This is a genomic window from Pseudomonas sp. HD57-3 (assembly GCF_056113135.1).
This window is the reverse complement of sequence record NZ_CM148568.1, coordinates 5990049-6040000: the sequence shown is the minus strand read 5'-3', so window position 1 is coordinate 6040000 and position 49952 is coordinate 5990049. Positions and strand designations below refer to the sequence as shown.

Annotated in this window: 57 protein-coding genes, 4 tRNA genes and 2 rRNA genes (2 of these 63 cut by a window edge); 55 read left to right on the top strand and 8 right to left on the bottom strand. The window is 56.6% G+C overall.

Annotated features, from left to right (window positions below):
* The 52 genes from AC0R79_RS27500 to bfr form a co-directional block, all read left to right on the top strand.
* Window positions 1–1705: ribosomal RNA gene (locus AC0R79_RS27500) — 23S ribosomal RNA — on the top strand (it extends 1186 nt beyond the left edge of the window).
* Window positions 1706–1860: 155 nt separating this feature from the next.
* Window positions 1861–1976: ribosomal RNA gene (rrf, locus tag AC0R79_RS27495) — 5S ribosomal RNA — on the top strand.
* A gap of 132 nt (window positions 1977–2108) precedes the next feature.
* Complete coding sequence (gene birA, locus AC0R79_RS27490) at window positions 2109–3062, top strand: bifunctional biotin--[acetyl-CoA-carboxylase] ligase/biotin operon repressor BirA (RefSeq protein ID WP_127800194.1); 954 nt, start codon at window positions 2109–2111, stop codon at window positions 3060–3062.
* Window positions 3052–3801 carry a pantothenate kinase gene (locus AC0R79_RS27485; protein WP_007952086.1) on the top strand — a complete coding sequence of 250 codons (750 nt, stop codon included), beginning with the start codon at window positions 3052–3054 and terminating at the stop codon, window positions 3799–3801. Before birA ends, AC0R79_RS27485 begins: the two co-directional genes overlap by 11 nt.
* Window positions 3802–3808: 7 nt before the next feature.
* Window positions 3809–4249, top strand: coding sequence for a hypothetical protein (locus AC0R79_RS27480; RefSeq protein ID WP_127800192.1), 441 nt, complete (start codon window positions 3809–3811; stop codon window positions 4247–4249).
* Window positions 4250–4392: 143 nt separating this feature from the next.
* A tRNA-Tyr gene (locus tag AC0R79_RS27475) sits at window positions 4393–4477 on the top strand.
* Window positions 4478–4502: 25 nt separating this feature from the next.
* Window positions 4503–4576: transfer RNA gene (locus tag AC0R79_RS27470), tRNA-Gly, on the top strand.
* A gap of 26 nt (window positions 4577–4602) precedes the next feature.
* Window positions 4603–4678, top strand: a tRNA-Thr gene (locus AC0R79_RS27465).
* Window positions 4679–4763: 85 nt separating this feature from the next.
* Window positions 4764–5957 carry an elongation factor Tu gene (gene tuf / locus AC0R79_RS27460; protein ID WP_010220303.1) on the top strand — a complete coding sequence of 398 codons (1194 nt, stop codon included), beginning with the start codon at window positions 4764–4766 and terminating at the stop codon, window positions 5955–5957.
* 53 nt (window positions 5958–6010) lie between these two features.
* Window positions 6011–6086 (top strand) — tRNA-Trp (locus AC0R79_RS27455).
* A gap of 45 nt (window positions 6087–6131) precedes the next feature.
* A complete protein-coding gene (gene secE / locus AC0R79_RS27450) occupies window positions 6132–6500 on the top strand; it encodes a preprotein translocase subunit SecE (protein ID WP_007957600.1) in 369 nt (122 codons plus the stop codon).
* 9 nt (window positions 6501–6509) lie between these two features.
* The gene (gene nusG / locus AC0R79_RS27445; RefSeq protein WP_007957598.1) at window positions 6510–7043 is read left to right on the top strand and encodes a transcription termination/antitermination protein NusG; all 534 of its coding nucleotides are present in this window, start codon (window positions 6510–6512) and stop codon (window positions 7041–7043) included.
* Between the two features lie 117 nt (window positions 7044–7160).
* A complete protein-coding gene (rplK, locus tag AC0R79_RS27440) occupies window positions 7161–7592 on the top strand; it encodes a 50S ribosomal protein L11 (RefSeq protein WP_003228756.1) in 432 nt (143 codons plus the stop codon).
* Window positions 7592–8287, top strand: a complete 696-nt coding sequence (gene rplA / locus AC0R79_RS27435; protein WP_003228754.1) for a 50S ribosomal protein L1 — start codon at window positions 7592–7594, stop codon at window positions 8285–8287. The genes rplK and rplA overlap by 1 nt, the downstream gene beginning before the upstream one ends.
* Before the next feature lie 198 nt (window positions 8288–8485).
* A complete protein-coding gene (gene rplJ, locus AC0R79_RS27430; protein WP_007957597.1) occupies window positions 8486–8986 on the top strand; it encodes a 50S ribosomal protein L10 in 501 nt (166 codons plus the stop codon).
* A gap of 79 nt (window positions 8987–9065) precedes the next feature.
* A complete protein-coding gene (gene rplL / locus AC0R79_RS27425; RefSeq protein ID WP_033703494.1) occupies window positions 9066–9431 on the top strand; it encodes a 50S ribosomal protein L7/L12 in 366 nt (121 codons plus the stop codon).
* Window positions 9432–9651: 220 nt separating this feature from the next.
* Entirely contained in the window at window positions 9652–13725 is a 4074-nt protein-coding gene (gene rpoB / locus AC0R79_RS27420; protein ID WP_007957595.1) for a DNA-directed RNA polymerase subunit beta, read from the top strand.
* 63 nt (window positions 13726–13788) lie between these two features.
* Window positions 13789–17988 (top strand): DNA-directed RNA polymerase subunit beta', encoded by a 4200-nt coding sequence (gene rpoC, locus AC0R79_RS27415; RefSeq protein WP_375747982.1) that lies wholly within the window; start codon window positions 13789–13791, stop codon window positions 17986–17988.
* Window positions 17989–18203: 215 nt separating this feature from the next.
* Entirely contained in the window at window positions 18204–18575 is a 372-nt protein-coding gene (gene rpsL / locus AC0R79_RS27410) for a 30S ribosomal protein S12 (protein ID WP_003186084.1), read from the top strand.
* Window positions 18576–18682: 107 nt separating this feature from the next.
* On the top strand, window positions 18683–19156 hold the full coding sequence (gene rpsG, locus AC0R79_RS27405; RefSeq protein ID WP_007957592.1) for a 30S ribosomal protein S7: 474 nt from the start codon (window positions 18683–18685) through the stop codon (window positions 19154–19156).
* A 30-nt stretch (window positions 19157–19186) separates the two neighbouring features.
* Window positions 19187–21292 carry an elongation factor G gene (fusA, locus tag AC0R79_RS27400; RefSeq protein WP_039772423.1) on the top strand — a complete coding sequence of 702 codons (2106 nt, stop codon included), beginning with the start codon at window positions 19187–19189 and terminating at the stop codon, window positions 21290–21292.
* A 31-nt stretch (window positions 21293–21323) separates the two neighbouring features.
* The gene (tuf, locus tag AC0R79_RS27395; RefSeq protein WP_010220303.1) at window positions 21324–22517 is read left to right on the top strand and encodes an elongation factor Tu; all 1194 of its coding nucleotides are present in this window, start codon (window positions 21324–21326) and stop codon (window positions 22515–22517) included.
* Between the two features lie 157 nt (window positions 22518–22674).
* On the top strand, window positions 22675–22986 hold the full coding sequence (gene rpsJ / locus AC0R79_RS27390) for a 30S ribosomal protein S10 (protein WP_003186070.1): 312 nt from the start codon (window positions 22675–22677) through the stop codon (window positions 22984–22986).
* Between the two features lie 80 nt (window positions 22987–23066).
* Entirely contained in the window at window positions 23067–23702 is a 636-nt protein-coding gene (gene rplC, locus AC0R79_RS27385) for a 50S ribosomal protein L3 (protein WP_007955641.1), read from the top strand.
* 12 nt (window positions 23703–23714) lie between these two features.
* On the top strand, window positions 23715–24317 hold the full coding sequence (gene rplD / locus AC0R79_RS27380) for a 50S ribosomal protein L4 (protein WP_003228735.1): 603 nt from the start codon (window positions 23715–23717) through the stop codon (window positions 24315–24317).
* Window positions 24314–24613 (top strand): 50S ribosomal protein L23, encoded by a 300-nt coding sequence (rplW, locus tag AC0R79_RS27375; protein ID WP_002555488.1) that lies wholly within the window; start codon window positions 24314–24316, stop codon window positions 24611–24613. Before rplD ends, rplW begins: the two co-directional genes overlap by 4 nt.
* A gap of 14 nt (window positions 24614–24627) precedes the next feature.
* Window positions 24628–25452: a 50S ribosomal protein L2 gene (rplB, locus tag AC0R79_RS27370; RefSeq protein ID WP_007955640.1), complete on the top strand. Its 825-nt coding sequence runs from the start codon at window positions 24628–24630 to the stop codon at window positions 25450–25452.
* A gap of 16 nt (window positions 25453–25468) precedes the next feature.
* Window positions 25469–25744, top strand: a complete 276-nt coding sequence (gene rpsS / locus AC0R79_RS27365) for a 30S ribosomal protein S19 (RefSeq protein ID WP_003228731.1) — start codon at window positions 25469–25471, stop codon at window positions 25742–25744.
* A gap of 11 nt (window positions 25745–25755) precedes the next feature.
* Window positions 25756–26088: a 50S ribosomal protein L22 gene (rplV, locus tag AC0R79_RS27360; RefSeq protein ID WP_003103908.1), complete on the top strand. Its 333-nt coding sequence runs from the start codon at window positions 25756–25758 to the stop codon at window positions 26086–26088.
* 13 nt (window positions 26089–26101) lie between these two features.
* On the top strand, window positions 26102–26788 hold the full coding sequence (gene rpsC / locus AC0R79_RS27355; protein ID WP_003176422.1) for a 30S ribosomal protein S3: 687 nt from the start codon (window positions 26102–26104) through the stop codon (window positions 26786–26788).
* 12 nt (window positions 26789–26800) lie between these two features.
* Window positions 26801–27214: a 50S ribosomal protein L16 gene (gene rplP / locus AC0R79_RS27350; RefSeq protein ID WP_003228729.1), complete on the top strand. Its 414-nt coding sequence runs from the start codon at window positions 26801–26803 to the stop codon at window positions 27212–27214.
* Window positions 27214–27405 carry a 50S ribosomal protein L29 gene (gene rpmC / locus AC0R79_RS27345; RefSeq protein WP_002555481.1) on the top strand — a complete coding sequence of 64 codons (192 nt, stop codon included), beginning with the start codon at window positions 27214–27216 and terminating at the stop codon, window positions 27403–27405. Before rplP ends, rpmC begins: the two co-directional genes overlap by 1 nt.
* Before the next feature lie 2 nt (window positions 27406–27407).
* Entirely contained in the window at window positions 27408–27674 is a 267-nt protein-coding gene (rpsQ, locus tag AC0R79_RS27340; RefSeq protein WP_003194644.1) for a 30S ribosomal protein S17, read from the top strand.
* A gap of 23 nt (window positions 27675–27697) precedes the next feature.
* Entirely contained in the window at window positions 27698–28066 is a 369-nt protein-coding gene (gene rplN, locus AC0R79_RS27335; protein ID WP_002555479.1) for a 50S ribosomal protein L14, read from the top strand.
* An 11-nt stretch (window positions 28067–28077) separates the two neighbouring features.
* Window positions 28078–28392: a 50S ribosomal protein L24 gene (gene rplX / locus AC0R79_RS27330; protein ID WP_003186046.1), complete on the top strand. Its 315-nt coding sequence runs from the start codon at window positions 28078–28080 to the stop codon at window positions 28390–28392.
* 20 nt (window positions 28393–28412) lie between these two features.
* On the top strand, window positions 28413–28952 hold the full coding sequence (gene rplE, locus AC0R79_RS27325) for a 50S ribosomal protein L5 (RefSeq protein ID WP_003210069.1): 540 nt from the start codon (window positions 28413–28415) through the stop codon (window positions 28950–28952).
* A gap of 13 nt (window positions 28953–28965) precedes the next feature.
* Window positions 28966–29271 (top strand): 30S ribosomal protein S14, encoded by a 306-nt coding sequence (gene rpsN / locus AC0R79_RS27320; RefSeq protein ID WP_007955639.1) that lies wholly within the window; start codon window positions 28966–28968, stop codon window positions 29269–29271.
* A 209-nt stretch (window positions 29272–29480) separates the two neighbouring features.
* Window positions 29481–29873, top strand: a complete 393-nt coding sequence (gene rpsH / locus AC0R79_RS27315) for a 30S ribosomal protein S8 (RefSeq protein WP_011336171.1) — start codon at window positions 29481–29483, stop codon at window positions 29871–29873.
* A gap of 12 nt (window positions 29874–29885) precedes the next feature.
* Window positions 29886–30419 (top strand): 50S ribosomal protein L6, encoded by a 534-nt coding sequence (rplF, locus tag AC0R79_RS27310; RefSeq protein ID WP_011336170.1) that lies wholly within the window; start codon window positions 29886–29888, stop codon window positions 30417–30419.
* 10 nt (window positions 30420–30429) lie between these two features.
* Window positions 30430–30780: a 50S ribosomal protein L18 gene (gene rplR / locus AC0R79_RS27305; RefSeq protein ID WP_003186037.1), complete on the top strand. Its 351-nt coding sequence runs from the start codon at window positions 30430–30432 to the stop codon at window positions 30778–30780.
* A 3-nt stretch (window positions 30781–30783) separates the two neighbouring features.
* Complete coding sequence (gene rpsE, locus AC0R79_RS27300; protein WP_007955637.1) at window positions 30784–31284, top strand: 30S ribosomal protein S5; 501 nt, start codon at window positions 30784–30786, stop codon at window positions 31282–31284.
* A gap of 2 nt (window positions 31285–31286) precedes the next feature.
* Complete coding sequence (rpmD, locus tag AC0R79_RS27295) at window positions 31287–31463, top strand: 50S ribosomal protein L30 (RefSeq protein WP_003176408.1); 177 nt, start codon at window positions 31287–31289, stop codon at window positions 31461–31463.
* Between the two features lie 3 nt (window positions 31464–31466).
* Window positions 31467–31904, top strand: a complete 438-nt coding sequence (gene rplO / locus AC0R79_RS27290; protein WP_003228720.1) for a 50S ribosomal protein L15 — start codon at window positions 31467–31469, stop codon at window positions 31902–31904.
* A complete protein-coding gene (gene secY, locus AC0R79_RS27285; RefSeq protein ID WP_003228718.1) occupies window positions 31905–33233 on the top strand; it encodes a preprotein translocase subunit SecY in 1329 nt (442 codons plus the stop codon).
* 27 nt (window positions 33234–33260) lie between these two features.
* Window positions 33261–33377, top strand: a complete 117-nt coding sequence (gene rpmJ, locus AC0R79_RS27280) for a 50S ribosomal protein L36 (protein WP_002555468.1) — start codon at window positions 33261–33263, stop codon at window positions 33375–33377.
* 130 nt (window positions 33378–33507) lie between these two features.
* On the top strand, window positions 33508–33864 hold the full coding sequence (rpsM, locus tag AC0R79_RS27275; protein WP_009045849.1) for a 30S ribosomal protein S13: 357 nt from the start codon (window positions 33508–33510) through the stop codon (window positions 33862–33864).
* A 30-nt stretch (window positions 33865–33894) separates the two neighbouring features.
* Window positions 33895–34284, top strand: a complete 390-nt coding sequence (gene rpsK / locus AC0R79_RS27270; protein WP_002555466.1) for a 30S ribosomal protein S11 — start codon at window positions 33895–33897, stop codon at window positions 34282–34284.
* A gap of 18 nt (window positions 34285–34302) precedes the next feature.
* Complete coding sequence (gene rpsD / locus AC0R79_RS27265; protein WP_003176404.1) at window positions 34303–34923, top strand: 30S ribosomal protein S4; 621 nt, start codon at window positions 34303–34305, stop codon at window positions 34921–34923.
* Window positions 34924–34945: 22 nt separating this feature from the next.
* Window positions 34946–35947, top strand: coding sequence for a DNA-directed RNA polymerase subunit alpha (locus tag AC0R79_RS27260; protein WP_003186012.1), 1002 nt, complete (start codon window positions 34946–34948; stop codon window positions 35945–35947).
* A gap of 42 nt (window positions 35948–35989) precedes the next feature.
* A complete protein-coding gene (rplQ, locus tag AC0R79_RS27255; RefSeq protein ID WP_007955635.1) occupies window positions 35990–36376 on the top strand; it encodes a 50S ribosomal protein L17 in 387 nt (128 codons plus the stop codon).
* A 238-nt stretch (window positions 36377–36614) separates the two neighbouring features.
* Window positions 36615–38069: a catalase gene (locus tag AC0R79_RS27250; RefSeq protein ID WP_007955634.1), complete on the top strand. Its 1455-nt coding sequence runs from the start codon at window positions 36615–36617 to the stop codon at window positions 38067–38069.
* 149 nt (window positions 38070–38218) lie between these two features.
* A complete protein-coding gene (gene bfr, locus AC0R79_RS27245) occupies window positions 38219–38686 on the top strand; it encodes a bacterioferritin (RefSeq protein WP_007955633.1) in 468 nt (155 codons plus the stop codon).
* A 65-nt stretch (window positions 38687–38751) separates the two neighbouring features.
* Here the strand turns inward: bfr and uvrA are convergent, their stop codons facing one another.
* On the bottom strand, window positions 38752–41586 hold the full coding sequence (gene uvrA / locus AC0R79_RS27240; RefSeq protein ID WP_007955632.1) for an excinuclease ABC subunit UvrA: 2835 nt from the start codon (window positions 41584–41586) through the stop codon (window positions 38752–38754).
* A 191-nt stretch (window positions 41587–41777) separates the two neighbouring features.
* Between uvrA and AC0R79_RS27235 the strand changes: the two genes are divergently transcribed.
* Window positions 41778–43175, top strand: a complete 1398-nt coding sequence (locus AC0R79_RS27235) for an MFS transporter (RefSeq protein ID WP_474732519.1) — start codon at window positions 41778–41780, stop codon at window positions 43173–43175.
* A gap of 9 nt (window positions 43176–43184) precedes the next feature.
* Window positions 43185–43703, top strand: a complete 519-nt coding sequence (locus tag AC0R79_RS27230) for a single-stranded DNA-binding protein (protein ID WP_003228709.1) — start codon at window positions 43185–43187, stop codon at window positions 43701–43703.
* 76 nt (window positions 43704–43779) lie between these two features.
* Here AC0R79_RS27230 and AC0R79_RS27225 read toward each other — a convergent pair whose 3' ends face one another.
* The 7 genes from AC0R79_RS27225 to AC0R79_RS27195 all read right to left on the bottom strand — a co-directional run bounded on the left by AC0R79_RS27225 (window position 43780) and on the right by AC0R79_RS27195 (window position 48955).
* On the bottom strand, window positions 43780–44937 hold the full coding sequence (locus AC0R79_RS27225) for a glutathionylspermidine synthase family protein (RefSeq protein WP_127800188.1): 1158 nt from the start codon (window positions 44935–44937) through the stop codon (window positions 43780–43782).
* 2 nt (window positions 44938–44939) lie between these two features.
* A complete protein-coding gene (locus tag AC0R79_RS27220; RefSeq protein ID WP_085609134.1) occupies window positions 44940–45632 on the bottom strand; it encodes a DUF1190 domain-containing protein in 693 nt (230 codons plus the stop codon).
* Window positions 45633–45649: 17 nt separating this feature from the next.
* Complete coding sequence (locus AC0R79_RS27215) at window positions 45650–46075, bottom strand: DUF350 domain-containing protein (protein ID WP_007955627.1); 426 nt, start codon at window positions 46073–46075, stop codon at window positions 45650–45652.
* A 13-nt stretch (window positions 46076–46088) separates the two neighbouring features.
* Window positions 46089–46739 (bottom strand): DUF2491 family protein, encoded by a 651-nt coding sequence (locus AC0R79_RS27210; protein ID WP_127800186.1) that lies wholly within the window; start codon window positions 46737–46739, stop codon window positions 46089–46091.
* A gap of 123 nt (window positions 46740–46862) precedes the next feature.
* On the bottom strand, window positions 46863–47561 hold the full coding sequence (locus AC0R79_RS27205; RefSeq protein WP_103385518.1) for a PspA/IM30 family protein: 699 nt from the start codon (window positions 47559–47561) through the stop codon (window positions 46863–46865).
* A 17-nt stretch (window positions 47562–47578) separates the two neighbouring features.
* On the bottom strand, window positions 47579–48247 hold the full coding sequence (locus tag AC0R79_RS27200) for a YjfI family protein (RefSeq protein WP_007955624.1): 669 nt from the start codon (window positions 48245–48247) through the stop codon (window positions 47579–47581).
* A gap of 153 nt (window positions 48248–48400) precedes the next feature.
* Window positions 48401–48955 carry a cysteine hydrolase family protein gene (locus AC0R79_RS27195; protein WP_474732517.1) on the bottom strand — a complete coding sequence of 185 codons (555 nt, stop codon included), beginning with the start codon at window positions 48953–48955 and terminating at the stop codon, window positions 48401–48403.
* 101 nt (window positions 48956–49056) lie between these two features.
* Between AC0R79_RS27195 and AC0R79_RS27190 the strand changes: the two genes are divergently transcribed.
* On the top strand, window positions 49057–49952 hold the 5' portion of the coding sequence (locus AC0R79_RS27190) for a GlxA family transcriptional regulator (RefSeq protein ID WP_474732516.1). 82 nt of this gene lie beyond the right edge of the window; 896 of the gene's 978 nt are visible here — the first part of the coding sequence; it begins with the start codon at window positions 49057–49059; the stop codon falls past the right edge of the window.

Below are 49952 nucleotides of genomic sequence, written 5' to 3'. Positions count from 1 at the left end.
TCTGTAAGCCTGTGAAGGTGAGTTGAGAAGCTTGCTGGAGGTATCAGAAGTGCGAATGCTGACATGAGTAACGACAATGGGTGTGAAAAACACCCACGCCGAAAGACCAAGGTTTCCTGCGCAACGTTAATCGACGCAGGGTTAGTCGGTCCCTAAGGCGAGGCTGAAAAGCGTAGTCGATGGAAAACAGGTTAATATTCCTGTACTTCTGGTTATTGCGATGGAGGGACGGAGAAGGCTAGGCCAGCTTGGCGTTGGTTGTCCAAGTTTAAGGTGGTAGGCTGAGATCTTAGGTAAATCCGGGATCTTAAGGCCGAGAGCTGATGACGAGTTGCCTTTAGGCGACGAAGTGGTTGATGCCATGCTTCCAAGAAAAGCTTCTAAGCTTCAGATAACCAGGAACCGTACCCCAAACCGACACAGGTGGTTGGGTAGAGAATACCAAGGCGCTTGAGAGAACTCGGGTGAAGGAACTAGGCAAAATGGCACCGTAACTTCGGGAGAAGGTGCGCCGGTGAGGGTGAAGCACTTGCTGCGTAAGCCCACGCCGGTCGAAGATACCAGGCCGCTGCGACTGTTTATTAAAAACACAGCACTCTGCAAACACGAAAGTGGACGTATAGGGTGTGACGCCTGCCCGGTGCCGGAAGGTTAATTGATGGGGTTAGCTAACGCGAAGCTCTTGATCGAAGCCCCGGTAAACGGCGGCCGTAACTATAACGGTCCTAAGGTAGCGAAATTCCTTGTCGGGTAAGTTCCGACCTGCACGAATGGCGTAACGATGGCGGCGCTGTCTCCACCCGAGACTCAGTGAAATTGAAATCGCTGTGAAGATGCAGTGTATCCGCGGCTAGACGGAAAGACCCCGTGAACCTTTACTATAGCTTTGCACTGGACTTTGAATTTGCTTGTGTAGGATAGGTGGGAGGCTTTGAAGCGTGGACGCCAGTTCGCGTGGAGCCATCCTTGAAATACCACCCTGGCAACTTTGAGGTTCTAACTCAGGTCCGTTATCCGGATCGAGGACAGTGTATGGTGGGTAGTTTGACTGGGGCGGTCTCCTCCTAAAGAGTAACGGAGGAGTACGAAGGTGCGCTCAGACCGGTCGGAAATCGGTCGTAGAGTATAAAGGCAAAAGCGCGCTTGACTGCGAGACAGACACGTCGAGCAGGTACGAAAGTAGGTCTTAGTGATCCGGTGGTTCTGTATGGAAGGGCCATCGCTCAACGGATAAAAGGTACTCCGGGGATAACAGGCTGATACCGCCCAAGAGTTCATATCGACGGCGGTGTTTGGCACCTCGATGTCGGCTCATCACATCCTGGGGCTGAAGCCGGTCCCAAGGGTATGGCTGTTCGCCATTTAAAGTGGTACGCGAGCTGGGTTTAGAACGTCGTGAGACAGTTCGGTCCCTATCTGCCGTGGACGTTTGAGATTTGAGAGGGGCTGCTCCTAGTACGAGAGGACCGGAGTGGACGAACCTCTGGTGTTCCGGTTGTCACGCCAGTGGCATTGCCGGGTAGCTATGTTCGGGAAAGATAACCGCTGAAAGCATCTAAGCGGGAAACTTGCCTCAAGATGAGATCTCACTGGAACCTTGAGTTCCCTGAAGGGCCGTCGAAGACTACGACGTTGATAGGTTGGGTGTGTAAGCGCTGTGAGGCGTTGAGCTAACCAATACTAATTGCCCGTGAGGCTTGACCATATAACACCCAAGCAATCTGTAGACTCGAAAGAGACCAGATTGCGGTGTGTGAAGACGAAAATGAACCGAAAGTTCGACGCTCACAAAACACCTAGCTGTCACATACCCAATTTGCTGAAGCGAGGCCATCTGGTCACGACTCAGTACCCGAATTTCTTGACGACCATAGAGCGTTGGAACCACCTGATCCCATCCCGAACTCAGAAGTGAAACGATGCATCGCCGATGGTAGTGTGGGGTTTCCCCATGTGAGAGTAGGTCATCGTCAAGATTAAATTCCGAAACCCCAATTGCGAAAGCAGTTGGGGTTTTGTTTTGCCCGCAGGAAAATGGATTGTTTGAATTCTATGCAGCGGCCCGGTGCATGGCTATTATTCGGGCCTCATTCTGAGGCGAGACCTGCATGCTGACGTTGTTGAACCTTCTGAAGGATGGTCGATTCCATTCCGGTCAGGCCCTGGGCGTTGCTCTGGGAATTAGTCGAAGTGCGGTGTGGAAGCAGCTTCAGCATCTGGAGGCGGAGCTTGGGTTATCCATACATAAAGTTCGAGGGCGGGGCTATCAATTGGCCTCGCCGCTGGCGTTACTTGACTCGCTCGCAATAGAGGAAGGTGTTGCCGGCTGGTCTGTCAGTGTCTTCGATTCCATCGACTCAACTAATGCTGAATCGTTGCGAGCGGTAGATCGAGGGCGGGTTGCGCCTTTTCTAATACTGGCTGAGCGGCAGAGTTCCGGTCGCGGGCGCAGGGGGCGTAAATGGGTAAGTCCGTTTGCTGAAAACCTTTATTACAGCCTCGTGTTGCGTATCGATGGTGGGATGCGTCAGCTCGAGGGGCTAAGTCTCGTTGTCGGTCTCGCGGTCATGCAGACCCTGCGCGCGCTTGGGGTGCCAGGTGCTGGGCTGAAATGGCCCAATGATGTTTTGGTCGGGCGAAAAAAAATTGCAGGCATCCTGCTGGAGCTCGTCGGAGATCCAGCGGACGTTTGTCACGTAGTATTGGGCGTGGGCATTAATGTGAACATGCAGGCTACAGACGAAGTCGATCAGCAATGGACTTCAATGCGTCTAGAGTCGGGTAAATCTTGTGATCGCAATATTCTGGCGGTTGAGCTGAGTAAGCAGCTGCAACTCTATCTGCGACGTCACCAGTCAGGCGGCTTCTCTGCGCTTCAGGCAGAGTGGGAAGCGAGCCATTTGTGGCAGGGACAGCCGGTTTCTCTCGCTGCCGGTGTCAATCAGGTAGAGGGTGTGGTTCTGGGAATCGATAATCAAGGCGCGCTGCGGCTAAAGGTAGATGGTGTGGAAAAGGTCTTTAGTGGTGGTGAGCTCAGCTTGAGGTTGCGTGATGATTCTTGAGCTCGATTGTGGAAACAGTTTTATCAAATGGCGGGTGCTGAGTGCAGAGTTGGGCGCCTTGGTCGCAGAAGGTGTGGTCGACTCTGATGGCGCCTTGGTCGACAGTCTTCGGTCGCTTGAGAAGATATCTCTCGGTAAATGTCGCCTTGTCAGCGTAAGAACTGAAGATGAGACCAATTTGCTGATTGGCTTGCTCAGGCGCGAGTTCGGCATTTCCGTTGTCTGTGCGTCGCCCGCTCGCGAGATGTCTGGCGTAACGAACGGTTACGACGACTATGAGCGCCTTGGTCTCGATCGCTGGCTGGCAATGCTTGGTGGTTTTCACCTGGCTAAAGGTGCTTGTCTGGTTCTTGATTTCGGGACGGCGGTGACTGCGGACTTTATCTCCGCGGACGGTGAGCATCTGGGAGGCTTCATTTGTCCTGGCATGCCGCTGATGCGTAATCAGTTGCGTACGCATACTCGAAAAATTCGCTACGGGGACCTGGCGGCGGAGCGGGCATTGACGAGTCAGGCTCCTGGGCGCAACACGGCTGAGGCTGTCGAGCGTGGCTGTTCGTTGATGCTAAGAGGATTTGTATTGACGCAACTGGAGATGGCGCGTTCCTACTGGGGTGATGACTACAGGGTCTTCATTACGGGTGGTGATGCCGAGCTGGTCTCAGATGTCGCCCCTGAGGCTCGGATCGTTTCCGATTTGGTGTTCGTGGGTTTGGCTATAGCGTGTCCTTTGTCCTGAGGTTTGTATGCGTTGGTTGTTCCTTCTGCTTCTGGTACTCAATGTGTTTTATTACGTCTGGCATCAGCAGGACGCCCCGCTACGCGCAAAGGATGTCACGCCCCTCAGTCTTTATCGTGGTTCGCAACAGGATATTCGCTTGCTGAGTGAGGCTGGTGGTGATGCTTCCCGTGAAAAAAGGACTGGAGGAAAGCCTGAAGGGCAGTGCCTTTATGTGGGTGGTTTTGCGCGCCTCGAGTCCGCTCAGGCGTTGGAGCAGCGTCTGACGGAGCTTGGAGCAAAAGCTCTTCCTTCGTCAAAAGAGTCTTCCGGCGGCTCATATTGGTTCCAGATTGCGCCCGAAACCCAGCGTTTGCTGGGTGATGCTCAGCTGCAAAACCTTTCCAAGGAATTCAATGAGTTAAAACATAAAATAATGCTGTGCGAGGGGGTTGCACCTACTGAATAGTTTGCATAGAATGGCGCCCGCTCCACAGCGAAGACCTGAAAAGGTTGCGGCGGCGGGGTGGTGTCAATGCAGCTAACCTCAGGTTTTTAAATGAGAAAATGCTTGACAGGGGTTTGGCATAGTATAGAATGCCGGCCTGATTAGGAGGGGTTCCCGAGCGGCCAAAGGGATCAGACTGTAAATCTGACGTCTACGACTTCGAAGGTTCGAATCCTTCTCCCTCCACCAGATTTTAGCGTGAGCTGCAGGCTCCGCGGGTATAGTTTAGTGGTAGAACCTCAGCCTTCCAAGCTGATGATGCGGGTTCGATTCCCGCTACCCGCTCCAAGTTTGCAGGTCGTGCAAAGTGTTACGCTCTTGTAGCTCAGTTGGTAGAGCACACCCTTGGTAAGGGTGAGGTCAGCGGTTCAAATCCGCTCAAGAGCTCCATATAACAAGGCAGATATGAAAATATCTGCCTTTGTTTTAATGGCTTGTGTTGTTTGCTCAATTTCTTCTGTTAGGGGTGATATCGATGGCTAAGGAAAAATTTGATCGTTCCCTGCCGCACGTCAACGTTGGCACCATCGGTCACGTAGACCACGGTAAAACCACGCTGACCGCTGCTCTGACTCGCGTCTGCTCCGAAGTTTTCGGTTCGGCCGTAGTTGAATTCGACAAGATCGACAGCGCTCCAGAAGAAAAAGCTCGCGGTATCACTATCAACACCGCGCACGTTGAGTACAACTCGAACATTCGTCACTACGCTCACGTTGACTGCCCAGGTCACGCTGACTACGTGAAGAACATGATCACTGGTGCTGCGCAGATGGACGGCGCGATCCTGGTTTGCTCGGCCGCTGATGGTCCGATGCCGCAAACCCGTGAGCACATCCTGCTGTCCCGTCAGGTAGGCGTTCCGTACATCGTGGTTTTCCTGAACAAGGCTGACCTGGTAGACGACGCTGAGCTGCTGGAACTGGTTGAGATGGAAGTTCGCGACCTGCTGTCCACCTACGACTTCCCAGGCGACGACACTCCGATCATCATCGGTTCGGCTCGTATGGCGCTGGAAGGCAAAGACGACAACGAAATGGGCACCACCGCTGTTAAGAAACTGGTGGAAACTCTGGACAGCTACATCCCAGAGCCAGAGCGTGCTATCGACAAGCCTTTCCTGATGCCAATCGAAGACGTGTTCTCGATTTCGGGTCGCGGTACTGTTGTGACCGGTCGTATCGAGCGCGGTATCGTTCGCGTTCAAGACGCCCTGGAAATCGTTGGTCTGCGTGACACCACCACCACCACCTGCACCGGTGTTGAGATGTTCCGCAAACTGCTGGACGAAGGTCGTGCTGGCGAGAACTGCGGCGTTCTGCTGCGTGGCACCAAGCGTGACGACGTTGAGCGTGGTCAGGTTCTGGTTAAGCCGGGTTCGGTTAAGCCGCACACCAAGTTCACCGCAGAAGTTTACGTTCTGAGCAAGGAAGAAGGCGGTCGTCACACTCCGTTCTTCAAAGGCTACCGTCCACAGTTCTACTTCCGTACTACTGACGTGACTGGTAACTGCGAGCTGCCAGAAGGCGTTGAAATGGTAATGCCAGGTGACAACATTCAGATGACTGTTACCCTGATCAAAACCATCGCGATGGAAGACGGTCTGCGTTTCGCAATCCGTGAAGGCGGCCGTACCGTTGGTGCTGGCGTCGTAGCCAAGATCATCGAGTAAATAGTTGTAATGTCTTTTTCAGGCCGGCATAATGGTCGGCCTGATTTTGTTTTAGGTCAGTAGCTCAATTGGCAGAGCGACGGTCTCCAAAACCGTAGGTTGGGGGTTCGATTCCCTCCTGACCTGCCAGATTCACTCGGTGTGTCTGGCTTTCTTTTCACAGGATCTTCATAGATGACTCCTAAAGCTGAAGCTCAAGGCTCTCGCTTCGATTTGCTCAAGTGGCTTGTCGTAGTCGCTTTGGTAATTGTTGGCGTTGTCGGCAATCAGTATTACGCTGCTTCGCCGATCCTGTACCGTGTACTCGCTTTGCTTGTCATTGCTGCTGTAGCTGCCTTTGTAGGCCTGCAGACTGCCAAGGGCAAGTCTTTCTTTGTACTGGTTAAGGAAGCTCGCACCGAGATTCGTAAAGTCGTATGGCCAACTCGCCAAGAGACCACGCAGACCACGCTGATTGTTGTGGCTGTTGTTTTGGTTATGGCGTTGCTGTTGTGGGGGCTTGATTCCCTGCTCGGCTGGCTTGTTTCCTTGATTGTCGGCTAAGGGTGTCCCGTGGCTAAGCGTTGGTACGTTGTGCATGCTTACTCGGGTTACGAGAAGCATGTCATGCGTTCGTTGATCGAGCGCGTAAAGCTGGCTGGCATGGAAGATGGCTTCGGCGAAATTCTGGTTCCCACTGAAGAAGTGGTTGAAATGCGTAATGGCCAGAAGCGCAAAAGCGAGCGCAAGTTCTTCCCAGGTTATGTGCTGGTTCAGATGGATATGAACGAGGGTACTTGGCACTTGGTCAAGGATACTCCTCGGGTGATGGGTTTTATCGGCGGTACTGCTGATAAGCCAGCACCAATCACTGATAAAGAAGCTGAGGCGATCCTGCGTCGCGTTGCCGACGGTAGCGACAAGCCGAAGCCGAAGACGTTGTTTGAGCCAGGCGAAACCGTTCGAGTCAATGACGGACCGTTCGCTGACTTTAATGGTGTTGTTGAAGAAGTTAACTACGAAAAGAGCCGGATCCAAGTGGCGGTGCTCATTTTCGGACGCTCTACTCCGGTAGAGTTGGAGTTCAGTCAGGTCGAAAAGGTCTAGCTGAGCAAGCATCCCAACCCCGCAGCCCTAGGCTGTGGGGTTTTGTCGTCACTGGGATAAACGCGCAAGTAACCGGGGAGCCTTTCGAGGCGTTCGAACCCGTAATTGGAGTGCCTCATGGCCAAGAAGATTACCGCTTACATCAAGCTGCAAGTGAAGGCCGCTCAGGCTAACCCAAGCCCACCTGTTGGTCCTGCTCTGGGTCAGCACGGCGTGAACATCATGGAATTCTGCAAAGCTTTCAACGCCCGTACCCAGGGTCTGGAAGCTGGTCTGCCGACTCCAGTGATCATCACTGTCTACAGCGACCGTAGCTTCACTTTCGAAACCAAATCCACCCCTGCTTCGGTTCTGCTGAAGAAGGCGGCCGGTCTGACCAGCGGTTCCGCTCGTCCGAACACCGTTAAGGTTGGCACTGTTACCCGTGCTCAGCTGGAAGAAATCGCGAAAACCAAAAACGCGGATCTGACTGCAGCTGATATGGATGCAGCCGTGCGTACTATCGCCGGTTCTGCTCGTAGCATGGGCCTTAACGTGGAGGGTGTGTAATGGCTAAGCTGACCAAGCGTCAAAAGGCTATCGCCGGCAAAATCGAAGCAGGCAAGGCCTACAACATTGTAGACGCCGCTGCACTGCTGGCCGAGCTGTCGACTGTCAAGTTCAGCGAGTCGTTCGACGTAGCTGTAAACCTGGGCGTAGACCCGCGTAAATCCGACCAGGTCGTTCGTAGCGCTACTGTGCTGCCACACGGCACTGGCAAGACCGTTCGCGTTGCTGTGTTCACCCAGGGTCCAGCTGCTGAGGCCGCTCTGGCTGCCGGCGCTGACCGTGTAGGTATGGACGACCTGGCTGCCGAAATGAAAGGCGGCGACCTGAACTATGACGTAGTGATCGCATCCCCGGATGCCATGCGCGTTGTAGGTCAACTGGGTCAGATCCTCGGTCCACGTGGTCTGATGCCTAACCCGAAAGTCGGCACTGTTACCCCAGACGTCGCTACCGCGGTTAAAAATGCCAAGGCTGGTCAGGTTCGTTATCGCACCGACAAAAACGGCATCATCCACACTTCCGTTGGCAAGATCGGCTTCGATGCCGTCAAGCTGAAGGAAAACGTTGAAGCCCTGATCGCTGATCTGAAGCGTATCAAGCCAGCTTCTTCGAAAGGTATCTACGTCAAGCGCGTTACCCTGAGCACCACTATGGGCCCAGGTCTGGTCATCGACCAGAGCTCGCTGGACGCGTAAGACAAGAATTGGCGCAGTTGACTGCGCCAATTGAAAGATTGGGGTCCCTGCCTGGCGGGGGCTATCCAAGACCGTAGGCGACGCAAGTCTTAAACCTCAAGCCTACGCAGATGGTGCTCCCGGTTCCTTACCGAATCAGACACCAAAACGACATTCGGTTTCGATCGAATGAAACGGTAACAAGCAGGAGTTAAACCCGTGGCAATTAATCTCGAAGACAAGAAGGCCATCGTCGCTGAAGTCAACGAGGCTGCCAAAGTCGCTCTGTCCGCTGTCGTGGTTGATGCCCGTGGCGTAACAGTAGGCGCAATGACCGGACTCCGTAAAGAGGCTCGTGAAGCTGGCGTTTACGTACGTGTTGTACGTAACACCCTGCTCAAGCGCGCTGTTGCTGACACTCCTTACAGTGTCCTCAACGACGTGTTCACCGGCCCGACCCTGATTGCATTCTCCAACGAACACCCGGGCGCTGCTGCTCGTCTGTTCAAGGAATTTGCCAAGGGTCAGGACAAGTTCGAGATCAAGGCAGCTTCGTTCGAGGGCAAGTTCCTCGCAGCGAATGAGATCGACGTGCTGGCAAGCCTGCCAACTCGCGACGAAGCTATTGCGAAACTGATGAGCGTGATTCAAGGCGCTACCAGCAAGCTGGCTCGTACTCTGGCGGCAATTCGCGATCAGAAAGAAGCAGCTGCAGCCTGAGGCTGAGCGTTTCTACTCTCGCGTATTTTTGTTTATTTCGACGGCCGTACAGGCTGTCCACCAAATCAGGAATTGAGTCATGTCTCTGACTAACGAACAAATCATCGAAGCAATCGGCCAGAAAACCGTTCTGGAAGTTGTTGAGCTGATCAAAGCAATGGAAGAAACCTTCGGCGTGACCGCTGCTGTTGCTGCTGCTGGTCCAGCTGCTGCTGCCGCTGTTGTTGAAGAGCAAACCGAGTTCAACGTTGTTCTGCTGGAAGCTGGCGAGAAGAAGGTTAACGTGATCAAGGCAGTTCGTGAACTGACCGGTCTGGGCCTGAAAGAAGCCAAAGAGAAAGTAGACGGCGCTCCTCAGGTTGTAGCTGAAGGCGTTTCGAAAGAAGCTGCTGAAGACGCTAAGAAGAAGCTGGAAGAAGCAGGCGCTAAAGTCGAGCTGAAGTAAGCATCGACTTTGCTCCTCCAGCCCGAGCGTCAAGCGACAGGCTGATGGCTGGTGGCTCTTGCCACCGGCCTTTTTCCGTTATTGGCAGCCGACTTGGTCGGTGTCGATAACGAGCTGTAACCACCCGATGCGGTGGCGCAAACCATGGGGTTTGCACGATTTTCTGGCTGCTCCCGTCGGGAGGGGCCAAACAAGCAGGTGACCAAGCTGGGGAACGCTGATGGCTTACTCATATACTGAGAAAAAACGTATCCGCAAGGACTTTAGCAAGTTGCCGGACGTCATGGATGTGCCTTACCTCCTGGCCATCCAGCTGGATTCGTATCGTGAATTCTTGCAAGCGGGAGCGACTAAAGATCAGTTCCGCGACGTGGGCCTGCATGCGGCCTTCAAATCCGTTTTCCCGATCATCAGCTACTCCGGCAATGCTGCGCTGGAGTACGTCGGTTATCGCCTGGGCGAACCGGCATTTGATGTCAAAGAATGCGTATTGCGCGGTGTAACTTTCGCCGTACCTTTGCGGGTAAAAGTGCGCCTGATCATTTTCGACAAAGAATCGTCGAACAAAGCGATCAAGGACATCAAAGAGCAAGAAGTCTACATGGGTGAAATCCCATTGATGACTGAAAACGGTACCTTCGTAATTAACGGTACCGAGCGTGTTATCGTTTCCCAGCTGCACCGTTCCCCGGGCGTGTTCTTCGACCACGACCGTGGCAAGACGCACAGCTCCGGCAAACTGCTGTACTCCGCGCGCATCATTCCTTACCGCGGTTCGTGGCTGGACTTCGAGTTCGACCCGAAAGACTGCGTATTCGTGCGTATCGACCGTCGTCGTAAGCTGCCGGCCTCGGTACTGCTGCGCGCGCTCGGTTATACCACCGAGGAAGTGCTGGACGCGTTCTACACCACCAACGTATTCCACGTGAAAGGCGAAGGCCTGAGCCTGGAGCTGGTGCCTCAGCGCCTGCGTGGTGAAGTTGCGGTTCTCGATATCCAGGACGACAAAGGCAAGGTGATCGTTGAGCAGGGCCGTCGTATTACTGCCCGCCACATCAACCAGCTGGAAAAAGCCGGGATCAAAGAGCTGGACGTGCCTCTGGATTACGTTCTGGGTCGTACCACCGCCAAGGCTATCGTGCACCCGGCTACCGGTGAGATCCTGGCGGAGTGCAACACCGAGCTGTCGACCGAGATCCTGGCGAAAATCGCCAAGGCCGGCGTCGTACGCATCGAAACTCTGTACACCAACGACATCGACTGCGGTCCGTTCGTCTCCGACACGCTGAAGATCGACTCCACCAGCAACCAATTGGAAGCGCTGGTCGAGATCTATCGCATGATGCGTCCAGGCGAGCCGCCAACCAAAGACGCTGCCGAGACCCTGTTCAACAACCTGTTCTTCAGCCCTGAGCGCTATGACCTGTCTGCGGTCGGCCGGATGAAGTTCAACCGTCGTATCGGTCGTACCGAGATCGAAGGTTCGGGCGTGCTGTGCAAGGAAGACATCGTCGCGGTACTGAAGACTCTGGTCGACATCCGTAACGGTAAAGGCATCGTCGACGACATCGACCACCTGGGTAACCGTCGTGTTCGCTGCGTAGGCGAAATGGCCGAGAACCAGTTCCGCGTTGGCCTGGTACGTGTTGAGCGTGCGGTCAAAGAGCGTCTGTCGATGGCTGAAAGCGAAGGCCTGATGCCGCAAGACCTGATCAACGCCAAGCCAGTGGCTGCAGCGGTGAAAGAGTTCTTCGGTTCCAGCCAGCTGTCGCAGTTCATGGACCAGAACAACCCGCTGTCCGAGATCACCCACAAACGTCGTGTCTCTGCACTCGGCCCTGGCGGTCTGACTCGTGAGCGCGCGGGCTTCGAAGTCCGTGACGTACACCCGACTCACTACGGTCGTGTCTGCCCGATTGAAACGCCGGAAGGTCCGAACATCGGTCTGATCAACTCGCTGGCTGCTTACGCTCGCACCAACCAGTACGGCTTCCTCGAGAGCCCGTACCGTGTGGTGAAAGAGGGTGTGGTCACCGACGACATCGTGTTCCTGTCCGCCATTGAAGAAGCCGATCACGTGATCGCGCAGGCTTCGGCGACCATGAACGAGCAGAAAGTCCTGATCGACGAACTGGTGGCCGTGCGTCACCTGAACGAATTCACCGTCAAGGCGCCGGAAGACGTCACCTTGATGGACGTTTCGCCGAAGCAGGTAGTTTCGGTTGCAGCGTCGCTGATTCCGTTCCTTGAGCACGACGACGCCAACCGTGCGTTGATGGGTTCGAACATGCAGCGTCAGGCTGTACCAACCCTGCGTGCTGACAAGCCGCTGGTCGGTACCGGCATGGAGCGTAACGTGGCTCGCGACTCCGGCGTTTGCGTCGTGGCTCGTCGTGGCGGCGTGATCGACTCCGTTGATGCCAGCCGTATCGTGGTTCGTGTTGCTGATGACGAAGTTGAAACCGGCGAAGCTGGTGTCGACATCTACAACCTGACCAAATACACCCGCTCGAACCAGAACACCTGCATCAACCAGCGTCCGCTGGTGAGCAAGGGTGATCGCGTTCAGCGTAGCGACATCATGGCCGACGGCCCGTCCACCGACATGGGTGAACTGGCTCTGGGTCAGAACATGCGCATCGCGTTCATGGCATGGAACGGCTTCAACTTCGAAGACTCCATCTGCCTGTCCGAGCGTGTGGTTCAGGAAGACCGTTTCACCACGATCCACATTCAGGAACTGACCTGTGTGGCTCGTGACACCAAGCTTGGCCCAGAGGAAATCACTGCGGACATCCCGAACGTGGGTGAAGCCGCTCTGAACAAGCTGGACGAAGCCGGTATCGTTTACGTAGGTGCTGAAGTCGGCGCAGGCGACATCCTGGTAGGCAAGGTCACTCCGAAAGGCGAGACCCAGCTGACTCCGGAAGAAAAACTGCTGCGTGCGATCTTCGGTGAAAAAGCCAGCGACGTTAAAGACACCTCCCTGCGCGTGCCAACCGGCACCAAAGGTACTGTCATCGACGTGCAGGTCTTCACTCGTGACGGCGTTGAGCGTGATGCTCGTGCACTGTCGATCGAGAAGTCCCAGCTGGACGAGATCCGCAAGGATCTGAACGAAGAGTTCCGCATCGTTGAAGGCGCGACCTTCGAACGTCTGCGTTCCGCTCTGGTAGGCCACAAGGCTGAAGGCGGCGCGGGCCTGAAGAAAGGTCAGGACATCACCGACGAAGTACTCGACGGTCTTGAGCATGGTCAGTGGTTCAAACTGCGCATGGCTGAAGATGCTCTGAACGAGCAGCTCGAGAAGGCTCAGGCCTACATCGTTGATCGCCGCCGTCTGCTGGACGACAAGTTCGAAGACAAGAAGCGCAAACTGCAGCAGGGCGATGACCTGGCTCCAGGCGTGCTGAAGATCGTCAAGGTTTACCTGGCAATCCGTCGTCGCATCCAGCCGGGCGACAAGATGGCCGGTCGTCACGGTAACAAAGGTGTGGTCTCCGTGATCATGCCGGTTGAAGACATGCCGCACGATGCCAATGGCACCCCGGTCGACGTGGTCCTCAACCCGCTGGGCGTACCTTCGCGTATGAACGTTGGTCAGATCCTTGAAACCCACCTGGGCCTCGCGGCCAAAGGTCTGGGCGAGAAGATCAACCGGATGGTCGAAGAACAGCGCAAAGTCGCTGAGCTGCGTACCTTCCTGGACGAGATCTACAACCAGATCGGCGGTCGTAACGAAGATCTGGACAGCTTCTCCGATCAGGAAATCCTGGATCTGGCGAAGAACCTGCGTGGCGGTGTTCCAATGGCCACTCCAGTGTTCGACGGTGCCAAGGAAAGCGAAATCAAGGCCATGCTGAAACTGGCAGACCTGCCAGAAAGCGGCCAGATGCAGCTGACCGACGGCCGTACCGGCAACAAGTTCGAGCGTCCAGTTACCGTTGGCTACATGTACATGCTGAAGCTGAACCACTTGGTAGACGACAAGATGCACGCGCGTTCTACCGGTTCGTACAGCCTGGTTACCCAGCAGCCGCTGGGTGGTAAGGCGCAGTTCGGTGGTCAGCGTTTCGGGGAGATGGAGGTCTGGGCACTGGAAGCATACGGTGCTGCTTACACTCTGCAAGAAATGCTCACAGTGAAGTCGGACGATGTGAACGGCCGGACCAAGATGTACAAAAACATCGTGGACGGCGATCACCGTATGGAGCCGGGCATGCCCGAGTCCTTCAACGTGTTGATCAAGGAAATTCGTTCCCTCGGCATCGATATCGATCTGGAAACCGAATAACACGTGACGCGATCGAGAGCGGGGCAGGATTGCCCGCTCTCTGCTCCGCCAGGAGGAAAGGCCTTGAAAGACCTACTGAATTTGCTGAAAAACCAGGGTCAAGTCGAAGAGTTCGACGCCATCCGTATCGGATTGGCCTCGCCTGAGATGATCCGCTCGTGGTCGTTCGGTGAAGTTAAAAAGCCGGAAACCATCAACTACCGTACGTTCAAACCTGAGCGTGACGGTCTGTTCTGCGCCAAGATCTTTGGCCCGGTAAAGGATTACGAGTGCCTGTGCGGTAAGTACAAGCGCTTGAAGCACCGTGGTGTGATCTGCGAGAAGTGCGGCGTTGAAGTTGCGCTGGCCAAGGTTCGTCGTGAGCGCATGGCGCACATCGAACTGGCTTCGCCGGTTGCCCACATCTGGTTCCTGAAATCGCTGCCGTCCCGTATCGGCCTGCTGATGGACATGACCTTGCGTGATATCGAACGCGTTCTCTACTTCGAGAGCTATGTCGTTATCGACCCGGGCATGACCACTCTTGAAAAAGGTCAGCTGCTGAACGACGAGCAGTACTTCGAAGCGCTGGAAGAGTTCGGTGACGATTTCGACGCCCGCATGGGTGCAGAAGCTGTCCGCGAACTGCTGCACGCTATCGACCTGGAGCACGAGATTGGCCGTCTGCGTGAAGAAATTCCGCAAACCAACTCCGAAACCAAGATCAAGAAGTTGTCCAAGCGTCTGAAGTTGATGGAAGCCTTCCAGGGTTCCGGCAACCTGCCAGAGTGGATGGTGCTGACCGTTCTGCCGGTTCTGCCGCCAGATCTGCGTCCACTGGTCCCGCTGGATGGCGGTCGTTTCGCGACTTCCGACCTCAACGATCTGTATCGTCGAGTGATCAACCGTAACAACCGTTTGAAGCGCCTGCTGGATCTGTCCGCTCCGGACATCATCGTGCGCAACGAAAAGCGTATGTTGCAGGAAGCCGTCGATGCACTGCTCGACAACGGTCGTCGTGGCCGCGCTATCACAGGTTCCAACAAGCGTCCTCTGAAATCCCTGGCTGACATGATCAAGGGTAAGCAAGGTCGTTTCCGTCAGAACTTGCTCGGTAAGCGTGTTGACTACTCCGGTCGTTCGGTAATTACCGTAGGTCCGACCCTGCGTCTGCACCAGTGCGGTCTGCCGAAGAAGATGGCTCTCGAGCTGTTCAAGCCGTTCATTTTCGGCAAGCTGGAAATGCGTGGTCTGGCGACCACCATCAAAGCGGCCAAGAAAATGGTCGAGCGCGAGCTGCCGGAAGTTTGGGACGTTCTCGCTGAAGTGATTCGCGAACACCCGGTTCTTCTCAACCGTGCACCGACCCTTCACCGTCTGGGTATCCAGGCGTTTGAACCGGTACTGATCGAAGGTAAGGCTATCCAGCTGCACCCTCTGGTCTGCGCCGCGTACAACGCCGACTTCGACGGCGACCAAATGGCCGTGCACGTACCGCTGACGCTGGAAGCCCAGCTCGAAGCGCGTGCGTTGATGATGTCGACCAACAACATTCTGTCGCCAGCCAACGGTGAGCCAATCATCGTTCCTTCGCAGGACGTTGTACTGGGTCTGTACTACATGACTCGTGAAGCGATCAACGCCAAGGGCGAAGGTCGTGTGTTCGCGGATCTGCAGGAAGTTGACCGTGTGTTCCGTGCCGGCGAAGCCGCACTGCACGCCAAGATCAAGGTTCGTATCAACGAAACCGTGAACGATCGTGACGGCAACAGCGTGAACAACACCCGTATCGTCGACACCACTGTCGGCCGTGCGCTGCTGTTCCAGGTTGTGCCAAAAGGTCTGTCGTTCGACGTCGTCAACCTGCCGATGAAGAAAAAGGCGATCTCCAAGCTGATCAACCAGTGCTACCGCGTGGTTGGTCTGAAAGAGACCGTGATCTTCGCTGACCAGTTGATGTACACCGGTTTTGCCTACTCGACCATTTCCGGCGTTTCCATCGGTGTTAACGACTTCGTTATCCCGGATGAAAAAGCTCGCATCATCGGTGCTGCCACCGACGAAGTGAAAGAGATCGAGAGCCAGTACGCCTCCGGCCTGGTAACCCAGGGCGAGAAGTACAACAAAGTGATCGACCTTTGGTCGAAAGCGAACGACGAAGTCTCCAAGGCGATGATGGCCAACCTCTCGAAAGAGAAAGTCATCGACCGTCACGGCGTCGAAGTCGAGCAAGAATCGTTCAACTCGATGTACATGATGGCCGACTCGGGTGCGCGGGGTTCCGCAGCACAGATTCGTCAGCTGGCCGGTATGCGTGGTCTGATGGCCAAGCCGGACGGTTCCATCATTGAAACGCCGATTACTGCGAACTTCCGTGAAGGTCTGAGCGTACTCCAGTACTTCATCTCGACTCACGGTGCTCGTAAAGGTCTGGCGGATACCGCGTTGAAAACTGCGAACTCCGGTTACCTGACTCGTCGTCTGGTAGACGTGGCGCAGGATCTGGTCGTGACCGAGATCGATTGCGGCACCGAACACGGTCTGCTGATGACTCCGCACATTGAAGGCGGTGACGTTGTAGAGCCGTTGGGTGAACGCGTATTGGGTCGTGTCATTGCCCGTGACGTATTCAAGCCGGGTACCGAGGACGTCATCGTTCCTGCTGGCACTCTGGTAGACGAGAAGTGGGTCGAGTTCATCGAGCTGAACAGCATCGACGAAGTGATCGTGCGTTCGCCGATCAGCTGCGAAACCCGCTATGGCATTTGCGCCAAGTGCTACGGCCGTGACCTGGCTCGTGGTCACCAGGTGAACATCGGTGAAGCGGTCGGCGTTATCGCTGCCCAGTCCATCGGTGAGCCGGGTACCCAGCTGACGATGCGTACGTTCCACATCGGTGGTGCGGCAAGCCGTACTTCCGCAGCCGACAGCGTTCAGGTGAAGAATGGCGGTACCGTCCGTCTGCACAACCTGAAACACGTTGAGCGTGTGGATGGCAACCTGGTTGCTGTGTCCCGTTCCGGTGAGCTGGCAATCGCTGACGACTTCGGTCGTGAGCGCGAGCGTTACAAGCTGCCGTACGGTGCCGTGATTTCGGTTAAAGAAGGTGACAAGGTCGACGCTGGCGCAATCGTGGCCAAGTGGGATCCGCACACTCACCCGATCGTTACCGAAATGAAAGGTACCGTGACCTACGTGGGCATGGAAGAAGGCATCACGATCAAGCGTCAGACTGACGAATTGACCGGTATGACCAACATTGAAGTACTCGATGCCAAAGACCGTCCGGCTGCCGGCAAGGACATTCGTCCTGCGGTGAAGATGGTTGATGACAACGGCAAGGATCTGTTGCTGCCAGGCACTGACGTTATCGCTCAGTACTTCCTGCCAGCCAACGCCCTGGTCGGTGTTGCGGACGGTGCGAAGATTGCGATCGGTGATGTTATCGCTCGTATCCCGCAAGAAACTTCGAAAACCCGTGACATCACCGGTGGTCTGCCGCGTGTTGCCGACCTGTTCGAAGCCCGTCGTCCGAAAGAAGCGTCGATTCTGGCTGAAGTCAGCGGCACCATCGCGTTCGGTAAAGAGACCAAAGGCAAGCGCCGTCTGGTCATCACTCCGAACGACGGTAGCGATCCGTACGAAGAGCTGATTCCGAAGTGGCGTCACCTGAACGTGTTCGAAGGCGAACAGGTAAACCGCGGCGAAGTTATCTCCGACGGTCCGAGCGATCCGCACGACATCCTGCGTCTGCTGGGTGTGAGCGCGCTGGCCAAGTACATCGTCAACGAGATCCAGGACGTTTACCGTCTGCAAGGCGTGAAGATCAACGACAAGCACATCGAGACCATCCTGCGTCAGATGCTGCGTAAAGTTGAGATCTCCGAGTCCGGCGATTCCAGCTTCATCAAGGGCGACCAGATGGAACTGACTCACGTTCTGGTAGAGAACGAGCGTCTGAATGCGGAAGACAAGTTTGTCTCCAAGTTCACCCGCGTTCTGCTGGGCATCACCAAGGCGTCGTTGTCGACCGAATCGTTCATCTCGGCGGCTTCCTTCCAGGAAACCACCCGCGTACTGACCGAAGCGGCCGTAACCGGCAAGCGCGATTACCTGCGCGGCCTGAAAGAAAACGTGGTCGTGGGTCGTCTGATCCCGGCCGGTACCGGTCTGGCTTATCACAGCGAGCGCAAGCGTCGTCGTGATGCAGACAAGCCGTTGCGCGTAAGCGCCAGTGAAGTGGAAGCTGCACTGACCGAAGCGCTGAACTCGAGCGGTAACTGAGTTCTGCGAAAAATGAGCTGAGGCCCTGATCAAGCCGTTCATCGAATCGAGACAATTTGTCGAGGTTCGACGAGCGGGGAGGTCGGGGCCTTGCCTTGACTGGGGACAAGATCCTCTTTAGACTCTTGATCCCCTAAATTTGGCGGGAATTCGTTCCTGCCATTTTGCTTTTCTTGCAAGACAATAGCGTCGCAAGACAACAGTGGAGCTAGTAGATGGCAACTATCAACCAGCTGGTACGTCAGCCGCGTAAGCGTATCGTCGAGAAATCCGACGTACCTGCGCTGCAGAACTGCCCGCAACGTCGTGGCGTGTGCACCCGTGTGTACACCACTACGCCGAAAAAACCTAACTCGGCACTGCGTAAAGTATGCCGTGTGCGTCTGACCAACGGTTTCGAGGTTTCCTCGTACATCGGTGGTGAAGGCCACAACCTGCAAGAGCACAGCGTGGTACTGATCCGCGGCGGTCGTGTAAAAGACTTGCCAGGTGTTCGTTACCACACCGTTCGCGGCTCCCTGGATACTTCCGGTGTTAAAGGTCGTAACCAAGGTCGTTCGAAGTACGGTACCAAGCGTCCGAAGTAATCGGCCGTTTGCAGATTTTCATTTTATTGAGTCGATAAGAGTAAGGTCGGGCGCGCATCCACTGGATCTGTCCCGAGCTAACCTGAAGACCGTTTGAGGGCTTATCAATGCCAAGACGTCGCGTAGCAGCAAAGCGTGAGATTCTGGACGATCCGAAATACGGAAGCCAAATCCTCGCCAAATTCATGAACCACGTTATGGAAAGCGGCAAGAAAGCCGTTGCCGAACGTATCGTTTATGGTGCCCTGGAAACCGTTGCGGCTCGCAAGACCGGCACCGATCCCCTGGAACTCTTCGAAAAAGCACTCGACGCCATCGCTCCGCTGGTCGAAGTGAAGTCGCGCCGCGTTGGTGGTGCTACTTACCAGGTTCCGGTCGAGGTTCGTCCGTCCCGTCGTAACGCTCTGGCAATGCGCTGGTTGGTAGACTTCGCCCGCAAGCGCGGCGAGAAGTCTATGGCTCTGCGCTTGGCTGGCGAGCTGCTGGATGCTGCTGAAGGTAAAGGTGCTGCTGTTAAGAAGCGTGAAGACGTGCACCGTATGGCCGAAGCTAACAAAGCTTTCTCGCACTACCGCTTCTAATTTTAGCTTCACTAATTTTGCGAGGGCTTTATGGCTCGTACTACTCCGATTAGTCGCTACCGTAACATCGGTATCGTCGCTCACGTGGATGCTGGTAAAACCACCACCACCGAGCGCGTCCTTTTTTACACTGGCAAAAGTCACAAAATGGGCGAGGTGCATGACGGCGCCGCGACCACAGACTGGATGGTTCAGGAGCAGGAGCGTGGTATTACCATTACTTCTGCTGCCATTACCGCCTTCTGGAAAGGTTCCGAGAAGCAGTACCCACACGAGCATCGCTTCAACGTAATCGATACCCCGGGCCACGTAGACTTCACCATTGAAGTAGAACGTTCCCTGCGCGTACTCGACGGCGCTGTCGTTGTGTTCTGCGGTACTTCGGGTGTTGAGCCTCAGTCGGAAACCGTATGGCGTCAGGCCAACAAATACGGCGTTCCACGTCTTGTTTACGTAAACAAGATGGACCGTGCTGGTGCCAACTTCCTGCGCGTGATCGGTCAGATCAAACAGCGTCTGGGTCACACTCCGGTGCCGATCCAGCTGGCTATCGGTTCGGAAGACAACTTCCAGGGCCAGATCGACCTGATCAACATGCAAGCTGTCTACTGGAACGACTCTGACAAGGGTATGGTTCCAGTTCGCAAGGAAATCCCTGCGGACATGCTCGAGCTGGCTGAAGAGTGGCGCAACAACATGGTTGAAGCCGCCGCCGAAGCCAACGAAGACCTGATGAACAAGTACCTGGAAGGTGAAGAGCTGTCGATCGAAGAGATCAAGGCTGCTTTGCGTGCACGTACTATCGCCGGCGAAATCGTTCTGGCTGTTTGCGGTTCTTCGTTCAAGAACAAGGGTGTTCCCCTGGTTCTCGACGCCGTTATCGACTTCCTGCCTGCTCCGACCGACATTCCTGCTATCAAGGGTTCCAACCCTGATAACGAGGAAGAAGAGATGGAGCGTCATGCAAGCGACGACGAGCCGTTCGCGGCCCTGGCGTTCAAGATCGCTACCGACCCATTCGTGGGTACCTTGACCTTCGTCCGCGTTTACTCGGGCGTGTTGAACTCCGGCGACGGCGTGATCAACTCGGTTAAAGGCAAAAAAGAGCGCGTGGGTCGTATGGTGCAAATGCACGCAAACGCCCGTGAAGAGATCAAGGAAGTGCGCGCTGGCGACATCGCGGCCCTGATCGGCATGAAGGACGTCACCACTGGTGAAACCCTCTGCAACGCTGACAAGCCAATCATCCTGGTTCGCATGGACTTCCCGGAGCCGGTTATTTCGGTTGCCGTAGAGCCTAAGACCAAGGATGACCAGGAAAAAATGGGTATCGCTCTGGGCAAACTTGCTCAGGAAGACCCGTCTTTCCGCGTTAAAACTGATGAAGAGACTGGTCAAACGATCATCTCCGGCATGGGCGAGCTGCACCTGGACATCCTGGTTGACCGGATGCGCCGTGAGTTCAACGTCGAAGCCAACATCGGCAAGCCACAGGTTTCGTACCGTGAGCGCATCACGAAGAACTGCGAAATCGAAGGCAAGTTCGTTCGTCAGTCCGGCGGTCGTGGCCAGTTCGGTCACTGCTGGATTCGCTTTGCTCCTGCTGACGAAGGTCAGGAAGGTCTGCAATTCCTGAACGAAGTAGTGGGTGGTGTGGTTCCTAAGGAATACATCCCGGCTATCCAGAAGGGTATCGAAGAGCAGATGAAGAACGGCGTTGTTGCCGGCTATCCGCTGATCGGCCTGAAGGCTACCGTGTTCGATGGTTCTTACCACGACGTCGACTCCAACGAGATGGCGTTTAAAGTGGCTGCTTCCATGGCGACGAAGCAACTGGCCCAGAAGGGCGGTGGTGAGTTGCTCGAGCCGATCATGGCGGTAGAGGTTGTTACGCCTGAAGACTATATGGGTGATGTGATGGGCGACCTTAACCGTCGTCGCGGCATGATCCAGGGTATGGAAGACACAGTGTCCGGCAAGGTTATCCGTGCCGAAGTTCCACTGGGTGAGATGTTCGGTTATGCGACCGACGTTCGTTCCATGTCCCAGGGTCGCGCAAGCTACTCTATGGAATTCAAAAAATACGATACGGCTCCGTCGCACATCGTCGAATCCGTTACCAAAAAACAAGGCTGATTCAGCCCCTTTAGGCTAGGAGTTAATTGTCGTGGCTAAAGAAAAATTTGATCGTTCCCTACCGCACGTAAACGTTGGCACCATCGGCCACGTTGACCACGGTAAAACCACTCTGACCGCTGCTCTGACTCGCGTCTGCTCCGAAGTTTTCGGTTCGGCCGTAGTTGAATTCGACAAGATCGACAGCGCTCCAGAAGAAAAAGCTCGCGGTATCACCATCAACACCGCGCACGTTGAGTACAACTCGAACATTCGTCACTACGCTCACGTTGACTGCCCAGGTCACGCTGACTACGTGAAGAACATGATCACTGGTGCTGCGCAGATGGACGGCGCGATCCTGGTTTGCTCGGCCGCTGATGGTCCGATGCCACAAACCCGTGAGCACATCCTGCTGTCCCGTCAGGTAGGCGTTCCGTACATCGTGGTTTTCCTGAACAAGGCTGACCTGGTAGACGACGCTGAGCTGCTGGAACTGGTTGAGATGGAAGTTCGCGACCTGCTGTCCACCTACGACTTCCCAGGCGACGACACTCCGATCATCATCGGTTCGGCTCGTATGGCGCTGGAAGGCAAAGACGACAACGAAATGGGCACCACCGCTGTTAAGAAACTGGTGGAAACTCTGGACAGCTACATCCCAGAGCCAGAGCGTGCTATCGACAAGCCTTTCCTGATGCCAATCGAAGACGTGTTCTCGATTTCGGGTCGCGGTACTGTTGTGACCGGTCGTATCGAGCGCGGTATCGTTCGCGTTCAAGACGCCCTGGAAATCGTTGGTCTGCGTGACACCACCACCACCACCTGCACCGGTGTTGAGATGTTCCGCAAACTGCTGGACGAAGGTCGTGCTGGCGAGAACTGCGGCGTTCTGCTGCGTGGCACCAAGCGTGACGACGTTGAGCGTGGTCAGGTTCTGGTTAAGCCGGGTTCGGTTAAGCCGCACACCAAGTTCACCGCAGAAGTTTACGTTCTGAGCAAGGAAGAAGGCGGTCGTCACACTCCGTTCTTCAAAGGCTACCGTCCACAGTTCTACTTCCGTACTACTGACGTGACTGGTAACTGCGAGCTGCCAGAAGGCGTTGAAATGGTAATGCCAGGTGACAACATTCAGATGACTGTTACCCTGATCAAAACCATCGCGATGGAAGACGGTCTGCGTTTCGCAATCCGTGAAGGCGGCCGTACCGTTGGTGCTGGCGTCGTAGCTAAAATCATCGAGTGATCTCTTTATTGAGTCAGCTTTGATGAGTTGAAAAAGCCCCCGCTTAGCGGGGGCTTTTTTATTGGGTTGACACCTATCTGGGGCGTCTATAGAATTGCGCCTCCTTTTAACGGGCGTATTGCGCCCGGTGGGAATAGCAGCCGGAGTCTGAAATCCAATGCAAAATCAGCAAATCCGTATCAGGTTGAAGGCTTTTGACCATCGCCTGATCGACCAATCAACCCAGGAAATCGTGGAAACCGCGAAACGTACTGGTGCTCAAGTGCGTGGTCCAATTCCACTGCCTACCCGTAAAGAGCGGTTCACCGTTCTGGTTTCCCCGCACGTCAACAAAGACGCGCGTGACCAGTACGAGATCCGCACTCATAAGCGCGTTCTGGACATCGTCCAGCCAACGGATAAAACCGTTGATGCACTTATGAAGCTTGATCTTGCGGCCGGTGTGGAAGTGCAGATCAGCCTCGGCTAAGACTCGGTCTTGGTCGTGTAACGCTCTGAAATGGGCGGCCATAGCGGGTGAAAGCCCCGTACACTCATGAGGTTTACAACATGACTATTGGTGTAGTCGGTCGTAAAGCGGGTATGACCCGTATTTTCACCGAAGAAGGTGTCTCCATTCCGGTCACGGTCATTGAGATCGAGCCGAATCGCGTCACCCAGTTCAAAACTGAAGAAACCGATGGCTATCGTGCAGTGCAAGTCACTGTCGGCGAGCGTCGTGCTTCCCGTGTAACAGCTGCTCAGGCTGGCCACTTCGCCAAGGCGAACGTTGCCGCTGGTCGTACCGTAATGGAATTCCGCCTTGAAGAAGGCGAGTACCAGGCCGGCGATCTGATCAACGCTGAAATCTTCGCTGCTGGTCAACTGGTTGATGTAACCGGTCAGTCCAAAGGTAAAGGCTTCCAGGGTACGATCAAGCGTTGGAATTTCCGCGGGCAAGATAACACCCACGGTAACTCCGTATCCCACCGCGTCCCAGGCTCTATCGGCCAGTGCCAGACTCCTGGTCGTGTATTCAAGGGCAAAAAAATGTCCGGTCATATGGGCGCTGAGCGCGTGACCGTGCAGTCCCTGGAAGTAGTGCGCGTGGACGCTGAACGCAATCTGTTGCTGGTCAAGGGTGCTGTTCCTGGCGCTACTGGCGGCAACCTGGTTGTACGTCCAGCAGCCAAGGCTCGCGGTTAAGGGGAAGCTGACATGCAATTAAATGTAAATGACGCTCAAGCGATCGAAGTTTCCGAACTGACATTTGGCGGCGAATTCAACGAGACGCTGGTTCACCAAGCAGTCGTGGCCTACATGGCCGGCGGCCGTCAAGGTAGCAAGCAGCAAAAGACCCGTTCCGACGTTCGTGGTGGCGGTAAGCGCCCATGGCGTCAGAAAGGTACTGGCCGTGCTCGTGCCGGTACTATCCGTAGCCCAATCTGGCGCGGCGGCGGCACCACTTTCGCAGCTCGTCCACAGGATCACTCCCAGAAGCTGAACAAGAAGATGTATCGCGCAGCAATGCGTTCCATCCTTGCTGAGCTGGTGCGTACTGATCGTCTGGTCGTGGTTCAGGATTTCGCAGTTGAAACTCCGAAAACCAAAGACCTGCTGGGCAAACTGAACAACATGAGCCTGACCGACGTTCTGATCGTGTCGGACGCTGTTGATCAGAACCTGTACCTGGCTGCTCGCAACCTGCCACACGTAGATGTACGTGACGTGCAAGGTTCCGATCCAGTTAGTCTGATCGCATACGACAAGGTGTTGATCACCGTGTCGGCCGTGAAGAAATTCGAGGAGCTGCTGGGATGAACCAGGAACGCGTATTTAAAGTTCTGCTTGGCCCGCACGTTTCCGAGAAGGCTACGGTTCTGGCAGACAAGAAAGGCCAGTTCGTTTTCAAGGTTGCTACTGACGCAACCAAGCTGGAAATCAAGAAGGCCGTCGAAAGCCTGTTCAGCGTGAAAGTTGAGCGTGTTACTACCCTGAACGTTCTGGGTAAGAGCAAGCGCACCGCTCGCGGTCTGGGCAAGCGTAATGACTGGAAGAAGGCAGTTATCTCCCTTCAGCCAGGCCAAGATCTCGATTTCAGCAGCAGTGCTGAGTAAGGAAGGGGTGCATCATGGCAATCGTTAAATGCAAACCGACTTCCCCTGGCCGCCGTTTTGTGGTCAAGGTGGTCAACCAGGAGCTGCATAAAGGCGCTCCTCACGCACCGCTGCTCGAGAAAAAATCGAAGTCTGGTGGTCGTAACAACAATGGCCGTATTACCACTCGTCACATCGGTGGTGGTCATAAGCAGCATTACCGTATGGTCGATTTCCGTCGCAACGACAAAGATGGCATCGTCGCCACTGTCGAGCGTATCGAATACGATCCAAACCGTACTGCTCACATCGCACTGCTCTGCTACGCAGACGGCGAGCGCCGCTACATCATCGCCCCTAAAGGCGTTAGTGCTGGCGACACGCTGATCGCAGGTGCCCTGGCTCCAATCAAGCCAGGTAACGCTCTGCAACTGCGCAACATTCCAGTCGGTTCTACCGTACACGGCATCGAACTGAAGCCAGGTAAAGGCGCACAGATCGCTCGTTCCGCTGGTGCTTCGGCTCAGCTGATCGCTCGTGAAGGCGTTTACGTGACCCTGCGTCTGCGTTCCGGTGAAATGCGTAAAGTACTGGCTGAGTGCCGTGCGACCCTGGGCGAAGTCTCGAACTCCGAGCACAGCCTGCGTTCGCTGGGTAAAGCTGGTGCCAAGCGCTGGCGTGGCGTTCGCCCAACCGTTCGTGGTGTTGCCATGAACCCGGTTGACCACCCACATGGTGGTGGTGAAGGTCGTACCTCTGGTGGTCGTCATCCGGTATCGCCATGGGGCTTCCCGACTAAGGGCGCGAAGACTCGTGGTAATAAGCGTACCGACAAAATGATCGTCCGTCGTCGCAAGTAAATAGAGGGATACGACAGTGCCACGTTCTCTGAAAAAAGGTCCTTTTATTGATCTTCACCTACTGAAGAAGATCGAAGTGGCGGCGGAAAAGAACGATCGCAAACCAATTAAGACTTGGTCGCGTCGTTCGATGATCCTGCCACAAATGGTCGGTCTGACCATCGCTGTACACAACGGTCGTCAGCACGTCCCAGTTCTCGTAAACGAAGACATGGTCGGCCACAAACTGGGCGAGTTCGCCGGTACCCGCACTTATCGCGGGCACGTGGCAGACAAGAAAGCCAAGCGTTAAGGGGTAAGGAAATGGAAGTAGCCGCTAAGTTGTCGGGCGCTCGAATCTCCGCCCAGAAAGCCCGCTTGGTCGCCGACCAGATCCGCGGGAAGAAGGTGGGCGAAGCGCTCAACCTGTTGGCTTTCAGCAGTAAGAAAGCCGCCGAGATCATGAAAAAAGTGCTGGAGTCGGCCGTAGCCAACGCCGAGCATAACGAAGGCGCAGACGTTGATGACCTGAAGGTCAGCACCGTTTTCGTCAACGAAGGGCGTTCGCTGAAGCGCATCATGCCACGTGCCAAAGGCCGTGCTGATCGCATCGTCAAGCGGTCTTGCCATATCACTGTCAAGGTTGCTGACAAGTAACGGAGTCGAAGAGATGGGTCAGAAAGTACATCCCATTGGCATTCGCCTGGGAATCGTCAAGGAGCACACCTCCGTCTGGTACGCAGACGGTCGGACTTATGCGGACTACTTGTTCGCTGATCTGAAGGTGCGTGAATACCTCCAAGACAAACTAAAAAGCGCGTCCGTAAGCCGTATCGATATCCATCGTCCGGCCCAAACTGCACGCATCACCATCCACACCGCTCGTCCAGGTATCGTTATCGGGAAGAAAGGTGAAGATGTTGAGAAACTGCGTCAGGACCTGACCAAGCAAATGGGTGTGCCTGTGCACATCAATATCGAAGAGATCCGCAAGCCGGAGCTCGACGGTATGCTGGTTGCGCAGAGCGTAGCTCAGCAGCTGGAGCGTCGTGTAATGTTCCGTCGCGCCATGAAGCGCGCTGTACAGAACGCCATGCGCATTGGTGCCAAAGGCATCAAAATCCAAGTGAGCGGTCGTCTCGGCGGTGCTGAAATCGCACGTACTGAATGGTATCGCGAAGGTCGTGTGCCACTGCACACCCTGCGTGCCGACATCGACTATGCCAACTACGAAGCTCACACCACTTACGGTGTGATCGGTGTAAAGGTTTGGATCTTCAAAGGCGAAGTAATTGGTGGTCGCCAAGAAGAGCTGAAGCCACAAGCACCAGCGCCTCGTAAAAAAGCTGCTAAGTAAGGGGTACGCCAAATGTTGCAACCTAAGCGTACGAAGTTCCGCAAGCAGATGACCGGCCACAACCGTGGTCTGGCACTGCGCGGTAGCAAAGTCAGCTTCGGCGAGTTCGCGCTGAAGTCTGTAGCTCGTGGTCGTCTCACCGCTCGTCAGATCGAGTCAGCGCGTCGTGCTCTGACCCGTCACGTAAAACGTGGCGGCAAGATCTGGATCCGTGTATTCCCGGACAAGCCGATCTCCAAGAAGCCTCTCGAGGTTCGTATGGGTAAAGGTAAGGGTAACGTGGAGTACTGGGTTGCCCAGATTCAGCCAGGCAAAGTCCTGTATGAAATCGAGGGTGTTTCTGAAGAGCTGGCGCGTGAGGCTTTCGCCCTGGCTGCTGCAAAGCTGCCGCTCGCCACCTCCTTTGTTAAACGGACGGTGATGTGATGAAAGCGAATGAACTTCGTGAAAAATCCGCACAGCAGCTGAACGAGCAACTGCTCGGCTTGCTGCGCGACCAGTTCAATCTGCGCATGCAGAAAGCAACTGGCCAGTTGGGGCAGTCTCATCTGCTCTCGCAAGTTAAGCGTGACATCGCTCGCGTGAAGACTGTGCTCAACCAGCAGGCAGGTAAGTGATCATGGCTGAAGCCGAAAAAACTGTCCGTACGCTGACTGGCCGTGTTGTCAGCGACAAGATGGACAAAACCATCACCGTTCTGATCGAGCGTCGCGTTAAGCACCCGATCTACGGTAAATACGTTAAGCGTTCGACTAAGCTGCACGCGCACGACGAAACCAATCAGTGCCACATCGGCGACAAAGTCACTATTCGTGAAACTCGTCCGATGGCCAAGACCAAGTCTTGGGCGCTGGTTGATGTTCTCGAACGCGCTGTGGAAGTCTAAGGGCTAGGGGTCGGAGAAATTATATGATTCAGACTCAATCCATGCTCGATGTGGCCGATAACAGCGGCGCTCGCCGCGTTATGTGCATCAAGGTGCTGGGTGGCTCCCATCGTCGTTACGCTGGTATCGGTGACATCATCAAAGTTACCGTGAAGGAAGCAATTCCTCGCGGTAAGGTGAAAAAAGGCCAAGTGATGACTGCTGTTGTAGTCCGCACTCGTCACGGCGTACGTCGTGCTGATGGCTCCATTATCCGCTTTGATGGCAACGCTGCTGTTCTTCTGAACAACAAGCAAGAGCCGATCGGCACCCGTATCTTTGGGCCAGTGACCCGTGAACTTCGTACTGAGAAGTTCATGAAGATCGTCTCGCTCGCCCCAGAAGTGCTGTAAGGAGATCCGACATGCAAAAGATTCGTCGTGACGACGAGATCATCGTGATCGCCGGCAAAGACAAAGGTAAGCGCGGTAAGGTGCTGAAGGTTCTTGCTGACAACCGTCTGGTTGTTGGTGGTCTGAACCTGGTCAAGCGTCATACCAAGCCTAACCCGATGTCGGGCGTACAGGGCGGTATCGTCGAGAAAGAAGCGCCACTGCACGCTTCCAACGTCGCCATCTTCAACGGCGAAACCAACAAGGCTGACCGCGTTGGTTTCAAAGTAGAAGACGGTAAGAAAATTCGTGTCTTCAAGTCGACCCAAAAAGCGGTTGATGCTTGAACACTGCTAGGTAGAAGACCATGGCACGACTAAAAGAGATTTACCGGAAGGAAATCGCTCCGAAACTTAAGGAAGAACTTAAGCTTTCGAACGTGATGGAAGTTCCGCGCGTTACCAAAATCACCCTGAACATGGGTCTGGGCGAAGCGATCGGCGACAAAAAAGTCATCGAGCACGCTGTTGCTGACCTGGAAAAGATCACCGGCCAGAAAGTCGTTGTGACCTACGCTCGCAAATCCATCGCTGGCTTTAAAGTCCGTGAAGGTTGGCCGATCGGCGTCAAAGTGACCCTGCGCCGTGAGCGTATGTACGAGTTCCTGGATCGTCTGCTGTCGATCTCCCTGCCTCGGGTTCGCGACTTCCGCGGCCTGAATGCCAAGTCCTTCGATGGTCGTGGCAACTACAGCATGGGCGTGAAAGAGCAGATCATTTTCCCGGAAATCGACTACGACAAGATCGATGCTCTCCGCGGTCTGGACATTACCCTGACCACCACTGCCAAGAACGATGATGAAGGCCGCGCTCTGCTGCGTGCTTTCAAATTCCCGTTCCGCAACTGATTGGAGTAGGAAAATGGCCAAGAAGAGCATGAAAAACCGTGAGCTGAAACGTCAGCTCACCGTTGCCAAGTACGCCGTCAAGCGTGCAGCGCTGAAAGCTATCATCGTTGATCTGAACGCAAGTCCAGAAGCGCGTTGGGAAGCTACCGTAGCTCTGCAGAAGCAACCACGTGACGCAAGCGCTTCGCGCATGCGTAACCGTTGCCGTCTGACCGGTCGTCCGCACGGCGTTTACCGCAAGTTCGGCCTCGGCCGTAACAAATTGCGTGAAGCAGCAATGCGTGGTGACGTGCCAGGTCTGGTTAAAGCCAGCTGGTAATTGCTGTCAAAGCCTTGATGGTCGGAGTCGCAAGAACCTGACCATCGGTGGCCTTGAACTTGAATCAAGCCCCTTTTGGGGCTTGATTCATTTCTGGGGTATGTCTAGAATGACCGGCTCGCCTGAGCCCGTGTTTTTTATGCCCGGAATTTCTCGGCGACAAGTAGTAGCCGCAAGGCTAATTTTTCTGTATTAGGAGCGTCTAGCCCATGAGTATGCAGGACCCGTTAGCGGACATGCTAACTCGAATCCGTAATGCCCAGATGGCTGAAAAGTCCGTCGTAAGCATGCCGTCTTCCACGTTGAAGGTGGCTGTAGCAAAAGTCCTGAAGGACGAAGGTTACATCGCGGGTTATCAGATCAGCAGCGAAACCAAACCACTGCTGTCCATCGAGCTGAAATACTTCGAAGGCCGTCCGGTCATCGAGGAAGTGAAGCGCGTTAGCCGTCCAGGCCTGCGTCAGTACAAGTCCGTCGAAGAACTGCCAAAAGTACGTGGCGGTCTCGGTGTGTCTATCGTCTCCACCAACAAAGGTGTGATGACTGATCGTGCTGCGCGCGCTGCCGGTGTCGGCGGCGAAGTTCTTTGCACTGTGTTCTAAGGGGGGATAAGCATGTCTCGCGTCGCTAAGAACCCCGTTAAGCTGCCAGCCGGTGTCGAAGTAAAATTCGCAGGCCAACAGCTTTCGGTGAAGGGTGCCAAGGGTACTCTTGAACTGAACGTCCATTCGTCCGTTGAAGTCGTTGAAGAAGCCGGTGAGCTGCGTTTTGCTGCTCGCAATGGCGATCAACAGACTCGCGCAATGGCCGGTACCACTCGTGCGTTGGTAAACAACATGGTCCAGGGCGTAAGCCAAGGCTTCGAGCGTAAGCTCCAGCTGGTCGGTGTTGGTTACAAAGCGCAAGCAAAAGGTCAGGTGCTGAACCTGGCTCTTGGCTTCTCGCACCCAGTGGATTACGAACTGCCGGAAGGCATCACCGCTGAGACTCCTAGCCAGACCGATATCCTGATCAAGGGCATCGACAAGCAGCTGGTAGGTCAAGTGGCCGCCGAGATCCGCGACTTCCGTCCACCAGAGCCGTACAAAGGCAAAGGTGTGCGCTACGCGGACGAAGTCGTCCGTCGTAAAGAAGCCAAGAAGAAGTAGGGCATAGCAAATGACCGACAAAAAAGTTACTCGACTGCGTCGCGCTCGCAAAGCACGCCTGAAAATGCACGAACTCGAAGTCGTGCGTCTCTGCGTGTTCCGCTCTTCGCAGCACATCTACGCCCAGGTCATTTCGGCCGACGGCAACAAAGTCCTGGCAAGCGCCTCGACTTTGGATAAAGAACTGCGTGATGGCGCCACTGGCAACATCGACGCGGCCACTAAGGTTGGCCAGCTGGTCGCTACGCGTGCTAAGGCCGCTGGCGTCTCGCAGGTGGCTTTCGACCGCTCTGGCTTCAAGTACCACGGCCGCGTTAAAGCGCTGGCTGATGCTGCTCGTGAAGCTGGGCTGGAGTTCTAAGTTATGTCAAATAACGACCAAAAGCGCGACGAAGGCTACATCGAGAAGCTGGTTCAAGTTAACCGCGTAGCCAAAACCGTTAAAGGCGGCCGTATCTTCACTTTCACCGCGTTGACCGTGGTTGGTGATGGTAAAGGGCGTGTTGGCTTCGGCCGTGGCAAGTCGCGTGAAGTGCCTGCTGCGATCCAGAAGGCAATGGAAGCTGCTCGCCGCAACATGATCCAGGTTGATCTGAACGGCACCACTCTGCAGTACGCAATGAAGTCCGCCCATGGCGCTTCTAAGGTGTACATGCAGCCTGCTTCTGAAGGTACCGGTATCATCGCTGGCGGCGCTATGCGTGCTGTCCTCGAAGTTGCTGGCGTTCAGAACGTTCTGGCCAAGTGCTACGGCTCGACTAACCCTGTAAACGTGGTTCACGCCACTTTCAAGGGTCTGAAGGCTATGCAGTCTCCTGAATCCATTGCAGCCAAACGTGGCCTGCGTGTTGAGGAGATCAAGTAATCATGGCTACCGTTAAAGTTACGCTGATCAAAAGCATGACCGGCCGCATCCCTAACCACAAACTGTGCGTTAAGGGTCTGGGTCTGCGTCGCATCGGTCACACTGTAGAAGTCCAGGATACTCCCGAGAATCGCGGGATGATCAACAAGGCTTACTACATGCTGCGTGTCGAGGGTTAATCGATGAAACTCAATGATCTGAGTCCAGCGCCGGGTTCCCGTCGCGAAAAGCATCGTCCGGGCCGTGGTATCGGTAGTGGTTTGGGTAAGACTGGTGGCCGTGGTCACAAAGGTCAAACTTCCCGCTCCGGTGGCACCATTGCTCCAGGCTTTGAAGGCGGTCAACAGCCGCTGCATCGTCGCCTGCCGAAGTTCGGTTTCGTTTCCCTGAAAGCCATGGATCGCGCAGAAGTGCGTCTGTCCGAGCTGGCTAAAGTGGAAGGCGACATCGTCACCGTGCAGTCCCTGAAAGATGCCAACGTGATCAATGTCAACGTACAGCGTGTGAAAATCATGCTGTCCGGTGAAGTGACTCGCGCTGTCACTATCGGCAAGGGAATCGGCGCCACCAAAGGTGCGCGTGCGGCTATCGAAGCAGCTGGCGGCAAGTTCGAGGAATAAATGGCTAAGCAAGGTGCTCTCTCTGCGCTCGGCAAAGGCGGTATGTCTGAACTTTGGGCTCGTCTGCGTTTTCTGTTCCTGGCGATTATCGTCTACCGAATAGGCGCACACATCCCGGTTCCAGGTATCAACCCGGACCGACTCGCAGACCTGTTTCGACAGAATGAGGGGACCATTCTTAGCTTGTTCAACATGTTTTCCGGCGGCGCGCTGGAACGGATGAGCATCTTTGCACTGGGGATCATGCCGTACATTTCGGCATCGATCATCATGCAGCTGATGACCGCCGTCAGCCCGCAGCTGGAGCAGTTGAAGAAGGAAGGTGAAGCTGGCCGTCGCAAGATCAGCCAGTACACCCGCTACGGCACCGTCGTCCTCGCTCTCGTTCAGGCCATTGGCATGTCCATTGGTCTGGCGGGGCAGGGCGTTGCGTTCACTGGTGACTTTGGCTTCCATTTCGTCGCGGTCTCCACGTTTGTGGCTGGCGCGATGTTCATGATGTGGCTGGGTGAGCAGATTACTGAGCGTGGTGTAGGCAACGGTATCTCGATGTTGATTTTTTCGGGTATCGTCGCCGGTCTTCCGAGAGCAATCGGGCAGTCTTTCGAGTCTGCGCGTCAGGGCGATATCAACATCTTCGCTTTGGTTGCCATCGGTTTGCTGGCAGTAGCGATTATCGGTTTCGTGGTGTTCATTGAGCGTGGTCAGCGTCGTATCGCTGTTCACTACGCCAAGCGTCAGCAGGGCCGCAAGGTTTTTGCTGCGCAGACAAGCCACTTGCCGCTGAAGGTGAACATGGCCGGTGTTATTCCGGCTATTTTCGCGAGCAGCATTTTGCTGTTCCCGGCTTCGTTGGGTGCCTGGTTTGGTCAGTCTGAAGGTATGGGCTGGTTGCAGGACATCTCGCAGTCGATCGCTCCTGGTCAGCCGTTGAATATTCTGCTGTTTAGTGCAGGGATTATTTTCTTCTGCTTCTTCTATACGGCGTTGATGTTCAATCCGAAAGACGTAGCGGAAAACCTGAAGAAGTCCGGTGCCTTTATTCCGGGCATCCGTCCAGGTGAGCAGTCCGCACGCTATATTGATGGCGTTTTGACTCGCTTGACCATGTTCGGTGCTCTTTACATGACGGCCGTGTGCTTGTTGCCCCAGTTCCTGGTGGTTGCAGCAAACGTTCCGTTCTACCTTGGCGGGACCTCGTTGCTGATCGTGGTCGTGGTTGTGATGGACTTCATGTCCCAAGTACAATCGCACCTCGTTTCGCACCAGTACGAATCCCTGATGAAGAAAGCCAACCTGAAGGGTTACGGCAGCGGCATGTTGCGCTGAGTACCCATAAGGTTCGAGGAGTTGGTGATGAAAGTTCGTGCATCGGTGAAAAAGCTGTGCCGTAACTGCAAGATTATTCGCCGCGAAGGTGTTGTTCGAGTAATTTGCAGCGCGGAACCGCGTCACAAACAGCGCCAAGGCTGAGTGTGATTGTGCTTCAAGCCCGGTAGCTAGTGCGCTACCGGGTTGATTATTTGTTATTACAGCGATATTATCTCGCGCCCTATTTCTTGGCTTCCGGGGCGTAGGTAGCTGTCAATTGGAGTCCCACTGAATGGCCCGTATTGCAGGCGTTAACATTCCAGATAACAAGCATACTGTTATCTCGCTGACCTACATCTATGGTGTTGGTCGCACTACTGCACAGAAGATCTGTGCAGAGACTGGGGTAAACCCAGCCGCAAAGATCAAGGATCTGAGCGACGAGCAGATTGAACAGCTGCGTGGCGAAGTGGCGAAGTTCACCACTGAAGGTGACCTGCGTCGCGAAATCAACATGAAAATCAAGCGCTTGATGGACCTCGGTTGCTATCGCGGTCTGCGTCATCGTCGTGGTCTGCCAGTACGCGGTCAGCGTACCAAGACCAACGCGCGTACCCGTAAAGGTCCGCGTAAGCCGATCCGCAAGTAATCGCCCCAGCGAATCGACAGGAATTTAATCATGGCAAAACCTGCTGCTCGTCCTCGTAAAAAAGTTAAAAAGACAGTGGTTGATGGCATCGCCCACATCCATGCTTCTTTTAACAACACCATCGTGACCATCACCGACCGTCAAGGTAACGCTCTTTCCTGGGCTACCTCCGGTGGTTCGGGTTTCCGCGGTTCCCGCAAGTCCACCCCGTTCGCTGCTCAAGTAGCTGCTGAGCGTGCTGGTCAAGCTGCGCTGGAATACGGCCTGAAAAACCTCGACGTGAACGTCAAGGGTCCAGGTCCAGGTCGTGAATCCGCAGTCCGCGCTTTGAACGGCTGTGGCTACAAGATCGCCAGCATCACCGACGTGACGCCAATCCCGCACAACGGGTGCCGTCCGCCGAAGAAGCGCCGCGTGTAATCCAGGAGATTGTAAAGAATGGCTCGTTACATTGGTCCAAAATGCAAACTCGCTCGTCGCGAAGGCACCGATCTCTTCCTGAAGAGCGGCGTGCGCGCGATCGAATCGAAGTGCAACATTGAAGCAGCACCTGGTATCCACGGCCAACGCCGCGGTCGCCAGTCCGACTACGGCACCCAACTGCGTGAAAAGCAGAAGGTCCGTCGTATCTACGGCGTTCTCGAGCGTCAGTTCAGCGGCTACTACAAAGAAGCAGCTGGCAAGAAAGGTGCAACCGGTGAAAACCTGCTGCAACTGCTCGAATGCCGTCTGGACAACGTTGTATACCGTATGGGCTTTGGTTCGACTCGTGCCGAATCCCGTCAGCTGGTATCGCACAAGTCGATCAGCGTTAACGGTCAGACCGTAAACGTTCCGTCCTACCAGGTTCGTGCTGGTGACGTGGTTGCTGTTCGCGAGAAAGCAAAAAACCAACTTCGCATTGTCCAAGCTCTCGATCTGTGTGCCCAACGTGGCCGCGTAGAATGGGTAGAAGTAGACACTGAGAAGAAGTCGGGCGTTTTCAAGAACGTTCCTGCTCGCAGTGATCTGTCCGCCGACATCAACGAAAGCCTGATTGTCGAGCTCTACTCCAAGTAAGGGCTAGAAAATAGGTGCATCCATGCAGATTTCGGTAAATGAGTTCCTGACACCCCGCCACATTGATGTGCAGGTTGTCAGTCCAACCCGCGCCAAGATCACTCTCGAGCCTCTCGAGCGTGGTTTTGGCCACACCCTGGGCAACGCGCTGCGCCGCATCCTGTTGTCCTCAATGCCCGGCTGCGCAGTAGTCGAGGCCGAGATTGACGGTGTGCTCCACGAGTACAGCGCCATCGAAGGTGTACAGGAAGACGTAATTGAAATCCTGTTGAACCTTAAAGGTCTGGCCATCAAGCTGCACGGTCGTGACGAAGTTACGCTGACCTTGTCGAAGAAGGGTTCGGGGGTGGTTACCGCTGCCGATATTCAGCTGGATCATGATGTCGAGATCGTTAATCCCGATCACGTAATCGCTAACCTGGCGTCTAACGGCGCCCTGAACATGAAGCTCACCGTAGCTCGTGGTCGTGGTTATGAACCAGCAGACTCGCGTCAGAGCGATGAAGACGAAAGCCGCAGCATCGGTCGCTTGCAGCTTGACTCTTCGTTCAGCCCGGTTCGCCGTATCGCATACGTGGTGGAAAACGCCCGTGTCGAACAGCGTACCAACCTGGACAAGCTGGTTATTGATCTGGAAACCAACGGTACTCTCGATCCTGAAGAGGCTATCCGCCGCGCTGCAACCATTCTGCAACAGCAGTTGGCTGCGTTCGTCGACCTCAAAGGTGACAGTGAGCCAGTGGTTGTCGAGCAGGAAGACGAGATCGATCCGATCCTGCTTCGCCCGGTTGACGATCTGGAACTGACTGTACGTTCGGCTAACTGCCTTAAGGCGGAAAACATCTACTACATCGGCGACCTGATTCAGCGTACCGAAGTAGAGCTGTTGAAGACTCCGAACCTGGGCAAGAAATCCTTGACTGAAATCAAGGACGTTCTGGCCTCCCGCGGTCTGTCCCTCGGCATGCGCCTCGACAACTGGCCGCCTGCAAGTCTTAAGAAGGACGACAAGGCGACTGCCTGATCGTCGTAATCACCGAACGTAGTGTTTGGTAAGGAATGAACCATGCGTCATCGTAAAAGTGGGCGTCACCTGAGCCGCACCAGCTCGCACCGCAAGGCCATGTTCCAGAACATGGCGGTGTCGCTGTTCGAGCACGAGCTGATCAAAACTACTCTGCCAAAAGCCAAAGAACTGCGCCGCGTTGCCGAGCCGCTGATCACTCTGGCCAAGACAGACAGCGTTGCTAACCGTCGTCTGGCTTTCGACCGTACTCGTTCGAAAGCTATCGTTGGTAAGCTCTTCAACGACCTGGGCAAGCGTTACGCTACCCGTGAGGGTGGCTACCTGCGCATCCTCAAGTGCGGTTTCCGCGCTGGCGACAACGCGCCTATGGCGTACGTCGAACTGGTTGATCGTGCTGTCGGCGGTGAAGCTGTATCCGCTGAGTAAGACATCAGTCTGAAACAAGGAACCGGGCCTAGTGCCCGGTTTTTTGTGCCTGTAAGAAATGCGCTGTTCGTACAAGCTTCTATCCTGTTTCGGTCTGCACTATGTGTGGGGATTCGTCGTTAGTTTTTTTCTATTGATAACCATAAGTTAATGAATTTGTGGCTGTCATATTGATGATCGATACTCCCCAACAAGCCGATTAGCCGGCAGTTCAAGACCGATAGAGGATGAAGATCGCATGAGCCAGAACAAGACGCTTACGACCGCCAGTGGCGCACCTGTCGCTGATAACCAGAACTCTCGCTCCGCCGGCCCTCGTGGTCCGTTGCTGCTCGATGATTTCCACCTGATCGAGAAGCTTGCTCACTTCAACCGGGAAAACATTCCCGAGCGTCGTGTACACGCCAAGGGTTCGGGCGCATATGGCACTTTCACAGTCACTCGCGACATTACGCAGTACACCAGCGCCAAGCTGTTCTCTGCTGTCGGCAAACAGACTCCGACCTTCCTGCGTTTTTCAACGGTCGGTGGTGAGCGTGGCTCGGCCGACACCGAGCGCGATCCGCGTGGCTTCGCCCTCAAGTTCTACACCGAAGAAGGCAACTGGGACATTGTCGGCAACAACACGCCGGTGTTCTTCATTCGCGATCCGCTGAAGTTTCCTGACTTTATCCACACCCAGAAACGCCTGCCGCAAAGCAACCTGAAAAGTGCGCAGATGATGTGGGACTTCTGGTCGCATTCGCCTGAAGCGCTGCACCAGGTCACCATTCTGTTTTCTGATCGGGGGATCCCGGACGGCTATCGCCACATGCACGGTTTTGGCAGCCACACCTACAGCCTGATCAGCGCTCAAGGCGAGCGTCACTGGGTGAAGTGGCACTACAAGACCAAGCAAGGGATCAAGAACCTTGCGCCGGCAGACGCGGCACGTTTGGCGGGCACAGATCCCGATTACGCCCAGCGTGATCTGTTCGAAGCCATCGAGCGTGGTGACTTCCCGAAATGGAGCGTGTGCATCCAGATCATGACCGAGGCCCAGGCCGCTGCTCACTACGAGAACCCGTTCGACGTGACCAAAACCTGGTCGCAGAAGGAGTTCCCACTGATTGAAGTGGGTGAGCTGGAACTGAACCGTAATCCGCTCAACTACTTTGCCGAAGTCGAGCAAGCTGCGTTCGGCCCAAGCAACATGGTGCCAGGCGTAGGTCTGTCGCCGGATCGCATGCTGCAAGGTCGTGTCTTCGCATACGCCGATGCCCACCGCTACCGCGTAGGCACCAACCACCAGCAACTGCCCGTGAATGCCCCGCGCAGCCCGGTGAATACTTACCAGCGTGATGGTTCGATGGCTTTTGGCAGCAATGGTGGGGCCGCGCCTAACTACGAGCCGAACAGCTACGTAGAGTCGCCGAAACAAGCGCCACATTATGCCGAGCCTGCACTGGCCCTGAGCGGCGCGGCTGATCGCTACGATCACCGCGAAGACACCGACTACTACAGCCACGCTGGTGCGCTGTTCCGCTTGATGAGCGACGAACAGAAAGCGTTGCTGGTCAGCAACATCGCCGGCGCGATGGCGGGTGTGTCGAGTGATGTCGTCGACCGTCAGTTGCAGCATTTCCACAAGGCCGACCCGGCGTACGGAGAAGCAATCGCAAAGCTGCTCAACGTACAGCTTAACGAAGTCTAAACGAGAAGCAGAACCGCCCTCATTAGGGCGGTTTTTGCGTTATTTAGGCTGCTTTTCTCAGAATATCTTCGCTTTTATTGCGCGAAGTGAGTGACCTTCCAGTCAGGTTGGTTCAAACTACAGACTTTCAAGCAGGGAGATGTAGGGCGATGCAAGGCCACCCAGACGTTATCGATTACCTCAACACGTTGCTGACCGGCGAACTGGCCGCGCGTGACCAATATTTCGTTCACTCGCGGATGTATGAGGACTGGGGATTCACCAAGCTCTACGAACGAATCAACCACGAGATGGAAGAAGAGGCCGGTCACGCCGATGCGCTGATGCGCCGGATTCTGATGCTCGAAGGCACTCCGCGCATGCGCCCGGATGACCTGGATGTTGGTACCACGGTAGAGACCATGCTCGAAGCGGATCTGCGCCTTGAGTACAAGGTTCGTGCTGCATTGTGCAAAGGCATCGAGCTGTGTGAAAAGAATGGCGACTATGTAAGTCGCGATATCCTCAAGCTTCAGCTGCATGACACCGAAGAAGATCACACCTACTGGCTTGAAAAGCAGTTGGGTCTGATCAAGCTGATCGGTATCCAGAACTACCTGCAGTCCCACGCGTCCTGATTGCAGCCGATACAAAAAAGCCCCTGTCACTGACGAAGTGACAGGGGCTTTTTCATGCCCGGCGATCAGGCCCGATCGCGGATCAACAGCGGCTTGAGGTAATGCCCGGTGTGAGACTGTTTCATCTCGGCCACTTCCTCCGGCGTACCGGTGGCGATGATCTGCCCACCTTTCGAACCACCCTCGGGGCCCAGATCCACCAGCCAGTCGGCAGTCTTGATCACGTCGAGGTTGTGCTCGATCACCACCACGGTGTTGCCGTGGTCGCGCAGGCGATGCAGTACGTCGAGGAGTTGCTGAATATCCGCGAAGTGCAGACCGGTGGTCGGCTCGTCAAGGATGTACAGGGTCTTGCCGGTATCGCGCTTGGACAGCTCGCGGGACAACTTGACCCGCTGTGCTTCACCACCAGACAGCGTCGTGGCCGACTGCCCGAGCTTGATGTACGACAGGCCCACGTCCATCAGCGTTTGCAGCTTGCGCGCCAGCGCCGGCACCGCATCGAAGAACACCCGCGCTTCCTCGATGGTCATTTCGAGGGTTTCGTGGATGCTCTTGCCCTTGTATTTGATCTCCAGGGTTTCGCGGTTGTAGCGCTTGCTCTTGCACACGTCGCACGGGACGTAGATGTCCGGCAGGAAGTGCATTTCCACCTTGATCAGACCGTCGCCCTGGCAGGCTTCGCAACGACCGCCCTTCACGTTGAACGAGAACCGCCCCGGGCCGTAACCACGGGAGCGGGACTCGGGAACCCCGGCAAACAGTTCGCGGATCGGCGTGAACAATCCGGTATAGGTCGCCGGGTTGGAGCGTGGCGTACGGCCGATCGGGCTCTGGTCGATGTCGACAACCTTGTCCAGATGTTCCAGGCCTTTGATGCTGTCGTGGGCTGCGGCTTCCAGGGTGGTCGCGCCATTGAGTGCCGTGGCGCTCAGCGGGAACAGCGTGTTGTTGATCAGCGTCGATTTGCCGGAGCCGGAGACGCCGGTCACGCAAGTCAGCAGGCCGATCGGGATTTCCAGGTCAACGTTGCGCAGGTTGTTGCCCCTCGCACCTTTGAGCGACAGCACCTGTTTCTTGTTGCGCGGTGTGCGTTTGGCCGGTACTTCAATCTTCACCCGGCCCGACAGGTACTTACCGGTCAGCGAATCCGGATGCGCCATGACTTCGTCCGGCGTGCCTTCGGCGACGATCTGTCCGCCATGAACGCCGGCGCCCGGGCCGATATCCACTACATAGTCGGCCAGACGGATCGCGTCTTCGTCATGCTCGACCACGATCACCGTGTTGCCGATGTCGCGCAGGTGCTTGAGGGTGCCGAGCAGGCGATCGTTGTCGCGCTGGTGCAGGCCAATGGACGGCTCGTCGAGGATGTACAGAACACCCACCAGGCCCGCGCCGATCTGGCTGGCCAGACGAATCCGCTGCGCTTCACCGCCGGACAAGGTATCGGCACTGCGATCCAGCGACAGGTAGTCGAGACCGACGTTAACCAGAAACTGCAGGCGCTCGCGGATCTCCTTGAGAATCTTGTCGGCGATTTCGCCACGGCGCCCGGTCATCTTCAGCGCGCCGAAGTAATCGCAGGCGTCGCCGATCGGCAGGTTGGTCACCGCCGGCAGGGTTTTCTCGCCGACCCACACGTGCCGCGCTTCGCGACGCAGGCGGGTGCCACGGCAATCCGGGCAGGACTGGGTGCTGAGGAACTTCGCCAGTTCTTCGCGCACGCTGGCCGATTCGGTTTCGCGGTAGCGACGCTCGAGGTTCGGCACGATGCCTTCGAACGGGTGCGAGCGCTTGACGATGTCGCCCCGGTCGTTGAGGTATTTGAAGTCGACGTTCTGCGAGCCACTGCCGTGCAGGATGTACTTCTGTTGATCGGCCGGCAGCTCGTTGAACGGCTGCTCCAGGCTGAAACCGTAGTGCGCGGCCAGTGAGCCGAGCATCTGGAAGTAATAGACGTTGCGCCGGTCCCAGCCGCGTATCGCACCTTCGGCCAGCGTGAGTTCACCGTTGACCAGTCGCTTGATGTCGAAGAACTGCTTCACGCCCAGACCGTCGCAGGTCGGGCAGGCGCCGGCCGGGTTGTTGAAGGAAAACAGTTTGGGTTCCAGCTCGCTGATCGCGTGGCCGCAGATCGGGCAGGCGAAGCGCGCGGAGAAGATCATCTCCTCACCCGGCTCGTCGTCCATCGGTGCTACCAGGGCGATGCCGTCGGCCAGCTTCAGCGCGGTTTCGAAGGATTCCGCCAGACGCTGCTGCATGTCGGCGCGAACCTTGAAGCGGTCGACCACGACTTCGATCGTATGCTTCTTCTGTTTATCCAGTTTCGGCAGTTCGTCCAGCTCGCAGAGCCGGCCGTTGACCCGGGCCCGGACGAAGCCTTGGGCGCGCAGTTCTTCGAACACCGACAGGTGCTCGCCTTTGCGCTCGCGAATCACCGGCGCCAGCAGCATCAGCTTGCTGCCTTCCGGCTGGGCCAGCACAAGGTCGACCATCTGGCTGACGGTCTGGGCTTCCAGCGGGATGTCGTGATCCGGGCAGCGCGGCGTACCGACGCGTGCATAGAGCAGACGCAGGTAGTCGTAGATTTCAGTGATGGTGCCGACCGTGGAACGCGGGTTGTGCGAGGTCGACTTCTGTTCGATGGAGATCGCCGGCGACAGGCCTTCGATGGTGTCGACGTCGGGTTTTTCCATCATCGACAGGAACTGCCGGGCATAGGCCGACAGGGATTCGACATAGCGGCGCTGACCTTCGGCGTACAGCGTGTCGAAGGCCAGGGACGACTTGCCGGATCCGGACAGGCCGGTGATGACGATCAGTTTGTCCCGTGGCAGGGTCAGGTCGATGTTCTTCAGGTTGTGGGTGCGGGCCCCACGAATCAGGATCTTGTCCAAAATGGCCTCGCTCGGCGGGCGTCGAAAACACAGGAGTATACGGCCAAATACTGGATGGATGCACACTATCAAATGAAGGGTTTTTTGCCTTACATGAAGAGAGTTTCATCTGTACGCGTCAAAGCGTCGCGATATACCCCGTCTCTCGATGGGACTGGTAGAATCGCCGCCGGTTCACACGAGGTTTTTCCATGCACGATCCCCACAGCGAACGCATGAGTGGCAGCGAGACCCGCGCGGCGAGCGGTCTGGCCCTGGTGTTCGCCTTCCGTATGCTTGGCATGTTCATGGTGTTGCCGGTACTGGCGACCTACGGCATGGATCTGGCGGGAGCGACCCCGGCCCTGATCGGGCTGGCGATCGGCGCTTACGGCCTGACCCAGGCGATTTTCCAGATTCCGTTCGGGATCATTTCCGACCGCATCGGCCGGCGTCCGGTGATTTACCTTGGGCTGATCGTCTTCGCCCTTGGCAGCGTGCTGGCGGCTCAGGCCGATTCGATCTGGGGCGTGATTGCCGGGCGGATCCTGCAGGGCGCCGGCGCTATTTCCGCAGCGGTCATGGCGTTGCTTTCCGACCTGACCCGCGAACAGCACCGCACCAAAGCCATGGCCATGATCGGCATGACCATCGGCCTGTCGTTCGCCGTGGCGATGGTGGTCGGCCCGCTGCTGACCCGTGCGTTCGGCTTGTCCGGCCTGTTCCTCGCCACCGGGGGCATGGCACTGGTCGGGATCGTGATCGTGATGTTCATGGTGCCGAAATCCACCGGGCCGCTGAGTCATCGGGAGTCCGGCGTCGCGCGTCAGGCGTTGATGCCGACGCTCAAGCACCCGGACCTGCTGCGGCTGGACCTGGGCATTTTTGTGTTACATGCGATGTTGATGTCGAGCTTCGTCGCACTGCCCTTGGCGCTGGTCGAAAAGGCCGGTCTGCCCAAGGAACAGCACTGGTGGGTCTACCTCACAGCCTTGCTGATTTCTTTCTTCGCCATGATCCCGTTCATTATCTACGGCGAGAAGAAACGCAAAATGAAACGAGTTTTGCTCGGCGCCGTGATGACGCTGATGCTCACTGAGCTATTCTTCTGGCAGTTCGGCGACAGCCTGCGGGCTCTGGTGATCGGGACGGTGGTGTTCTTCACCGCGTTCAATCTGCTGGAAGCTTCGCTGCCGTCACTGATCAGCAAGGTTTCACCGGCAGGTGGCAAGGGCACGGCCATGGGCGTGTACTCCACCAGTCAGTTCCTCGGTTCGGCACTCGGCGGGATTCTCGGCGGCTGGATGTTCCAGCATGGCGGTCTGTCGGTTGTGTTCCTCGGATGTGCCGGGCTGGCTGCACTTTGGCTGGCCTTTGCTGTTACCATGCGCGAACCTCCCTACGTGACGAGCCTGCGCCTGCCGCTGTCGCCCGAAGCGATAAGCGAAGCGGGTCTGGTCGAGCGTCTCAAGGCCCTCGTAGGGGTAACTGATGCGGTGATAGTCGCTGATGAAGCGGCGATCTACATCAAACTGGACACCGAATTAATGGATCGCACCACTCTCGAACGCCTGGTGAACAACCCGGCGCAGACTGCGTGCGAAGCCTAGGAGAACGTTATGGCCCGTGGGGTTAACAAAGTCATTCTGGTCGGTACTTGCGGCCAGGATCCCGAAGTACGCTACCTGCCCAACGGTAACGCCGTGACCAACCTGAGTCTGGCGACCAGCGAGCAGTGGACCGACAAGCAGACCGGTCAGAAGGTCGAGAAGACCGAGTGGCACCGCGTATCGATGTTCGGCAAGGTTGCCGAAATCGCCGGCGAATACCTGCGCAAGGGTTCGCAGGTTTACATCGAAGGCAAGCTGCAGACCCGTGAGTGGGAAAAAGACGGTATCAAGCGTTACACCACCGAAATCGTGGTCGACATGCAAGGCACCATGCAACTGCTCGGCGGCCGTCCACAACAGGGCGACCAACAAGGCGGTGGCAACAACTATCAGCAGCAGGCGCCACGCCAACAGGCTCCGCGTCCGCAGCAGTCGGCACCTCAGCAGCGTTCGGCCCCGGCTCCACAGCAGGCCGCACCGCAACCGGCTCCGGATTTCGACAGCTTCGATGACGACATTCCGTTCTGATTCGCTGCTGTATCCGCGTTAAACAAAAAAGGCCCGTCGCTGAATGCGACGGGCCTTTTTCATGCGCGCAGGTTTTTCAGTCAAGAATCAGATGCGGCAGAAACCGGCTCGAATCCTTGGTGATAAGACTGTTGTCTTCCCGCACACCAATCCCCGCCGCCTGATCACCAATTACCCAGGAACCGATCAACGTGTAGCTGTCGTCGAACTTCGGCAAAGGGGCAAATTCCTGCAGGATGAAGGGCGCGTCGGTGTAGGGCCCATCCTCTTTGACGATCAGGCCTTCAACGGTCTGCAACTCGATATTGGCGCCTTCCCGCGAGAAGTACGGTTTGCGCACCCAGCCCTTGGGCACCGCGCTGCCCGGGTTCGGGTCGAGGTGCGCCGCCAGCAGATTCGGGTGGCCCTTGTGAAACTCCCATAGCAGGGGCAGGGCGCCCTTGTTGGAGAGGATCGACTTCCACGCCGGTTCGAAAAACTGCGTGTCGCACTCGGCAATCGCCGCGCCGAACGGCTCGTGGAAGATGAACTCCCAGGCGTGCAGTTTGAACAGGTGCGGAATCCAGCGATCTTCGAGATCGACGAAGCGACCGTCAGCGCTCAGGCCGATGTCTTCGATATCGATGTGCCGCGATTCGATGCCGACTTTCTCTGCGATCAGCCGCAGATAATCCGTGGTGCCCTTGTCTTCCACCGAGTCTTTCATCGAGGCGAAGTAAAACGGCCGCTTCAGTTTCAGTTGAGCGAAGGCTTCGTGCAGCCGAGTGTCGATGCTGTTGAACTGGTCTGCATGGCGCGGCAGCATCCCGCGCTCGATGCATTGTTCCAGCCAGCCCCACTGGAACGCAGCCGCTTCATAAAGGCTGGTGGGCGTGTCGTAGTTGAGTTCGAGCAGCTTCGCCGGGCCGTTGCCGCTGTAGGAGAAGTCCATACGCCCGTACAGATGCGGATGACCTTCCAGCCAGGACGTTCGGATCATGTCGTAGTACGGCGCCGGAATGCTCAGACGATCCAGCAGTTCTTCGCTGTGCACGACGCGGTCGACCAGGTCCATGCACATCTCATGCAGCTCGGTGGTCGGATCTTCCAGGTCGTTTTCGATCTGCGCGAGCGTGAACTGGTAGTAGGCGCGCTCGTCCCAGTACGGCTCGTCGTCGATGGTGTGAAACAGAAAACCGAGGCTTTCGGCGGTCTGTTTCCAGTCGTGGCGCTCGGCGCAGTGGATCTTCTTCATGGTCAGCTGCTCGAACGGCCCCAGCCGCCCCAACCGCTGCGTGCGCTGGACTGGCTGCCGAAACCGCCACGGGAAGTGGACGAGGCCACGTTGACCGGTTTGCGGTAATCGCTGTCGTAGTCCCGCTGGCTGCGGCTCGGTGCCGACTCGATCCGGCGGTTCAGCGTCGAGGTGTCGTAGGTCTGGCGGGTATTGCGCTCACGATAAACCGGCCGCGAATCACTCGCGCGGTTGTTGCTCATGGCATTGCCGATCAGCCATCCGGTGAGCCAGCCGTTGCCTGCACCGCTGGACGAGTGCGAAGTGCTGGTTTGATTGCTCTGTACGGCAGCCGCGTCGCCGGCAGGCATCTGGGCATTGGCGATCGCATCGAGGTTCTGCGCCGGCTCACCGTCCTGCGGCACCTTGAAGCCACCGAGTTTCGGCACGAAACGGCCGGCGGAATTTTTCTGACACCAGTCAGCGGCAAAGTCCGCGTCGCAGGCAGCCTTGTCGTCGTAGGCCGGGGAGATCCGCCGGTGTTCGGCCAGGGCGGCGACGTAGGCGTTCGAGCAGACATCCGGCGCCAGTTCGGCGTCGACGCATTGTTCGACGCTCTGGAAGTTGCGTTGCTGTTCCTGGGCGGCCACTTCACCGGAAATCGCCAGGGCCACCGAAGCGGCCAGCGACAGTTGAACGTACTTGCTTCGTTTCATCTCAGGCTTCCTGCCGATCAGTAGGACGGGGTCATGCACGCGGCGTTGAGCATGCCGACGCTGATTGCCACCGCCGCCACATAAATGCCCGCGGCGATTTCACCGTTGGCGATGCGCTGGGACGTGCCCTTGAGCACCAGCCCGGTCGCCAGGAAGGCCAGCAATTGCACCACGGCCGCGATCACCGCCCAGAGGACGAAGTCGAGAACGTTGATCGAATGAGCGATCACGTTACTCGCCGGAATCGCGAAACCGATGATTGCGCCGGACAGGGCAATGGCGGCGGCGACGTTGCCGGAACGGATCAGCTCGAATTCCTTGTGCGGCGTGACGCGGGTGTAGACGAACTGAAACAGCATGAACAGCAGCACGGCGCCGATCAGGTAGGCAACGAAACCGACCAGTGCGGCTTTGTTCAGGGAAATGGACAACGCTTCCAGCATGGAAAACTTCCTTTTAGATGGTGCTCAAATCAGTGGTGTACAGCGAGATGCCCAGCGACGTGCTCAGGCTGACAGTGCCTTCCTCGTCCTGCTCGACGGAGAACAGCAAGAGCTCACGGCGATCGGTCAGGCCGGTCTCGCGGGCGTAGAGCATCGAGTGATGGTTGATGGTGTAGGACTCGTCCGGGTTGATCACCTGTTCGGTGAGCGGCACCAGTTCGGTCTGGCCGCGTTCGGTGCCCCATTCACGAGTGTATTCGACACCTTCGTGGCGATAGGTCGGCAAGCCGATCTGACTGTTCGGGCCGGCCAGGCGCTGCAGTTCGGCGTCACTGTTGACCGTCACATAGCTGACGTAATTGAACAGCGTCACCGACTCGATCTGGTCGTCGCCCGTGACATGGATCTGTACCCAGAACTCTTCGTCGTTCAGATAGTAGCGATGCAGTTTGTTCGACTGACCGAGGTCGATCCAGCCGGCGCTCCAGATGGCCTGGGCGTCGGGAACCCGCACCGAGGTGCTGCCGTCGAGCAACAGGCCGAGGGTCGTGTCGAAGCGGATCGCCTTGCCCTGCGCCAGTCCGAGCGGGCCGCCGGCAGACTGTGACGCCGGCGCGGCCGACTGCCAGTTGCTGGTGCCGAGCAAATCTTTGAACCATCCCATGGGTACATTCCTTGAAGCGGGTGGAGATATTCGTTGGCAAAACGCCGCTAGTGTACCGGCCTCGTGGCGAACGAGCAGGCAAAAAAGAAGGGCACCCGGTGCCCTTCTTTTTTCTCGCCGCCGTTACTGGGCGGACTTCTGCTTCAGACGCTCGAGGATGGCGTTGGCGCTGCCTTCGTTCGGCGTGATGCCGGCTTCGCGCAGCTTGCGATCCAGATCGTTGCCGGTCGACGCATCGGCCAGCTCGTCGGCAGCGCTCAGCTCGGCAGCGCGTTGTTGCTGCTTGGCTTGCAGACGGTTCAAGGTGCCGACAGCGGTTTCCAGCTTGCCGTTGGCGCCGCCGCTGGCGATCGAAGCACTGACCTGCGCTTTCTGCACGCTTTCACGGGCCTTGGCCATGTCCACTTGCTGGCGCAGGCTCTTGATCCGCGCTTCGGCCTTGTTGATGTCCTTGCGCATATTGTCGGCGTAGGTGCCGAACTCGTCGCTCTGCTTCTTCTCGACGCCCAGGTCGTTGGTCAGGGTCGAGATCGCTTCGGCCACTTCCAGTGCCAGGTCTTCACGGCCGGCGTTCAGGGCGGAAACGGCCTTGGCTTCCAGGTCCCTGATCTTGGCTTCGTACTCGCTCACGCGGTCGGCGGAGAGTTTGTGCTTGGCCATGATGGTGACCAGTTCGCGACGGGCGTTGGACAGCGCGCTGTCGGCGTCACGGATTTCCTGATCGAGAATGCGCAGGGCCTGTTGGTCGGCGATCGCTTCGCCGACTTCGTTGGCGCCGCCGCGCAGCGCGGTGAACAACTTGCTCCAGATGGACTGAGTCATTGGATATTCCCTGTTGATTACTTGAAGAAGTGTTCGAAGGCTTCACTGGCGCGCTGCACGTTGTCGACCAGGGTTTTCACCTCGGTGACCACGTTGGTCAGGCTCGAGTCGGCACTCAGTGCACCGAACATGTTGTAGACGGTCTGGCCGTTGGGCATGGTCTCGATGCCGATCGACGACAGCGGGAACATTTCCCGGCTACGCAGTACGGCGTCGTTGAACGCGCGCACGTCGGTGATCGAATCGATGTCCACCAGCACGGTGTCGACGATGATCTGCTGACCGGCGAGGGCGATGTGAATCGGCAGACCGCCGAATTCGTTCATTTCCAGCTTGAGGCTGGGTTCGGAGCTCTGGATCAGAGACAGCGTGATCTCTTGCGAAGCCACCTCGTCCAGCGCCTTGAAAGCGTTGTAGAGGCTATCGATGTTCCAGTTGTTGCCTGCGCTCATGTAATTCTCCGACATGAATGAGCCAGCCAGAATCGGTTGGCGTAGCTGTTGCTCCATTTGCTTGAGCAAGCTTCGGTTTTCCGGAAGCACCCAAGTTTCGTGTTTCACATAACCGGCGGCAGCCAGGCCCGCGCGCATCTGCTTCATGTAGAAGCTCGACGGCTTTTTCGCGGACGGTGTCGAGCGCACTCCCTTTGGGCTCTCTGACTTTGTGGCGGGGGAGCGGCTTTTCATGGCGATGACTCCGTTATGAACATCTCACGCGTGAGCAACACTACAACCAATTCAAAGTGCCATCAATGGCTCACGCGTGAGATTTTCATGACACGCGAAAAAACGCCCGCAACGAGGCGGGCGCAGGTTTTTCTGGTTGTATCAGAGCAGGGCTCAGTGGCTGGCGGCGAGGAGCTCGTCGGTGGACACCACGCTGGCGTAGGCAAACCCCAGCGCCGACATGAATGCCGCATGCACGTGGGCGGCCGGCACGGTCAGGCCGTTGAATTCCAGGTCACGGCTGGCGCAGGCATCGTGAATCACCGTGACGCTGTAGCCCAGATCTGCCGCCGCACGGGTGATGCCGTCGACGCACATGTGGCTCATGCTGCCGACCACCACCAGCTCCTTGATGCCCTGTTCGTCGAGGATCGATTGCAGCTCGGTTTCGCGGAACGAGTTGACGAAATGCTTGAGCACCACCGGTTCGTCGGCGCGGTTGAGCACTTTCGGATGCAGCTTCGCGCCTTCGGAGCCCGGAGTGAAAAACGGTGCCTCGGGCGAGGTGAATTCGTGGCGGATGTGCACCACCGAATCACCGGCCTCGCGGAACGCCGCGATCAGCCGGGCGGCGTTGTCGGCGGCGGCGTCGGCACCGGCCAGCGGCCACTTGCCTTGGGGGAAGTAGTCGTTCTGGATATCGACTACGATGAGCGCTTGCTTGGCCATGGGTGTGTCCTCGAAGTGAACGTTGGGTGTGGGCTCAGTATTGGCGCCGACCACGTTTTCGAGGATTGGCCGCACCGACAATACACAGGGGAAAACTGACAATGGACGCGAAACCGGCAGTCGTCGAACTGGGTGTGCTGATCTATCCCGGCGCGCAGCTGGCGGCGGTGCATGGGTTGACCGACCTGTTCGCGGTGGCCAACCGGGTGGCTGCCGAGCACCAGAGTGCGCAGTTGCCGCGCTTGCGGGTCAGCCATTGGCAGGTCGAGGGCGATCAATCGCCGGTGCGGGTCCACGACAGCGACCCTGGCGCCGAAGCGGGTCTGGTGGCGGTCGTGATTCCGCCGTCCATTGGCGGTTTTTCGGCAGCCCAGGTGCCCACCGGGCTGATTCACTGGCTGCGCGAGCAACACGCCCGCGGCGCCACCCTCGGCGGGGTGTGCGTCGGTTCTCTGCTGCTGGCCGAAAGCGGTCTGCTCGACGGTCGCAGCGCCACCACGCACTGGACGTCAGCCAAGGCGTTCGCGGAGCGATATCCACACATTAAACTCAAAGCCGACACACCGATTGTCGATGACGGCGACCTGATCACCACGGCCGGTTTGATGGCCTGGTCGGAACTGGGGCTACGGCTGGTCGATCGTCTGCTCGGGCCGAGCATCGCCAGCGCGACCGCGCGATTCCTGGTGGTGGAACACAGCGACAGCGCCAGTGCCTGCGGCAGCAATTTCGCCCCGATCCTCAATCATGGCGACGGGGCGATTCTCAAGGTTCAGCACTGGCTGCAAGGCAATGGCGCGACCGATGTCTCGCTGACGGCGATGGCCGAACGCGCGGGCCTCGAAGAACGTACTTTCCTGCGCCGTTTCCGCGCGGCGACCGGCCTCAAACCCACCGAATACTGCCAGCACCTCCGGGTCGGCAAGGCTCGGGAAATGCTCGAATTCACCAACGGCACCATCGACAACATCGCGTGGACGGTGGGCTATCAGGATCC

What these genes read in the sequence shown, in the direction of transcription:
- AC0R79_RS27215 (WP_007955627.1), bottom strand. Translation starts at nt 46,075, where the DNA reads ATGCTGGAAGCGTTGTCCATTTCCCTGAACAAAGCCGCACTGGTCGGT.
- AC0R79_RS27230 (WP_003228709.1), top strand. Translation starts at nt 43,185, where the DNA reads ATGGCCCGTGGGGTTAACAAAGTCATTCTGGTCGGTACTTGCGGCCAG.
- rplA (WP_003228754.1), top strand. Translation starts at nt 7,592, where the DNA reads ATGGCTAAGCTGACCAAGCGTCAAAAGGCTATCGCCGGCAAAATCGAA.
- rplC (WP_007955641.1), top strand. Translation starts at nt 23,067, where the DNA reads ATGACTATTGGTGTAGTCGGTCGTAAAGCGGGTATGACCCGTATTTTC.
- AC0R79_RS27235 (WP_474732519.1), top strand. Translation starts at nt 41,778, where the DNA reads ATGCACGATCCCCACAGCGAACGCATGAGTGGCAGCGAGACCCGCGCG.
- rpmJ (WP_002555468.1), top strand. Translation starts at nt 33,261, where the DNA reads ATGAAAGTTCGTGCATCGGTGAAAAAGCTGTGCCGTAACTGCAAGATT.
- AC0R79_RS27195 (WP_474732517.1), bottom strand. Translation starts at nt 48,955, where the DNA reads ATGGCCAAGCAAGCGCTCATCGTAGTCGATATCCAGAACGACTACTTC.
- secY (WP_003228718.1), top strand. Translation starts at nt 31,905, where the DNA reads ATGGCTAAGCAAGGTGCTCTCTCTGCGCTCGGCAAAGGCGGTATGTCT.
- bfr (WP_007955633.1), top strand. Translation starts at nt 38,219, where the DNA reads ATGCAAGGCCACCCAGACGTTATCGATTACCTCAACACGTTGCTGACC.
- rpsM (WP_009045849.1), top strand. Translation starts at nt 33,508, where the DNA reads ATGGCCCGTATTGCAGGCGTTAACATTCCAGATAACAAGCATACTGTT.
- rpsK (WP_002555466.1), top strand. Translation starts at nt 33,895, where the DNA reads ATGGCAAAACCTGCTGCTCGTCCTCGTAAAAAAGTTAAAAAGACAGTG.
- rpsD (WP_003176404.1), top strand. Translation starts at nt 34,303, where the DNA reads ATGGCTCGTTACATTGGTCCAAAATGCAAACTCGCTCGTCGCGAAGGC.
- rplQ (WP_007955635.1), top strand. Translation starts at nt 35,990, where the DNA reads ATGCGTCATCGTAAAAGTGGGCGTCACCTGAGCCGCACCAGCTCGCAC.
- rpsG (WP_007957592.1), top strand. Translation starts at nt 18,683, where the DNA reads ATGCCAAGACGTCGCGTAGCAGCAAAGCGTGAGATTCTGGACGATCCG.
- tuf (WP_010220303.1), top strand. Translation starts at nt 4,764, where the DNA reads ATGGCTAAGGAAAAATTTGATCGTTCCCTGCCGCACGTCAACGTTGGC.
- AC0R79_RS27200 (WP_007955624.1), bottom strand. Translation starts at nt 48,247, where the DNA reads ATGAAAAGCCGCTCCCCCGCCACAAAGTCAGAGAGCCCAAAGGGAGTG.
- rplX (WP_003186046.1), top strand. Translation starts at nt 28,078, where the DNA reads ATGCAAAAGATTCGTCGTGACGACGAGATCATCGTGATCGCCGGCAAA.
- rplO (WP_003228720.1), top strand. Translation starts at nt 31,467, where the DNA reads ATGAAACTCAATGATCTGAGTCCAGCGCCGGGTTCCCGTCGCGAAAAG.
- rpmD (WP_003176408.1), top strand. Translation starts at nt 31,287, where the DNA reads ATGGCTACCGTTAAAGTTACGCTGATCAAAAGCATGACCGGCCGCATC.
- fusA (WP_039772423.1), top strand. Translation starts at nt 19,187, where the DNA reads ATGGCTCGTACTACTCCGATTAGTCGCTACCGTAACATCGGTATCGTC.
- rplN (WP_002555479.1), top strand. Translation starts at nt 27,698, where the DNA reads ATGATTCAGACTCAATCCATGCTCGATGTGGCCGATAACAGCGGCGCT.
- rplV (WP_003103908.1), top strand. Translation starts at nt 25,756, where the DNA reads ATGGAAGTAGCCGCTAAGTTGTCGGGCGCTCGAATCTCCGCCCAGAAA.
- rpsQ (WP_003194644.1), top strand. Translation starts at nt 27,408, where the DNA reads ATGGCTGAAGCCGAAAAAACTGTCCGTACGCTGACTGGCCGTGTTGTC.
- AC0R79_RS27480 (WP_127800192.1), top strand. Translation starts at nt 3,809, where the DNA reads ATGCGTTGGTTGTTCCTTCTGCTTCTGGTACTCAATGTGTTTTATTAC.
- birA (WP_127800194.1), top strand. Translation starts at nt 2,109, where the DNA reads ATGCTGACGTTGTTGAACCTTCTGAAGGATGGTCGATTCCATTCCGGT.
- rpsL (WP_003186084.1), top strand. Translation starts at nt 18,204, where the DNA reads ATGGCAACTATCAACCAGCTGGTACGTCAGCCGCGTAAGCGTATCGTC.
- rplK (WP_003228756.1), top strand. Translation starts at nt 7,161, where the DNA reads ATGGCCAAGAAGATTACCGCTTACATCAAGCTGCAAGTGAAGGCCGCT.
- rplP (WP_003228729.1), top strand. Translation starts at nt 26,801, where the DNA reads ATGTTGCAACCTAAGCGTACGAAGTTCCGCAAGCAGATGACCGGCCAC.
- rpsN (WP_007955639.1), top strand. Translation starts at nt 28,966, where the DNA reads ATGGCCAAGAAGAGCATGAAAAACCGTGAGCTGAAACGTCAGCTCACC.
- AC0R79_RS27250 (WP_007955634.1), top strand. Translation starts at nt 36,615, where the DNA reads ATGAGCCAGAACAAGACGCTTACGACCGCCAGTGGCGCACCTGTCGCT.
- rplW (WP_002555488.1), top strand. Translation starts at nt 24,314, where the DNA reads ATGAACCAGGAACGCGTATTTAAAGTTCTGCTTGGCCCGCACGTTTCC.
- rplF (WP_011336170.1), top strand. Translation starts at nt 29,886, where the DNA reads ATGTCTCGCGTCGCTAAGAACCCCGTTAAGCTGCCAGCCGGTGTCGAA.
- rpsE (WP_007955637.1), top strand. Translation starts at nt 30,784, where the DNA reads ATGTCAAATAACGACCAAAAGCGCGACGAAGGCTACATCGAGAAGCTG.
- AC0R79_RS27485 (WP_007952086.1), top strand. Translation starts at nt 3,052, where the DNA reads ATGATTCTTGAGCTCGATTGTGGAAACAGTTTTATCAAATGGCGGGTG.
- AC0R79_RS27260 (WP_003186012.1), top strand. Translation starts at nt 34,946, where the DNA reads ATGCAGATTTCGGTAAATGAGTTCCTGACACCCCGCCACATTGATGTG.
- secE (WP_007957600.1), top strand. Translation starts at nt 6,132, where the DNA reads ATGACTCCTAAAGCTGAAGCTCAAGGCTCTCGCTTCGATTTGCTCAAG.
- AC0R79_RS27205 (WP_103385518.1), bottom strand. Translation starts at nt 47,561, where the DNA reads ATGACTCAGTCCATCTGGAGCAAGTTGTTCACCGCGCTGCGCGGCGGC.
- rplR (WP_003186037.1), top strand. Translation starts at nt 30,430, where the DNA reads ATGACCGACAAAAAAGTTACTCGACTGCGTCGCGCTCGCAAAGCACGC.
- rplL (WP_033703494.1), top strand. Translation starts at nt 9,066, where the DNA reads ATGTCTCTGACTAACGAACAAATCATCGAAGCAATCGGCCAGAAAACC.
- AC0R79_RS27220 (WP_085609134.1), bottom strand. Translation starts at nt 45,632, where the DNA reads ATGAAACGAAGCAAGTACGTTCAACTGTCGCTGGCCGCTTCGGTGGCC.
- AC0R79_RS27210 (WP_127800186.1), bottom strand. Translation starts at nt 46,739, where the DNA reads ATGGGATGGTTCAAAGATTTGCTCGGCACCAGCAACTGGCAGTCGGCC.
- rpsJ (WP_003186070.1), top strand. Translation starts at nt 22,675, where the DNA reads ATGCAAAATCAGCAAATCCGTATCAGGTTGAAGGCTTTTGACCATCGC.
- rplB (WP_007955640.1), top strand. Translation starts at nt 24,628, where the DNA reads ATGGCAATCGTTAAATGCAAACCGACTTCCCCTGGCCGCCGTTTTGTG.
- rpsC (WP_003176422.1), top strand. Translation starts at nt 26,102, where the DNA reads ATGGGTCAGAAAGTACATCCCATTGGCATTCGCCTGGGAATCGTCAAG.
- rpmC (WP_002555481.1), top strand. Translation starts at nt 27,214, where the DNA reads ATGAAAGCGAATGAACTTCGTGAAAAATCCGCACAGCAGCTGAACGAG.
- rpoB (WP_007957595.1), top strand. Translation starts at nt 9,652, where the DNA reads ATGGCTTACTCATATACTGAGAAAAAACGTATCCGCAAGGACTTTAGC.
- rpsH (WP_011336171.1), top strand. Translation starts at nt 29,481, where the DNA reads ATGAGTATGCAGGACCCGTTAGCGGACATGCTAACTCGAATCCGTAAT.
- rplD (WP_003228735.1), top strand. Translation starts at nt 23,715, where the DNA reads ATGCAATTAAATGTAAATGACGCTCAAGCGATCGAAGTTTCCGAACTG.
- AC0R79_RS27225 (WP_127800188.1), bottom strand. Translation starts at nt 44,937, where the DNA reads ATGAAGAAGATCCACTGCGCCGAGCGCCACGACTGGAAACAGACCGCC.
- rplE (WP_003210069.1), top strand. Translation starts at nt 28,413, where the DNA reads ATGGCACGACTAAAAGAGATTTACCGGAAGGAAATCGCTCCGAAACTT.